The sequence below is a fragment of the Pedobacter zeaxanthinifaciens genome (assembly GCF_003313335.1).
Lineage (GTDB): Bacteria > Bacteroidota > Bacteroidia > Sphingobacteriales > Sphingobacteriaceae > Pedobacter > Pedobacter zeaxanthinifaciens.
In genome coordinates this window covers 59826-117496 of record NZ_QMHP01000004.1, presented here as the reverse complement: position 1 = coordinate 117496, position 57671 = coordinate 59826, and the positions used below count along the sequence as shown (strand labels likewise).

Genomic DNA, 57671 nt, shown 5'->3' with positions numbered 1-57671 from the left:
AATCGTCTTTACGTTGATCAAAAGCTTTTTGCTCGGTGATATTTGCTGTTAGTCCAATTAACTTGCTAGGTGTACCATCCTCTTTATAACGCACATTACCTGATGTTTCAATCCAGTGCCTTGAACCATCAGGCCACAATATTTGGAATTCAACTTGGTAAGGCTTTCCGCTTTGAATAGAATTTTGCATCTGAGTGTCTAGCAATTTCCTATCAGCAGGTGGCACTAAACGCAAAAATTCGTCTAAACTTAATTCCTCTGTATTTTCAAGTGCTAAATCTTTACGACAATTCGCATTACATCTTACAATATCCGTAGTCAAATCCAACTCATAGGCGCCTAACTTACTTACTTCCAATGCAAAATTAAGTTGCTCAAAAGCTTCCTCAATTTGTTGCTTAGCCTTCACTTGGTCGGTAACTTCGTTAGCTACCACCAATATAGAATGAGTTTTTCCGTCTTGGCCAATCAAAGGTTTGTAGGTAAAATTAAAATAGAGTTCTAGTAACTCATCGCCATGCTTAAGTAAGGCTTTTACTCCTTTACCTAAATGACTTTGCCCTGAAGTAAAAACATCATCAAGTAACGATAAAAATGGCTGCCCCTTTAACTCTGGAATGGCTTCAGCTAAAGGCTTGCCGATAACTTCTGCCGTTTTGCCCCACAGCCTTAAAATCTCAGGATTTGCGGTGTCAATTACCAGATCCCTACCAGCTAACAAAGCAATTGGAGCAGGAGAATCCTCAAACATGGCAAAAACCTTTTTTAAAGATTGGTTAAGCTCTACATTTTTGCTAGTTAAAAGAGTATTTGCCTCGGTTAATAATTCGGTAAGCGCTTTTACTTCGTCGTTCGAAGCCTGCAACTCCTCATTGGTTACTGCAAACTCCTCGTTAAGTGCATTTAGCTCTTCGTTGGTAGCCTGATATTCTTCATTGGAAACTTCCAGTGCTTCTACTAGCTCCTGTAATTTTTGTTTCCCCTGTTCAAGTTCTTTCCTAATGTTAACGATGTCGGTAATGTCCACCACGGTAGCCATTACGGCTTCTACTTCGCCTTTTGCGTTAAATAATGGCTCGTAAGCAAAATTGACATATATTTTTCTGGTTACGCCATGTATATCATTAATGTCAACTGCAATTTCCGAAATCTTGATGGGCTCTCCTTCGTTCAACACTTTTAAAAGCATGTCTGGAAAAGGCTGACCTATCAATTCTGGGAAAACGTCTAGCAAGCGCATGCCTTCCACCTGATCTCTATTTCTGCCCCAGATCCTTAACATGTGATTGTTAGGCATTTCGATAATGAAATCTTTACCCCGTAACAAAGTTAAGCCAACTGGCGATGACATGATCAGTTGCTTCATGCGATAATCGCTTGCAGATAATAGCCTATTGGCTTCTTCGTAACGCTCATTAGCAATTACTTCTCTGTCGCGGTTTTCCTTAATTTCTTGTTGATGTGCTATTCTCTCGCTAACATCAGTGGCGGTATTTAAAATCCACTGGGTTTGCCCCTGCCCATCAAGTATTGCCCTATAGGCATAGTCGAAATATCGTGTAACTATCCCACTACTTGACGCTAGGTTAGCAGGTGCGCTTTGAGCCTCGTATGTTCTACCTGTTTCCCAAACTTGCTTTAACAAATCTTCAAACGGCTGACCTTCCAATTCAGGTATCGCTTTTGCAATAGGCTGACCTATTACCTCAGGACCTTTGCCCCAAAAGCTAAGCATTGCCTGGTTAGCAAAGCGTATAATAATGTCTTCTCCCTGGTAAATCGCCGCTGCTTCATTAACATGCATTAACACATTTAACAGCTCGTTAGGCTCTGGCGCACTGATTTGTTTCTCGGTCATCTAAAACACTTTTGACTATCCAAATATACACAAAGAGGCTCTAGATAATTGATTTTTTATTTCTAAGCTGAAAGTCTTCCCAACTTATTTACGAAGTCAAAGATATCGAAGGGCTTAGCAATAAAATCATCTGCCGAACAAAGAGTACTAATGTCCGACAACGCCCTGTTTGCCGACATCATCATGATTGGAACTCTGCCAATTTCAGGATTTGTTCTAACGATATTGCACAGCTCCACGCCGTTTCCATCAGGTAGCATAATATCTAAAACTAAAATATCTAGGTCTGGGTTAGGTTCGCCAATAGCATCTAAAAAACTGCGGGCATTCTCAAATAATCTAACCGCATAGCCCTCCTCCTGCAAAAGCAAACTAATAATTTCTCCAATTCCTAAGTCGTCCTCAACGACCCAAACTGTCTTTTTCATTAAAATAAGCAATGAATAAGTAATACAAATTACCTTATTTTTTGTTTTCCGCAATATGCCAATATTTTTAAAATCTTAAAAATATTATGTGTAAAAACCTATTCAATCTACAAACATCCGTTTGCCTTGTTAACTTTGTATCATGAATAAAAAAGGTGTATTTCTGATTTTGATGTGGGTATTGAGCCTTACTGTTTGCGCACAACAACCTATCGTACAGACAAATATGCTCCAAAAACAACCTAATTTCTTAAAACATCGATTAAAAGCTACTGATTCATTATTTGTAGAGGACATAAAGATCCTTAAACAATTCATTGATTTTGATACTGTAGATGTGGAATTGTTAAAACCACAGCTGTTATTTACCATTTTAAGCGAATCCAAACCTGATACCATTGTAACTTACCAAAACTTAATTAAGGCAGTTAATGCTTTCAAGCAAGGTATTGGTTATTTGGAATTTAGAAAAGGTATTATGCTTTATAGAGAAATGGCAAACCTCAAAGTAAATCCTAGCAACTGGGAAAAAGACCAGCTGTTATTTCGAAAATTAGGGTTTACTGAGGCCGATTTAGAAGATTTTTTACTGTTTATTTCGAAGCCTGAAAACAAAGAATTGAATTACAAGCAAGCTTACTTGGCTTATATGAAAGAAATTGACAGCCTATAGCGAAAAGTGCTAATTAATATGATTGGATAATAGAGTAATAGAAATAGGCCATTTGCTAGCGATAGCCGCTCAAATCTCCGTTTTGCTAATTCTCGGTCTTCTATTTTTCGGGTGGCACCCATAAGCCAAATCACATCCTTTGAAAGAAAAATAGGCAACCGAGAATTTTTGCTACTTGTTGCGGTCAAAAAGTAGGAGCTCAGCGGCGGCGAGCTAAGAAAATGATGTAAAAAACGAATTAGAAGATGTTTTTGTGTGACGCTTATCTCGAATTTACGTTTATTAATTCGCCATTAAAATTGTTTGTACATTTTCAAATTCTCGACAGCAAATCAATAATTATATCAACATTAGGGCGTTAAATTTTAAACCCCTGCCCTATTTGCATATATTTGAACACTTATGAGCATTGCCGACGAATTTTTAGTTAAAGCCGATGAAAAGGCATTCGATGTGTCACACCGCAATACCATCAATTACAACATTGGGAAGTATAATGCAGCAGTGCAGCGTGGACTGTCGAAATTTGAAAATTTAGAAGCCTCGAAACGAAAAGCGCATGTTGTTAAATGGCGTGTAATGGAAAATTTAGATAAACTTTTACCTGAGTTCGAATCTAATTTCCAAAAAAGAGGTGGCAAAGTAATTTGGGCAAATGACGCCGCTGAAGCTCAAAAAGAAATTTTGCAAATTATCCAGCGTGTAGGTGGCAAAAGTGTCATCAAATCAAAATCGATGACTACCGAAGAGATTCATTTGAACGAATTTTTAGAGGAACATGGCATCGAATCATTAGAAAGCGACTTAGGCGAATACATTGTACAGCTTTTGGGGCAAGCTCCCTACCATATTGTAACGCCGGCAATGCACCTCAGCAAAGAAGATATTGCCAAACTCTTCAACGAAAAATTTGGCACTCCAGCTGATGCTACTCCTGAACAGCTAACGCAAAAAGCCCGCGAACTGCTCCGCGACAAATATCTTAATGCAGATATTGGTATTACTGGCGGTAATTTTTTAGTTGCTGATACTGGCAGCATTGCACTTACCGAAAACGAAGGAAATGCAAGGCTAACTACCACATTTCCGAAAATACATATTGCTATTGTTGGTATAGAAAAACTTATTCCATCTATCACCGACTTAGATTTATTTTGGCCATTATTGGCTAGCCATGGTACCGGACAAAACCTAACGGTGTACAATACCATTTTAAGTGGACCACGCCAAGCAAATGAAACCGATGGCCCCGAGGAAATGTATGTGATTTTATTGGACAATGGTCGTACTAACTTATTAGCTCAAAAAGACCAACGCCAAGCGCTATATTGTATCCGTTGTGGAGCATGTTTAAATGCTTGCCCGGTTTACAAAAATATTGGAGGCCACACTTATAGCACTACCTACAGCGGACCAATTGGCTCCATCATCACGCCGCATTTTAAAGGCATGAAAGAGTTTAAGCACTTAAGTTATGCCTCTAGCTTATGCGGAAAATGCTCAGAAGTTTGCCCAGTTAAAATTGATATCCATAAAATGCTGCTGCTCAACAGAAGAGATGCCGCAACAGCCAATGAAAACACAGCTACTGAAAATTTAGGCTGGACACTTTGGAAAAAAGGCATGAAAAAACGCTCCCTTATGGACTTTTTTAGTGGTAAGATGAAGAATTTGATGCTCAAAACTTTCTTTAAAAAAGGCTGGGGAAAATACCGTAACATGCCCGAAATTGCTTCCAAATCATTTGCGAAACGCTGGGAAGAACATCAAAAGAAAAAAGACTTGGATTAGATTTTGAATATCCTACTGTTAGCATACTGCGTGATTTAGTTTTCTGCTTCTTAAATAATGGCATTAGAAAATCACTGCGATGTTATCTTAAAGCATTGTATTCGACTACAACTAGCACTTAATATCCCGAAATAATTCACAGTATGACAAAGCGAGGAAAGGCTGTGCCAGCATCTAATAACTAGCCCTAGCTAAGTGCTTCATCAATAGTAACCTCAAACATCCTAATAAACTTAAAAAAGCAGCAGTTTTCTTTGAGTCTTTTAAGGTTAATTATAAATTCGTAAACTGATAATTATCGGGCTTAAAAAAACCTTAACTTACCACATGCAGTTTAACCGCCAACAAAAATCCGATTCAGAGCTACTAGCTATTTACAAACGTTTACTTTTCCCAAGGTTGGTAGAGGAAAAAATGCTGATCTTATTGCGACAAGGCCGAATTGGAAAGTGGTTTTCTGGAATTGGGCAAGAAGCTATTGCTGTAGGAAGCACCCTAGCCATGCAAAGCGACGAATATATCCTGCCGATGCACCGTAACTTGGGCGTTTTTACCACCAGAGATATTCCATTGAAAAAACTAATGGCACAATGGCAAGGTAAACTGACCGGTTTCACTAAAGGTAGAGATCGATCCTTCCACTTTGGAACACAGGACTATAAAATTATCGGGATGATATCCCACCTTGGACCACAAATGGCGCTTGCAGATGGCATTGCACTTGCCGATTTGATTGCTGAAAAGCAAAAGGCAACGTTGGTGTTTACTGGCGAAGGCGCTACCAGTGAAGGCGATTTTCATGAAGCTATCAACGTAGCAGCCGTTTGGAATCTGCCAGTAATCTTCCTCATTGAAAATAATGGTTACGGTTTGTCGACACCTACAAACGAGCAGTATAAATGTAAACAACTTGTTGATCGAGCTATCGGTTACGGCATTGAGGGTGTACAGCTAGATGGCAATAACATTTTAGAAGTGTACGATAAATTAAGTTCACTTGCCAAAGATATTCGCCGCAACCCACGTCCAATTTTGGTGGAGTGCCTCACTTTTAGGATGCGTGGGCATGAAGAAGCTTCAGGAACTAAATATGTACCTCAGCAATTATTTGAAGAATGGGCGGTAAAAGATCCTGTAAAGAATTTTGAGAATTTTTTACTGCAAGAAGGCATTTTAAGCCAAATCATTATTGAGGAACTGAAAAAAGAGTATAAAAAGCAAATAGACCTTGAAGTAGAGCTGGCTTTTAATGAACCTGAACCACAGCCAAATGAAGCCACGGAACTTGCGGACATGTATTATCCATATCAGCATAATACCATTGCACCTATAGGGCAAAGTGTTGAAAAAAGATATATTGATGCCATTAGCGAGGGCTTAAAAGAAGCAATGTCTAGGCATGAAAATTTGGTTTTGATGGGGCAAGATATTGCCGAATACGGTGGTGCATTTAAAATTACAGATGGCTTTGTAACCGAGTTCGGTAAGGCCCGTGTGCGTAACACCCCAATTTGCGAATCGGCTATTGTTGGCGCAGGTTTGGGACTATCCATTAACGGCTATAAAGCAGTAGTTGAAATGCAGTTTGCAGATTTTGTGAGTGTTGGATTTAACCAAATCGTTAATAATTTGGCCAAAACACACTACCGCTGGGGCGAAAAAGCAGATGTAGTTGTACGCATGCCTACAGGTGCTGGTACAGGTGCAGGCCCTTTCCACTCGCAAAGTAACGAGGCTTGGTTCACCAAAACTCCGGGCTTAAAAATTGTATATCCGGCTTTCCCTTTTGATGCTAAGGGCTTACTCTTGGCCGCAATTGACGATCCCAATCCGGTGATTTACTTTGAGCACAAATACCTTTACCGCAGTTTAAGTGGTCAGGTACCAGCGGGTTATTACACCATAGAAATAGGAAAAGCCAATATTTTAAAACGTGGCAAACAGCTTAGCATTATCACCTACGGACTGGGAGTGCATTGGGCCTTGGATTATCTTAATCAACATCCAGAAATTGATGCTACTGTGGTTGATTTGGTAAGCTTGCAACCTTGGGACAAAGAAGCGGTAATGGAAGCGGTAAAATACACTGGAAAAGTCATCGTTTTACATGAAGACACCTTAACGAACGGTTTTGGCGCTGAGCTTGCCGCTTGGATTGGCGAACACTGTTTCAACTACTTGGATGCACCTGTAATGCGTTGTGCTAGCTTAGATACAGCAATTCCTATGAGTAAAATTTTAGAAGATGATTTCCTTGCAAAATCGAAATTAGCAGAAACGGTTGCTAAACTGATTCAATATTAATCAGCAAACCTGAAATTAATCAAGTACTTAGGCGAGTGCAATACTCGCCTATAGTCCCTGTTAAGTTTCCAAAAAATGGAAACTCATACAGCTAAATATCATATCGTTTTTTAGACCGTTATTAGGGTTAGTCAATACTAATTGAACCTCCGTTAATACAGCCAGTAAAATATTTACTGTATGTACACGTTAAATACCTACACTAATTAAATGAAATTGGAAACTAGCTACTTGCTGGAATTAACAAGAGAGAGAGCGTTAAACCAGATGATGGGGCTAATTTGAGCGTTTCATTTTTAGATGATGGACGTTTTTAATGTGTTGCTATAAAAATATTCATTTAACACATACAAGTGAAAAATGTGACTTTTTTGCACATTTTATCACTTTAGGAAGTCGTATCTTTAGTTGATTTTACTTATAAGTAACGCTTTTATGAATGTTGGTAAAATTTTAAAGCATTTGCGCAAGCAAAAGGGAGTAACTCAACTTCAAATTTCCAGTTTTTTAAATATGGACCGAACGGCCTATTCCAAATTGGAAAGAAATCAAACGATGTTGAAAATTGACACTGCAAAATTAATTGCAGTTTACTACGGATTTGAACTTCACTATCTCATTTTATGCATTGAATATGAGCATTATTTGCATAATCCTACAACAGTGAGATTAATTAAAGCCCAAAAAGCTAAAGAAGAAAACTTTGGAAAACAGGTTGCTTACTCTGCGTAAACTTCTGCCAAGGGATTGAAAAGATAAACCTTACCATTATCTAAACAAGTACATCGGTAACGCTTCCTAATTTTTTCAGCCTTTTGAAACCTACGCCCATCTTTTAACGAAAAAATTGCTGCCATTGGCAATTGCTCCACATGTACGCCAGCTTCTTTTACGTCATATTTTTTTAAAGCACGTGCTAAGCGCAAATCAGTACAACTTGATGCTGCAGGGTTATTTAAGTAGGTCGCTATGCTATCGCTTACATCAGGAGGAAATACATTCAAATCAAAAAAAGGCTTCATCATGCGCTTGAAATTTGTCTTCCACTCGGCTCCGTGAGGCTTAACTTTATTTTTATGGTCATTCCAGGTAAGCAAATGGGCAAACTCGTGCACCGTAGTTACCAAAAAGGCATAAGGATTTAAATCGTTATTTACTGATATTTTATGGCCAGTTCCTTTAAACGGATGACGATAGTCGCCCAGCTTAGTTGTTCTGTTTTTCGATATTTTAAATTCGCACTGAAAGTAATCAATCCACTTGGCAATAATTGGAGCAGCGTTAGCTGGCATATATTGGGCTAAAATGGCTGTCTTATCAGTTGAAGGCATTGCTAAATTTAACAATTAAGATTTACAATTTTATCCTGACTGTTGATGATTGACTTGCGCTACTTTAAAAGTTGGTAGGCAACTAAGGCGGCAACATAGGCCATGGTAGTCATATAAACCAGCTGTATCACAGGCCATTTCCACGATTTGGTTTCTCGGTATACAATGGCCACCGTACTCATACACTGCATGGCAAATGCATAAAATAACATTAAAGACATCGCCGTAGCAAAAGTAAATACCGGCAAACCAGTTACAGGATCTTTTGAAGCTGCAATTTTATCACGCAACCTCAATTCGCCCTGTTCACCATCGGCACTTTCTACGCTATAAATGGTAGCCATGGTACCAACAAAAGCTTCGCGAGCAGCAAATGAAGTAATTAATGCGATGCCTATTTTCCAATCGTAGCCCAGAGGTTTAATTGCAGGTTCTATGGTTTTGCCCAAAATGCCTGCGTATGAATTTTCCAACTTCTCGGCAGATTTATCTCTTTCTAGTGAAGCAAGTTGAACACTATCAGTAGAATTTGCCTCAATTGCTGCATATTTTGCTTCAATGGCTTCAAATCTGTTGCTTGGACCATAAGTGGACATTACCCAAAGTACAATAGAAATGGCAATAATTACTTTACCGGCTTCAAACACAAAAGTTTTCGATTTTTCGTACATGGTGAGCAACACATTTTTCCAACGTGGCATGCGGTAAACCGGTAGCTCCATGATAAAGTAAGAACGCTCCCTTGCTTTGATGATAAACTTGAATACCAATGCCACTAAAATGGCTGCTAAAATGCTGATGAGATACATGGCCATTAAAGCCAGTCCTTGCATATTGAAAATACCCCAAACGTTTTGATTAGGAACCACTAATGAAATTAACAGCGCATATACCGGTAAGCGGGCCGAGCAGCTCACCAATGGTGTAACCATAATGGTGATGATACGATCTTTCCAATTTTCAATGTTACGGGCACTCATGATGGAAGGCACCGCACAAGCGATACCGCCAATTAGTGGCACCACAGATTTACCACTTAAGCCAAAGCGACGCATGATTTTATCCATCAAGAAGGTTACCCTAGCCATGTAGCCCGTATCTTCCAAAATAGATATCAAAGCAAACAAAATTGCTATTTGAGGGATGAATATCACAATGCCTCCCAATCCGGCAACTACGCCGTCTAATAACAAATCTGTTAAAACACCGGCAGGCAAATACTCATGTCCAGAAGTGGTAAGCCATGCAAAACCGCCTTCAATTAAATCCATTGGAACAGATGACCAAGAGAAAATGGCGTTAAAAATGAAGAATAAGATGAAAAAGAAAATGAGAAAACCCCATACCTTATGCGTCAAAACGGAGTCGATTTTATCAGTAAGGGCGAATTTTTTTTCCGCTCCCAAATCAACCACCACCTCGTTCAAAATTTTACTCAATTGGCGATACCTGGCTACGGTTTCTTCGCCCTGAAGTTTGACACTTTCAAAACCGTTGGTAACTTCGATAGTTTCAATTTCCTCTTGTTGCTGTTTAGATAAAAAAGTAAGTGTTTCATGCTGATGCAATACCTGCAGGGCATAATAATCACTTACATCACCTAGTTTTTCTTTAACGGCATCAACTGCAGCAGGAGCATAATTCCTGGCATCAATAGTAGTATTTTGGGTAGCAATTAACGTAGTGTGCGCCATTGCCTTTTTCAGGGTATCAATCCCTGAAAGTTTTCGGGCAGATATGGTAACTACTTGAACGCCTAAACGCTCTGCTAATTTATTTACGTTTACACTAATTCCCTCTTTCTTGGCTAAATCGGCCATGTTAAGCACTAATAGCATTGGAATGCCTAAATCAGCTACTTGAGAGAACAGCAATAAATTTCTACGTAGGTTGGTAGCATCGGCTACTAAAATAATGATATCAGGGTGGCTCGGATTAGTTTTATCAGCAAGCACCTGAAAAACAATACTTTCATCTTTACTTTTTGGGTAAAGACTGTATGTACCGGGTAAGTCGATGATTTCGGCACTTACTCCTGAAGATAGTTTGCAAAAACCAGTTTTTTTATCAACGGTAATTCCGGGAAAGTTCCCAACTTTTTGATTTAATCCCGTTAAAAGGTTAAATAATGTAGATTTTCCAGTATTCGGATTCCCGACTAAAGCAACTTTAAGATTAGCCAAAACAACTTATTCAATTATGATTACCGCAGCTTCGGCCTTACGTAAGCAAAGCTGATAACCCGCCACACGAATAGCGATAGGATCGCCAAATGGAGCATACCTTTCTACCTCTACCACTTCGCCAGGCAAACAACCCATTTCCATCAATTTAACCGCCATTTGCGCATCTGTGAAAGAAACTATCGTTCCTTTTTGCCCAGGGTTTAACTGCGAAAGTTTTAAATCATCTACTAATTGAGCATTCATCATATATCGCCCTTAAATTTGACGCAAGTTAAGGCTTATTTAAATCAAATCCAAATAAGAAGTAGCTACAAAAGATGAAAAATGACAAAAATCAAAAAAGTCAATAAAAGCAAAAGGGCTGCTTCGGCAGTTTACTCATCTTTCAATAATTTGAACAGATGAGCAAATCGAAACAGCCCCTTAATATGTCAAAAAAATGAGGTGTTACATACCACCTGGCCTACCCATCCTGAAACCTCCGCCCTGTCCTTGTCGGCCTTGCGTTTGCATACCGCCAATGCTGTTCAAAGCATAAGTAAATGAGAACATGAAATAACGTTTAAGCACGTTAAAATTCTGATCTACAATTGAGTTGGCACTTGCAGTACGCGAAATACCTACGTTTTCGTTAAACAAATCGTAAACTGACAACTTGAAAGTACCTTTGTTTTTAAAGAACTGGCGACTAATGTAGCCATTCACTTGTGTAAACGAAGTATTGAAACCTGCACCTCTACCAGTCAATTTGTTAAAAGTAGCATCAGTTTGTAAACGGATATTACCCGGGAACAAATAACTGATATCAATATTTGGAGAGAAAGTATAGAAGTTAGTAGTTTCTCCAATAGTATAAGTACCGTGGTCCCATCTTCCAGAAACACCAGCAATTAAATCCAGTTTATCCATGTTGGAAACCAATTTGTAACCGTTTCTTATACCGATATTCTTGGTTACGTTTTCTAAACCTGTAGCGGTAATGTTTGTTCCTTTGCTGTTAGATAAAGCTCCATCAATTTGAAAGTTCAATTTATTGCCTTTGATAATTGGCAAGCCTAAAGTACCAAAGATGTTAGCGCTGTAGTTACCATCTACGTTTACTACCCTATTTTCAATTTTACCTGCATTAGCGCCTGTAGTGATCTCTCTTTGTGAGTTACCAAAGTCATTGAAAGTTTGCGTAATTACTGCACCAATAAACAAGGTACGGTAGCTTGCAAAGTCAAAATTGTTATAGAATACTCTTAAATTATTCGAGAATGAAGGTTTCAAATCCGGATTACCAATTGGAACGGTTAGGTTGTTGGTATTGTCTACAATCGGTTGAATCTGATCAATGCTTGGTTGGTTTGTACGGCCATTATAATCAACCCTTAAACGTTTAGTGTTGCTAAAATTATACCTAAACTGTGCCGATGGCGTAATGTTGATGAAGTTTTGCTTAAACAACACATCAGTTGACAGATTGTAGTTTTTACGATTTGTTAGCTGTCCTGCTACACCAATATTCCAGTTATATTTTTTCTCGTTTTTATTCAAGCTAAAACCCAAAGCATTAGTCCAAGTGGTGTTTTCAAAGTTGTTACTGAAAGTTGTATTGATTACATCATACTGTTGAGTAAGGATATTAAAATCATACACTTTCCTATCCCTATTATCGTAAATATAACCGTTTTGGAAATTGAATTCCATACTTAAGGTTTTAGATAAGGGCTCAGTATACACCAAACGAGCAGTGTTATTGAACGAACTTACGTTATTATCGTTAAGCTGATTAAGGTTTTGAGTTTTAATTACTGCGCCACCCGGTGCGGTTAGTGTTTCTGGGTTCTTATTATAGGTATCAGCATCACTATCATTAATATTGGTAGAGATGTTTAACGAAAGTGTACGTCCACGACGAAGGAACTTTCTCCTTAACAATAAGTTGTTGTTAACCGAAGGAGCGGTTGAGCCTGTAACCAAATTTTGCGAGCCAACAGCATTACCAACTGAGTTATTTCTAAAGTAGTTGCTCATACTGTTGCTGCTATTATCAGTATAACTAATATTTGGCTGAATCCTGATAGAAGTAGCTGAATCCAACTTGGTATCAATCATGAAGTTTAAACGGTGATTTAAACGATCAGTAGTGCTTTCCAAATCACTATTGTTGCTTACCACGTTGTTACCAATAAAATTTTGAGAGTTGGTAGTATTGGTGTTAAACAATGATGTTTTGTTAAAGAAATAACTAGCATTAAACTGCGTACCATCATCGTAAGTATCAGCAAAGTTTACACCAGCTGCGTTTGTTGTGGTAATACCTGGCTGTGGCTGACCATTACCGCCGCCGCCAAACATCATACCACGGCCACCGCCGCCGCCAATACCGCCACCAAAGTTTTGTTTGTTGATGTTGTTAAACTGTCCAATTAAGGATAGCTGTTGTGCATTGTCAAATCGGTTAACGTTAATGTTCACGTCGTAACGGTCATCGGTACCGTAACCAACTGTATTGTTGCCAATATAGCCTTTGTTTTTAACACCATTTTTGGTAACGATATTTAAGATTTTTTCGCGGTTACCGTCATCAACTCCTGAAAATTTAGACTGTTCCGACATATCATCGATAATTTGAATCTTATCTACCATGTCGGCAGGTAAGTTTCTAGTAGCAAGTAACGGATCGTTACCCATGAAATCCTTACCGTCAACTTTTACCCTTTTGATCGTTTCTCCCTGCGTAGTTACTGTACCATCTTTTGATACCTCAACACCTGGTACTTTCTTCAATAAATCTTCTACCACCGAGTTCTCTTTAACTTTTAATGTAGAAGCATTGATCTCCAAAGTATCTTTCTTTACTACTACAGGCGGCGTCTCGCCTTTAATTTCAACACCTTTTAGTGTTACACCTGTATCTTCCATTAAAAGTTCGCCAAAGTTAATGCTTGGCTTAGCTGCAGTAAGCTCAAAATCTCTATTGATAGTTTTTAAACCAAGAAACACCACATATAAGCGATACTTTCCAGCGGCGATGTTTGGTATAGAGAAATTACCACTAGCACTGGTTGAGGTGGTTCCAACTACGGCCGAATCTGCCGCTAATTTTTTGATGGCAATAGAAGCGTAATCTACAGGTTGTTTATCCTTTTGCCCAAGTACTTTTCCGCTTACAGTACCCTGCGCTTGCGCAAAAGCTAAGTTGGCCAACCATAGTAAACCAACAAAAAGCAATTTTTGTAAATGTTTATTCATTTGTGTTTTTATGTTTTTTGAATACCTATCAGACTTTTTATAGGCACAAAGGTTTGTTAAGGAATGTTAAAAGTCTAGTAACATTTTAAATACAACTAACTTTATCGTTACAATCAAAAAAACAGGTATAATTTGTAACGGATAATAAGTTGTTGATTTACCTTATTTATAGCGAGAATGCGGTATTTTAGGGCATTTACAGCTAGGTTTAAAAATACTGCATGATGATAGCACCATAGCGAGTAAAAAAATTAATACCAAATTAAACCTTAGCGTTTTCATAGTTTGATAAATGTAATAGCACATAACTAAATACGCCCATAAAGCAGCCTATCATATCAGCAAAAAAATCCCACCATTCTGCAGATCTGTAAGTGAAAATTTTCCACTGTATCAGTTCAATACCGCCGCCAAGAATTGCGGAAATTAAAATAATTTTGAAAATGGTTAACGACCTAAAATGGTAGCTATGCTGGTATTTGATCTTACCGTAAAACAGCAAGATGGTGAGAACGTAAAAGAAACCTAGATGCGCTAATTTATCAAAACCTTTGAAGAAAATATCGCTATTACCTCCAGCGTGAGATAAATCCAAATTACAAAGCACTAAAATAATGATGGTCCATAAAATAGCCCAACGCTGATATTTTAGTGCTTTGGTAAATGACATGTTATGCACCTACTAGTGCTTTATATTCGTCGGCGCTCAATAAACCTTCTACATCAGTAGCATCAGTTAAAGCAACTTTAACCATCCAGCCTTCACCATAAGGGTCAGAGTTTACCAACTCAGGGTTATCATTTAAAGCAGCATTAAATTCAGTTACTGTACCTGTTACTGGCATAAATAAATCTGAAACAGTTTTAACAGCTTCCACTGTACCAAAAACCTCTTCTTTGCTTACTTCAGAGCCTACTGTATTGATATCAATGTAAACGATATCGCCCAATTCACGTTGAGCAAAATCGGTAATGCCAATAGTAGCTTCATTTCCTGATACTGATACCCATTCGTGGTCTTTAGTGTACTTTAATTCTGATGGAAAGTTCATTTTTATATGATTAAGTTTTGTTATCTCGTTTGCTTGTAATGAGGCAAAGTTAATAATTTTTGTTGTGGCTAAAAATCTTTAAATGGCAAGCAAGCAATCTTTTAAAAACAACACCTTAACAGCACCATAAGTTTTGTAAACCTTATTAGCTTTATTAGTTTAAAGTAGCTCTTAAACTGAAGCCAAAATTGCTGAACGAGGTATTGAACGATTGCGAAGTGTATGGCTTTGTAATGTTCGAATCGTAGAATACCCTTACGTTGAAACGTTGGTTTAATATATAATCTACACTTGGGCGTAAAGTAATATTTTTAGCTCCTGATGATACCTCAGCCTCTGTAATGTCAGCCCTATAAATCACGGTTTTATTATCCCTAACTGATACATCTAGTTTAAAGTCCATGTTGTTATCCAGCTTCAATTGCTTAAATAATCCAAATGGGAACCTAAACTTTGTAGTGCGATAGCCTAAACCAAAAACGATATTATTTTCTGACAAATGCGCTAGCTGACTGTTAGCCAAACTTAAACCCAGCAGTCGGGTTTTGTTCACCTCAAAGTTAAGCGTCATGTTGTTTTTTAAACGTGTATCTATTCCGATAAGTGGTGCAAACTGCTCAGAGATACTCACCTGTGCAAACTGATACAACGGCAGAAAGTTTCCGTTCACATCGCGACTGCTAACAAAACCATCGGTTTCCTGGTACTTCAACAAGCTATTGAAGCCATTGATACTGTAGGTAGAGCGGTAGCCATGCCTTAAACTCATTTCAGAAAAACGATCAGCAATGAAAGCATACTTGGTTAAGCCTGCATAGGTAATACGCCAGTTTGGAAGCGGAATTTTAGGCAAGCTGTTTAAACTTACTGAGCTCGCATCCTTACCGGTATAGGCCGCTAAAAATGACAACACCACAACGTCTTGCGAACTTTTATCATAACCTTGTGCAAAACCATTAACTACGCCATTTGAGTTTGGATTAATACCACCCAAACGACGAGATATAACGGAGCGATTGCTCATAAAATCATTAAACACACTCGACAGCGTTGTGCCGCTTTTATCTTTAAACGCCGTACCTAGGGAAATGATAGAAACACTGTAATCGCCAGTGGTATTAGGACTAAAGTTAGTAAATCCGCCGCTAGGCAAATCATATTTAAAGTTTGTAGAGTAGTTTAACGTACGGTTTTTAGCGGCCGTTAAGGTCACTTTTAAATCCTTTAATGGCTCAATAGTACTAGTAAGCTGGAAATCTTCGCGTAAGGTATTTACGTAAAGCTGAACTTGGTTAGGATCAGTAGTAATCCATCCGTTGTTAACAGCCATCAGCCTAATATCTCTTTGGCTACCAAAAACAAAACCCAAACCAGGTGCACCGGTTGCGTCATCTATACCAAAAAACTTGGTTTTAGGTAGATATCCCGGTAAAAAAGTACCCTTAGTTTGTGTAAATGCTACGTTTACATTTTTGATACTGGTTAAAAGCCCTACCATGAAGTTGGAGAACTTAAATACAGTATCTCTATTGTTAAGCATACGCCTAATAGCTCCAAACTTATTGTAAAACGAAATAAAATTCAATGTTGGATTAACCTGTATTGTCCTTGAGTTTTGGATGGTGTTACCCAAATTAATTGACGGATCATTCAAGGTAGATAATGCCTCGGTTTGCCAAGTAAAAGTGGTGCCATAGGTAGTGGCTACACTTACCCAATCCAAGCCCGGAATTTTTCCAATTGGCCAATTATAGCGCACATTCAAACTGTGGTTATAATCGGTATTTCTACCTAAACTTTTCAAATTATTCCAAAGCGTATCACGTTTTAAGCCCTCTATCTTTCCGTCTGGTTCATCAATAATTGAATAGTTTGTTGCATCAAAATCCAAGCTTAATGATTTAGTTAAATCCCAAGCAATGCCATAAACCCTAGTCACCAAGAAGTTTTTGTTGTAAGTGGTGTATATTGGAATGTTTGTGTTAGGATCATTATTTCTCAACGTGTTTTCAGCATAAAAACGATCAAAATCTACCCTAAAATTGATTGAATTTGGCAGCAATGAAAAATTGAAATCTTTTAAAAGCTTTAAGGTATTAGATTTGATGATTTTACTAAACGGCGTATAACTTTTTGATGTATAGCTGTAGTTGTATGCTAAAGAAGCCTTGTAAGTATTTTGAATAGTAGCTTCATTAATAAAATCGCGGTGCGATAACTTACTTTGAGCATAAGAAATATTGAAATTCTCAATATCCCATAACCTTACTTTGGCTTCTTGATTTACCCTATCTTTTCTAACATTGGTAAAAGCTAAACTGCTACGTGTGGTATAATCTTGCGCAAAATTCAATATCGAATCACGTTGTGCTTTATTAGATACCTCAAGCGCTTTAGATAGTTCAATATCTGGAGTACGAGGATCAAATTGTGGTGTAGCAACCTGCTTTGAGTAACTTATAAACATTGGGATTTTCACTCCGCTTTTCTTCGGTAAAAACTTACCCAGCTCCATATTTGAAGAGATATCAAATGCTGTATTTTCTGACCTGCTGCGTTCACTCACCTTGCTATCGATAGAACCAAAACCAATGGTAGATTTTGCCCCAGAAACATTTACATCGGCAAAATCAGCGAGTTTAAGGTTCATTCTGGCAGTTGCAGCCCATCCACCACGTTGATCAAATTCAGTTAAACGCAACTCGTTGAACCAAACCTGTCCATATTTAGCCAAACCATCGTCATTAGGTGAGGCATCTGGGCCGGTACGTAAAGGATTTTTAACCCCTAGCATGTATACACGTACCTTACTCATATCAGGCTGTCCTTTTACGATAATGGTGTTTTTGCCATCGGTGTACCTAAATGGCCTGTCAATTGGCCACGGACCAGTACCAAAACGGGCATTGTTACGTGCTACCTTGGCTTTTTGCAATAACTCTAGCTCAACCACCATTTTATTTTCATCAGGCCAAATGGCATACGGATCCGAAGTACCCGGCCTAGTTACCTTTAGCGGTTGATTATATTCGTAGTAATTGTCGCTATTATCTGTACCGATGCGCAGGAAAGCACTTAGTTCATTATCCTCTAAACTGTTAATGCCATCGCCCTCTAAATGGACGTACATTTCGAGTTTTTTGTAGGATCTAAAATCGTTGAATGCGGTTTTAAAAGCAGCCCTACCGTAACCGTCTCGTAAATCTTTCACAATTAAGGAAAGCGATTGCTCGTTTTGACGCGTATCTCCACGGTAATTGCTAAAATCCCTTTCACGCTCAATACCCGGAGGCACAACGTAAGGTATTGGAGCTCTACGGCCATTTTCTTCGATGTTAACTGTCCCTAATTCCAGTATAGAATTATCAGGAGAAGGTGTTAACCCAAGTGCTGGATCAGCAATTACTTTTCCGCTTTCGTTTTTAGCGTTGTATTGCCTCCACTCCCCACGTACAAATTGGATTTTCGCAAACCTTAATACTGTTGTGTCGGCAAAATCGGTCATGAACATACGCACAAAACGGATGGATTTAAAATCCTGAATGCCACCTACTGCAGCTTCGTATTGCGCTATAGGCACGCGAATTTGATACCAAGTTGCATTTTGCGTTTGTCCGTTGGCTAATTTTACGGAAGATACCACCTTATCAGTAACAAAGCCCTGACCAACCTGCTGCAAATCCGCTGGGCGAATAGAGATTTTATACTGAAAATACTGGTCAGATTGAGTCATGTTATTGTCCCTGTTCACATCTTCGCCATCTGGCAAGAAGGTTGAAGCTGAGTTTTCTAAGCCAAGTTCCTGTTGCGATTGCTGAGAAGTTTTAGAGTTCCCTTCTAGACCGTTGAAATTCATGTAGCGTTTCAAGATTCCAGCATTTTCTTGATCCAATACACCACCCCTGAAATAAGAGTAGTCATCAGATGAAGGATCGTTTTCAAAAGCCAGCCCAGCATCAGGATTAAGTTGTGCTCTAATTTGAGCTATTTGTGCTGCAAATTTTTGTCTTTCATTAACGTTAGACAGTCCATCCAAACCTACGTCCTGTGCTCTTCTTACTTCTGGATCATTGTCGAAAACCTGCACTACTGGCTGCAATTTGGCTACCCTACCCCAGTTAGTTTCGTCATATTTACTGGCGTCGTTTCCAGCAGGCAAAGCATTTTCTAATGATTTTCTTCCATCCTTTAAAATATCTTCGGAGATATTACCAATATTGAAATACAAATCTCCACCTTGCGAACCCGGCTTGTACATGAACGGATCCATCACCCAAAGTTCGATATATTCAATATTTTGTGCTTCAAAATCATTTACATCAACCCTACGCATGATACCTCCCCATCTGGTACGCGGATTTTGCAGCGTTCCGTTTGCATTAAAGCCCGTTGTAGTAAAATTGTACGGACCACGCAACATCGGGTAGTAAGCTAAGTCTAAAGTTTGTAAGGTAATGGCCTGCCCTGTACTAATTTGTTTAAATGGAAAAACCTCCGTTTCCAAAACTTCCCTTACATAATGGTTAGAAAGTTCGTTTTTATCGCTACGTAAATTAGCAGGCACTTGGCCGGCGCCACCCCTACCGTAAAAAATAGGATCAATGTTATAGAAGGCCAACTTAGCACGGTTATAGCCGTACCGTAAATCATCATTAAATTGATATTCTGGAAACAATTGCGGTGTGCCAGAAATTTGCCAAGCAATAGCTGCCTTTAAATCAATTACCGAACGAGAAGCCTCAAAATCATCCAAGAAACTTGTGCCACCTTTGCTTCCGCCCATGTTCAAGGCTTTTGGAGAACCTGGCACTAATTGGGCAAATTCGCCATAAAAACTAACATTGGATTTTTCTTTGGTAGAGATTAATGGCAATTTATCCACCATCTTGGTTAAAAACCTTGAAGAAGAGGTGTAGTTGATATCCATGCCCCAAATGGAATTGGAAATTGGTTCTTCGCCAAAATTCACTTTAGGGGTAATTGGACGCTCGGTAAGGTTCATAAAAGTACCGCCAATATTCAACTTATTGTTTACCCGATAATCGCCTCTAATACCAAATAAGGAACGCTGTTGCAAACCAAAAAGCTCATTATTTTCGGTAGAAATACGAATAGATTGTCCTGAACTTAGTAACGCGGTATTTAAAATTTTAACCCTGCCACTCATGTAATCCACGGTATAGTCATTTCCTTCAACCAAAGGAATACTTCCCATGAATACCTTTACAGAGCCCTCGGGAACATTAATGGAGTTCAAACTAAATTCTGATGAAATTTCAGATTGATAATGCCCTTTGAACAGGTATCGATCTTTGCCTGGAGATAGCTGTTGCGCATCCACTTTTGTAGCGGTGTACAATTGCGGAAAAGTATATTTATCAATTAAATTTTGCTCAGAGGTTTGGTTAAATTGTGCCGCCAAATCCTTACCAAAAGGCTCAATAACTGGAAATATGATACGTCCGTTTTGCGGATCTATAGTTACATAGCCGCTGATAGAATTAGTTAACGAAGTAGCCGAAGCGCCATTGCCGAAATTAGGATTATTGGTAGTTCCCACATTATTTTGGGCAGCTGCGAAAGGACTATTCTGCGATTCGAAGTCGAACACCCCATCAGGTTTACGCTCCTTTTGTGGGTTTAACCTATCCAAGCCAACTGCTTGTAGCCAAATTTTGCCGTTGGTTCTAGAGCCTTCGGTAATCATTGCCCGCTCTACGCCAGATGTTTCATCGAGCCTAAATAAATCCAACCTAAAATTTTGATTGCTGATTTGGTAGCCCCCGATGTTGTAGATGTTTTTCATCATCAAGTTCCAAATTGGCAATTCGGGCTTAGTAGTTTCATTTTTTAGGAGCTTCGCAAACAGCACATTTGGATTTGCCTGATCAAAAGGCACATCCGTAGCAAATTCTCCTACCTGATATTCAACACCTCGGTAAGTATATCGGTAGGCAACCGCCAGCAATTCATCGGTGTTGAGTTGTACATTTAAGGAAATGTAACCCAATTGTGGATGTATGGTAAACTCCCTATCCGTAAGCTTACGACCGTACGTGATTTTACCGAAATTATCTGTTGAACCAGAACCTTGAAAATATTGTAACAAAGCAGCGCTGTTAGATTGGCGTGCTGCTGCTGGAATTTTAGTCAATAAATCGTTAGAAGGCGTTGGAAAAGTGCTGTTGTTAAAGCCAGACGGCAAGCTATCTGTACGCGTACGCACAAAATTACCGTTATACGGGGCATACTCGCCTAAATCCATGAAACCGATTACATCCCTTGAATCGGTAGTGTTGCCCGTTTTATTGGTTACCCAAACTTCTACCTTGGTGATATTCACTTCACTTAGTACTGTTGGCGGAGTGCGCAAAGCTCTATTGTATTGATCTCTGAAATATTGTGCTAGGAAGTAGTGTTTGTTTGCCTCGTACTCGCTTCCGCTAACGCGAAAATCACTTTGCTGTGCACCGTTGCTAATTTCAATTTGTTTGGATTGTGATTTCTGTTGCGTAAACACGGTGGTTAAACCCAATTTACCAAACTGTAATTGCGTTTTTATACCAAATAAAGCTTGTGTACCGGTAATTAACGAAGTATTGAGTGGTAAACTAACATTACCTGCCTCGATGCGTTTAATGATATCATCAGGACCGCCAGTATAATCCAACTTAATTTGGTTTTCAAAATCAAACTGAGCCTCGGTATTGTAGTTCATTTTGATTTTCATTTTGGTACCGATGTTACCCACCACATCCATTTGGATTCGTTGCGTGAAATCAAAATTACTTTGTACCCTTTGACGTTCGTTAAAAAGTGGATTTTCGTTACGGTTTACCCTACCTAAAAATGTAAGCTCAGCTTCGCCGCTTGGCTGTATATCAATTGTAGTGCCACCAAAAATCTTCTCAAAAACCCTGCTGTTGATTTTAACCTCTGGGATTATTCCCGTTTTACGGATATCATCAATTTCCTGGTTAGAAAATAGTCGCCAATTTTCTCGCTTAATTTCACTGTTTACCAATCTAAGGTACTGCTCTACCGTGAGGTATTGCGGCGGCGTGTACAATTTATCGCCAATACGCTCAGTTATGATGTAGCGGTTGTTAACAGCATCATATTCTACCTCTTTCTTAACGTTTTCTGGCAGTTTAAAAAACGGATTGGCATAGGTACGCAAGCCCATCCATTGTTTTTCTCTTAAATTGAAACTATTTTTAGCCGTATCGGTTTTGGAGCTGCCAGTTACTTGCGCAAACAAAGTTTGGCCTATGCACAGGCCTACCAATAAAACAAAATAGGTAAGTTTGTTTTTCAAGTTGGTTTATTTATAAATTCTTCAATGCTTGTTTGATCATTTGCTCAACAGTTAGCTCACCATCAGCCTTTTTGAGCACATTATCAAGTGCTTTTTCAGCTGCCTGTTTGCTAAAGCCAAGCATAATCAAAGCAGATAACGCTTCATCTTTAATTGTATTGTGAATTGGCATGGAAATTAATGATTCTATACCCTCTTTTTTCAATTTATCTTGAAGTTCGAGCACAATACGTTGCGCAGATTTAGCGCCAATTCCTTTAATTTTCTGAATTAAGGCCACATCTGCACTTACTATAGCTTGTTGTATTTCGTTTGGTGTTATGGAGGAGAGCATCATACGGCAAGTAGTTGGTCCAATACCCGACACAGAGATTAAATGCAGGAACAACCTGCGCTCACCCTCATCGGCAAATCCGTAAAGGGTATGCGCATCTTCTTTTACATGTAGCCAAGTATAAATTTTGCACCTTTCACTTTCTCCTAGCGCCGCATAAGTGTTTAAGGAGATATTGATGTGATAGCCCACGCCGCCTGTTTCAACAACAATATAAGTTGGACCTTTAAAAGTTAGTTTCCCATCAATATACTCGTACATAACGCTAAATTAAATAAAAAACTAAAGTAATATAAAGAATTAGCTTTTCAATTGCCCTTGTTAAAAAACTTTAAGTCAATTTTTTAAATGTAGGAGATTTGATGGATGGATTAAACTGGCGTTAATAAAAAAGGCAGGACCTTGAATCCTGCCTTTTCAAATCTATGTTGGAAAACCTACTTGCTTTTTTTAAATAGGCCTTTCTTTCTGCTGCTTGCTACTTCTTCCTTAGCTTGTACATCAACCACAGCAATGGTTACCATATTTACAATTTCCCTTACCGAGCTTCCCAACTGTACAATGTGTACTGGTTTTTTAAGGCCTAACAAGATAGGGCCTACCGCTTCGGCACCGCCTAACTCCTGTAAAAGCTTATAAGCAATATTACCCGACTCCAAGTTAGGGAAAACCAAGGTATTTGCTGGTGCTTCTGCTAAACTACTGAAAGGGAAATTATCCTTTAACATCGCATTGTTGATTGCAAAATTACCCTGCATTTCTCCGTCTACGATAATATCTGGATGTTTCTCATGCAATATTTTAACTGCCTTACGTGTTTTTTCAGGAATGATACCTTCGTTAGAACCAAAGTTAGAGTAAGATAATAACGCAATACGAGGAGTGATATTAAATTTCCTTACTGATTTTTCTAGCAGCAAAGTCAAATCAACCAATTCTTCTGCAGTTGGATCAACGTTAACTGTGGTATCTCCAAAAAACACAGGGCCTTTTTCAGTCATCATCATATACATTCCCGCTACACGGCTCACCCCTTCTTCTGTACCAATAATTTGTAAGGCAGGCTTAATGGTAGTTGCATAGTTTTTGGTTAAACCTGATACCATTGCATCGGCTTCGCCAAACTCTACCATTGAAGAACCAAAATAGTTGCGATCACGCATCAATTTTACTGCCTCAGTTAACGTTACGCCGCGTCTCTGTCTTTTCTCATATAAAGATTGAGCATATTTTTTTGTTCTTTCTGGCTCCAATGCTGGATCAATGATTTGCACACCGTCCAATTCCAAAGCATTCTCTTCGATGATGGTTTCGATACGCTCTTTGTTACCCAATAAAATCGGAATAGCAATGTTATCATCCCTAACAATTTGGGCAGCCTTTAAAATTTTATAATTATCAGCCTCTGCAAAAACCACACGTTTAGGATCAGATTTTGCCTTGTTGGTAATGGCACGCATAATGGCATCATCAGTACCCAAACGCTTTCTCAATTCTTCAGCGTAAGCATCCCAATTAGTAATTACTTTGCGAGCAACACCACTTTCAATAGCTGCTTTGGCAACTGCCATTGATACATTGGTCATCAACCTGAAATCCATAGGCTTAGGAATGATATAATCCTTACCAAATTTTAGGTTTTTTGCGTTGTAGGCCATATTTACTGCTTCCGGAACCGGCTTTTTAGCCAATTCAGCAATAGCTTTAACGGCAGCAATTTTCATCTCTTCGTTAATTGCAGTAGCCCTAACATCTAAAGCACCCCTAAAAATATAAGGGAAGCCCAACACATTGTTAACTTGGTTAGGATAATCAGAACGGCCTGTAGCCATAATGATATCCTTACGAGAATTGATTGCTAAATCGTAAGCAATTTCTGGGTTTGGATTAGCCATTGCCATTACGATAGGATTTTTAGCCATCGATTTCAGCATATCTACCGAAACGCAATCGGCAGAAGAAAGCCCGATGAACACATCCGAATCTTTCAGCGCTTCTTCCAAAGTATGTAAGTTACGGGTAGTTGCAAACTCAGCTTTGATAGGATCTAATTTTTCCCTATCAGCACGGATTACCCCGTTTCTATCACACATCACAATATTTTCTTTCTTAGCGCCAATAGCCATGTAAAGCCTAGAACAAGAAATAGCGGCAGCACCTGCGCCGTTTACCACAATTTTAATTTTGTCGAGTTTCTTTTTTTGTAGCTCACAAGCGTTAATTAAAGCCGCAGCAGAAATGATTGCCGTTCCATGCTGATCATCATGCATTACCGGAATGTTCATTTCCTCTTTAAGCCTGCGTTCAATTTCAAAACACTCTGGCGCTTTAATATCTTCTAAGTTAACGCCGCCGAAAGTTGGTTCAAGGGCTTTAACTATTTTCACAAACTCATCTACATTTTTTGTGTCCAATTCCAAATCGAACACGTCGATGTCGGCAAAGATTTTAAATAACAAACCTTTACCTTCCATTACTGGTTTACCGGCTTCGGCGCCAATATCACCAAGGCCTAAAACAGCGGTACCATTACTAATTACCGCAACTAAATTACCTTTGGCAGTGTATTTATATACGTCGTCTTTATTTTCAGCTATTTTTAAACAAGGCTCTGCAACGCCGGGCGAGTAGGCCAATGTTAAATCGCGTTGAGAGGAGTACGGTTTGGTTGGGATTACTTCAATTTTACCTGGTCTACCCTGCGAGTGATAGTCCAAGGCATCTTGCTTTCTGTTAATCTTGCTCATTTTTATAATTTTTTGTAGCGGCCAAAGTTACAATCTTTTTTTAGGATACAGTTTGTTTTTTGTCAATCGTATGTTGAGATTGAGCATGTTGGCTACGCAGTAAATAGTCTGTTAGGCTAAGTTTAAGGACCGTTAAAGATTTAAAGTTATGCTATTGGAGTGGACAAGCGAATTTAAGCTAAATGTATTGAGCACATTGCTGGTTGGTTGCTATGGCCTATTTGCCTTGTAGAAAGTATCCACTACAAGCTTACCACTAACGTATTTTTCTAAAGCAATGAATTCGGTTTTCTTTAGCTTTTTCAAGTTCCACCTTTGTCTTAAATAAGCCGAATGATAAGATAAGGGCTTCCCATCAGCATATTGCTGCGTAATAGGCTTCATCTTATGTGTTTTTGATGTAATTGGATTGATCAATAAAATGCTATCTGCATTGAAGTTTTTGCTTTTGTATTGATAATCTATCTCATTTGGAAACGAGATTACCACAAGTGAATCTGCAGCAGTTGGATTTTTAGATTTAAAATTGAAGTACACGGGTGAGCCCGGAACCAAGCATCCGCATAGCAAAATTGCCATTAATAAAACGAGCAACATCTTCATTGTATTTATCAACTATGTTGTTAAAAAGCCTACATCACTTTAAGCAGCATGCCTTCAGTAATTTTTGCAGATTTTAAACCATTAGCCTGTTTTAAACTGGCAACGGTAACACCATCAAATTTTTCTGCAATGCTCGAAAGCGTATCTCCCTGCTTTACTTTATAGTTAACAAGAACTGGCTTGGCCTTTGGCAACATTTTGTGTGAAACAGTATCTGGATAAATTTTAAGCTTTTGGCCCGGAATAATAGTTGATGCCACTAAGTTATTCCACACCTTCAAATCCTGTACTTCTACTTTGTACTGGTTAGCAATAGCTGTTAGATTTTGGCCTGGCAAAACTTTGTGTACAATTAATTTCGGTTGAGGAATTTCGCGTTTTGGCAATGTCTTTTTCCTTAAATCCCGCACATCATCTGTTGAGGCCAAAATCACTTCCCTGTCCATCTCTAAATCATTATTTAATACTTCAAATAGTTGCGGATAGTACTGATAGCCAGTTTTAGGAATTACCAATCGCTTTGGTGCAATGGCGGTGCCATTAATGATTTTCTTTTTGTAGCTGGGATTTAAAGCAAATATCGTTTCTTCCTTTTGGTCAATAGCCTTTGCCACATCGGCCAATGCAACAAAATTACGTACAACAATAGTATCTGTTTTAAAAGCAAATGGTGCAATTTTTGGAACTATTTGATGCGCATTTGCATACTTCATTACATATACTGCGGCGATAAACGCTGGGACATAATTGCTGGTCTCTTTCGGTAGAAATCTTCTGATGTCCCAAAAGTTGCGAGAACCGGCTTTATCAATAGCTCTTTGCACATTGCCCTTGCCACAATTATAAGCTGCAATGGCAAGCAGCCAATCGCCAAGTTCTTCGTAAGCATCTCTAAAATAGGCTGCTGCAGCATAACTGGCCTGGACTGGATCTTTACGTTCATCAACAAAATTATCCATGTTTAGCCCATAAGCTTTTGCCGTACCAAACATAAACTGCCATAGGCCTGTTGCGCCAACTCTAGAAACCGCATGCGGGTTCAATGAAGATTCAACGATAGATAAATATTTGATTTCAGTTGGGATATTGTAGCTTTTTAGCGCCTTTTCGAAAATTGGAAAATAGTAGCCAGAAAGACCTAGCATATCGCCGTACATTGCTTTTCGTTTAGTATAGATGTCGATATAGCTCTGTACGTACTCATTATAATCTAACGGAACGGTTTGTTTGATGGAATCTAAACGTAGTTTGTACAACAGACTTTGCCCTAAAAGCAAGGGTTGCTCAATAGAGGGAACAGCAATAGTGTCACTTAAAGGTGCGTTAGTAAGCCTTTTAAGTATGGTATCGTTTTGAAGCTTTACTGGAACTTGAGCTAATGCATCAAGTGCAATAACAAAAGTTAAAATGGTAAGTATCAATTTCCTCATAGGCTATTTTTTTAACCACATTGCAACATTTTGTTTGGAACTCCTAAAAACACATTGCAAAACAGCTTTAGAATGTGAATTTAGCAACCCTATGCGCCTTTGTGTTTATATTTAAGCTTTCTCCAAAAAACTGTGCGACAAAGACAATAATGTTTCTTCATCAAAGTGCTTGGCCATCAATTGGATACTTAACGGTAAGCCTTCTTTATTATTGCCCAAAGGTAAAGCAACCGCAGGTATACCCGCCAAAGAGGCTAATACAGTATAAATATCTGCCATATACATCACCAAAGGATCTTGGACATTTTCCCCAATTTTAAACGCAGGCGTAGGAGCAACTGGGCTCAGTAGCACATCACAATCCTGTAATAGTGCCACTGCTTTTTCTCTAATTAGTCTGCGTACTTTTTGAGCTTTTTGATAATATGCATCGTAATAACCGGCGCTTAACACAAAAGTGCCTAGCATAATACGGCGCTTTACTTCTTCACCAAATCCTTCAGCTCTAGAGCTTTTGTAAAGCTGATTTAAGCTTTGCGCTTGTGTATCTCTATAACCGTAATGTACCCCATCATAACGAGATAAATTTGAGGAAGCCTCTGCAGTGGTTAAGATGTAATAGGTAGGCACTAAATAATCTAACAGGTCAAAAGAGACTTCTACTACCTCATGTCCATCTGCCTTGAATTTCTCTATTGCATTTAGGATGGCATCTTTAGTTTCTGGATCCAAAGCTTCACTGGTGATGGTTTCTTTTAAAACGGCTAATCTTTTTTTAGTTGAAGATGTTGCTAGCGCTGATTTTGTATAACTAGGAACAGGAATTGAAGAAACTGTGCTATCATTTTCATCAGCTCCAGCTAAAACTTCCAATAACAAGGCTGCATCACTTACCGATGAAGTTAATGTACCAACCTGATCAAACGACGAGGCATAGGCGATAACACCGTAGCGAGAAATACGCCCGTAAGTTGGTTTAAACCCAATGCTGCCGCAAAATGCAGCTGGCTGACGAACAGAACCTCCGGTATCGGTACCTAAGGCAGCTAAACACATATCGGCCTGTACCGCTACTGCCGAACCACCCGACGACCCTCCTGCAACACGTTCTTCATCTGCCGCATTTTTAACGGTACCAAAGTAAGATGTTTCATTTGAGCCGCCCATTGCAAATTCATCGCAATTTAAGCGACCAATGATGATGGCATCCTCAGCAAGTAAACGTTTAACAACGGTAGATGAATAAGGAGAAACAAAGTTTTCCAGCATTTTGGAGGAAGCAGTAACGATATGGTCTTGGTAGCAGATGTTATCCTTAATACCAATTACCATACCCGCAAGCTTGCCTGCCGAGCCATTATTTAACTTGGCCTGTATTGTTTCAGCTTGGTTGCGGGCAGAATTAAAAAACACCTCATTGAAAGCATTGAGGTGTTTTTGCTTCTCTATTTGATCGAAATAGTAAGCCAAAAGTTCTTGTAAAGTGAGCTGCTTATCCGCAAGTTTCCCCTGTATCTCTGTCAAAGAGCTATATTTCTTCAAAATTTAAATTTAAAAGATTGAAAAAAAGCGAATTATTGAGGTCTGTTTGGAGTTTCGTTGGTTGAATCAACTCCATCTTTCCCTTCTTTAAACTCTTTTACACCTTTACCTAATCCTCTCATTAGTTCTGGAATTTTTTTACCACCAAAAAGTAATAAAAGAGCTAATACGATAAGGATAATCTCTGGAGTGCCTAGCGCTGCTAGCATTGTGGTTTGTAACATGGCTTTGTTTTATGTTGTAATTTCCTATTGGGAACTTTTCGGTTCCTTAATTTCTTCTTTACTATCTACGGATTTCACATCGTTTTGGATTTCTGTAGCGGTAGTATTGGTTTCTTCATGGATAGAATGCGAATGATCCAATTCCGGCTCGCGATAAGCATGATTTTGATCAGCCTTCCTATCTTCTTCATCCGCATCAAAAGAATTGATATTGCGATGGATTTCTCGTTTTACACCTTCCGAAGCATCTTTAAACTCACGGATTCCCTTACCCAAACCTCTTGCTAATTCGGGCAATTTTTTACCTCCAAATAACAAAAGTACGGCTATCATGATGATCATCATCTCGCCTCCCCCCATATTCAAAAACTCTAATAACGGCGTGTAATACATTTTAAAACTGATTTTATACAAATATAGCTTTTATTTGGCCAAAAACACAGCTTATCGGGCCAGCCAACTTTCTGGGTTTTGTGGCATACTACCTCTGTTAATTTGAAATCCTACTTCCGGAACACCATCTGTTTCGCCGGCAATACCGATTGTTTGTTTTGTAGTAACACTACTTCCTTCGGATACGGAAACGCTTTTTAAATTTTGATAAATGGTAAAATATTCACCGTGTCTAACAATTATCACCCATCGTCCCATAATATTAGTTACCCTAGTTACTTTACCGTTAAAAACCGATCTGACCGAGGCTCCATCGGAAGTTTGAAAAGTAACACCATCATTTCTAGCAGACGCTTGATCAACTTGATATGCACCAAATTTAGAGGTGATGTATCCATTCGACACCGGAGATGGCAAACTACCTCGGTTCGCCTCAAAAGCATCAGAAAGTTTAGCGGCCTCTGGGGTTGACCTCAATGCCTCACTGTTTGTTTTCGGCTTTGAAGCTACTACAGTTGGTGCTGGTCTGTTTTCAGCCTTAGCCTTAGCAGCAGCAATCCTTTCACGCTCCCTTTCCTCCTCCTCAGCTTTTTTCTTAGCCGCCGCTATCTCTCTAGCAATAACCGCTCTAATTTCTCTATCAATTGCCGCTTGCTGTTGTTTTTTCTTTTGGATGTCTTGTTTGAACTGCTTTTCCTGTTTGCTTAACTTGCTAAGTACCGCAGTCTGTTCATTTTTATTTTTATCGAGCTTGCTCTTTTCGGTTACTTCTTCTTTTAGCAAACTTCCTTTGTTTTTTAAGTTTTTATCGAGAATTACAATTTGATTGCTCAATTGCTTCTCGGTACCTTGAATATAAGCAGCTTGCTTTTTGCGGTACTGGCCAAACTGCTGAAGATATTTGATACGTTTGTATGCCTGGTTAAAATCACTTGCAGCGAAGATGAACATCATTTTATCGTAAGCATTGCGATTGCGCTGTGCAAAACGAATCATACCTGCATACTCCTTCTTCAAATCTGCCAGCCTGCCTTTTAGGTTCTGTACTTTATTGGTATTTTCATGAATTTGCTGATCCAAATTCTTCATCTCAGAGTTAATGGTGGCAATTTTTTCTTGCCTTAACCTAATTTGAGCTTTGATGGCATTGATTTGGCCAAGTGTCAGTTTTTTTCCGCTTGTAGTTTTGTTAAGATTTCTTTGCGCAAGTTCAATTTCTCTTTGCAAAGCTTCCTTTTTACGTTTAAGTTCCTTGCTGGTTTGGGCAAACGCAGTGCTACATAAAAAGATTGCAACAACTAAAAGTAGAGCTCGGTTTAACTTCATTAGCCAAAAGTATAAAAAATTAACGGATTATATCGAACCCCTTAGGAATGGTAAAAGGGAATTCAACGGGCACATTTACGTCGGTTTTAATAAACTCAACGGCGATACTTATTTTTTTATTGTTAACTGCTGAGTTTATTTTTAAGTCCAAGGGAAATAAACCGTTATTGAGTGGCGTGTATTTATCATAATTCACCTTTAACGCCTGAGCTTCAGCAGCATCATTAAGATTAAGCTCAGCAGATTTTAGCAGCGTATTGAAGAGCACGCTGTACGCTAAATTTTGCTCGGTACCGGTTAACATCCAAACGCCATTTTCTTGCTTTAAATTTGATTTTTCAATTATAAACTCCTTAATGGTGTTGCCTGTTAAAATAGATTGTAGCCAACCGAAATTCACTTGTTTGTTGGTGTAATCATAAATATAAGAAAATGGCTTTTTTAACACCGATCGTTGTTGTCTGTTCATCAAAAACAAGCTATCAGGGGTGATGATTCCACGAGCTACTTCCAATGCACCGCCTAAGGCCGTGATGTTGAACCAAATTGTTTCGTTTTTTTTCATGCGGACATTCAGCGTCACGCCATTTTCCTGTCCATCTACATTTAATTGTGCTTTACCTTTTAATGACAGGGTGTTAAAGTCTAAATCCTTACTTTTCAAGGTAGCCAAATTCTCCGACTTCTTATCGGCAATGGGAGCATTTTCGGTAACAGCCGGTGCCTTTACAATTTCCTTTTTAGGTCTGCAACTGAATAAGCTTGTTACAGCCACAGCCAAAATGATGCTATTTAATATATTTCTTTTCATTGATCTTTCTGTTTAATTTTTCCGATTGATTACCCGACATTTTAGCCTTTTGCCATTGCTCTACCGCTTTTTCTTTTTCTCCTTTCAGAAAAAGGATATCGCCATAATGTTCTAGATAAACAGGATTATTGGCTTCGTTGTTTTGAAGTGCTTTTTGAATGTAAACCAAGGCTTCATCCAATTTATTCACTTTAGATAAAACGATGGCATAAGTATCTAAAATAGATGCGTTTTGCGGCAGTTCCTGCGCTGATTTTGCAGCCAGTTTTTCTGCCTTAGGCAAATCATGGTTTCTTAGCGCCAAATAATAAGCATAATTGCTCATGGTTTGATAATTAGCTGGAGCCAATGCAACAGCCTTATCAAAGGCAGCATCCGCCTCTTTTAATTTGCCTTGGTCTATCAAAACTTCTGCCTGCAAGGCCAAAATCATCGATTTCAGGTTAACATCTTCAGGGTCTAACTGCAAGGCATTATTCAATTCGTAAGCTGCTTCGGCATTTTGGTTGTTACGGTGTAAAGCAAAAGCCCGGTAATAATATAAAATTGCCTGATTTGGATAAACCGTCAAAGCTTCCTCACCAGTTTTGATCGCTTCGGTGTAAAGTCCCATCAATGTTTGTACGCCAAGCAATTTCTCCCAAGCAATATACATTTGCTCCTTCAACTTGATAGCGGCCATGTACTGTTCCTTAGCACTGCCTAAATTGCCTTGCTGATACAAGATATCTCCATAAAGGATGAATACCTTTGGATCGCTTTTGTAATCGTTTAGCACTATGGCAGCAAGCTCGGTTGCTTGTTTTGCTACTCCGGGCTTATTAAAACGGGAAAGCATTTGACTTAAAATATTGAGCTTGCTGGGCAAGGGCATTTCCGTATTATCGAATGCTATTTTAAGTGCGCTAAATGCTTCTTCGGGCTTTTTTAACGCATTGTAAACATCGGCCAAAGCCAAATTAACCTCATAATTATCGGCATCAATTGCTTTGGCTTTCAACAATATGGTTAAAGCTTCTTCATTTTGATTTTTTTCAAGCAGTACACCGCTCAATTCCAAATAGTTTTTAACATCGCCGGGGCTATCGGTAATGGCTTTTTGCAATTCGTTGCCATTGGCATCATTGCTTTTAAATTTCTTTTTTGCTGCAGCAGAAGCTTTAGAAACTCCAAACTTTTGCTCTAAAAAATCATAGGCTTTTTTCGATTCCTCAACTTTACCAGCTATAAAAAGCGCATTTGCTCGATCAAAATAATAGCTTTCCGTTTCAGGATCCAGCGCAATAAGTTTCTCCAAAGTTTGTCCTAAGGCTTCCATATTACCATTGCGTTTGTAAACCTCGCTCAGCAATTTGATGTACCAAATATTTTCGGGCTTGCCTAGTAACGCTTTCTTGATGGACACTTCGGCATCGAGTATTTTATTTTGCCTTAATTGTAAGTTAGCCAGCTCGAAATGGGCGGCATCATTGGTGGGATCAATCAGGAGAATTTTAGAAAAACTACTACTTGCGTTTGCGTAATTTTCATTCATTTTTTCCTTTAAGCCTGCAAAAAAAAGCTCCTTAATGGCATTGCTATCCTTAACGGCAATGGGCGACTGCTGTGCCTTACTTACAAAGCATGCCATTAACAGCATCGAAATAAAAAACAGCTTATTGGCTTTTTTCCACCACGAAGACACGAAGAACACAAAATAATTTTCGATTTTCATTTCTTAGCTAACCTTAAATAATAGCTGCAAACTTACATTTTACCTTTCAATTGGTTCCTTTGGGCAGCGCTGTACGGCTTATTTTCCTGTGTGGCCGTAACCACCTTCGCCCCTATCTGTTGCGCTAAGCTCATTTGCTTGTTCCCAAGTTACAGTTTCGTGTTTGGCAATTACCATTTGGGCAATACGTTCTCCATCATTTACCACAAAATCAGTATCAGACAAATTAACCAATAATACTTTCAACTCTCCTCTGTAATCTGCATCTATGGTGCCTGGCGAGTTCAGTACTGTAACGCCATGTTTATAAGCTAATCCGCTTCGGGGCCTAATTTGCGCCTCATAGCCAACTGGCAGCTCTATAAACAAACCCGTTGGAATTAGAAAACGCTGTAATGGTTTAATTATGATTTGTTCCGGAATGAAAGCCCTTAAATCCATGCCAGCTGCATGAGCCGTTTCGTAGGCTGGTAAAGCATGGTGGGATTTGTTAATGATTTTGATTTCCATTTGATCGAGTGAATGAGTGAGTGACTAAATGAGTAAATGAATGAGTGAATGAGTGAATAAATTAACGTTTCAAAACTTTCCTTAACTCGTTTTTTTCAAAGTAGACTACAATTGCTACGAAGCCTATTAACATGGCATTGCCGATGTATATATTCCTATTAAACAGAAAAAATGAGCAGAAAACAATAATAGAAGAACCAACTAAATAAGCAGAGATTTTCTTTAAATTATAAGGAATTGGATAGTATTTCTGCCCTAAAACGTACGAAAATACCATCATTACAAAATACGTTAACATACTTACCCAAGCGGAGCCCATATAGCTGTATTTTGGTATCAGCACAATGTTTAAAACAATGGTTATAATTGCACCAGTTACCGAAATGTACAAGCCAAAACGAGTTTGATCGGACAAACGATACCAAATGGAAAGGTTCATGTAAATACCCAAGCAAACGTAACCTAAAAGTAAATAGGGAACTGCTGGCAGGCCAATCCAATATTCTGCAACATGCGCCTTATCTCTACTGATAAAATGCTTTAAAATTTCGATGTTGGCCACCAAGGCGACGAACAACACTGTTAATGCTACCACAAAATACTTAAGAATGTTAGCATAGGTAGTTTTGGCATTTTCCTGTTTGGCATGACTGAAAAAGAAAGGCTCGGCCCCTAATCTGAATGCCGTGTTGAAGATGCTCATAAAAATAGCGATTTTACAGACCGCACCATAAATACCTACTTGTGTTTCTGTGGCATATTTGTCTAGAAGGATTTTATCCAAGTTCTCGTTAACGATGAATGACAAATTAGCAATAAGAATAGGCCAACTGTAGGAAAGCATTTTCATGAACATGTCCTTATCGAACTTTAGTTGGAGCTTTAAAAACTCAGGAATGAGCAAGATGAATGTTAATACACTTGCCACCAAATTTGCAATAAATACGTAGCCAACCCATTTTTCTCTGAACCATCCTGCAAAGAAATCTGCCGTAGGCAAATTTTGTTTAATTATTATTGGAATACCATAAATGAAAAATAGGCACAAAGCAACATAGGTGAAGATATTTAAAAACTTGATGATGCTGTACTTAAATGGCTTCCCATCTGCACGGAGTTTAGCGAAGGGAATAACACAGATCGCATCAGAAAAAAGCAGCCACACGAAATACTGCACATAGCGTCGTTGGTCGTTAAAATTGGATGTATCATTGTTGACCAACCAACGCGTAATTGGATCGGTGAATACCAATCCCGTAATTAAAAATAGTGTTGAAATAAAAGCAATAACCAAAAAGGAGTTATTATAAACCTGTTGCTTTCTATCTTCAAACTTATTTAGATACCTGAAATAAGTGGTTTCCATGCCAAATGCCAAAACAGCATTAATAATGGATGCCCAGCTGTACATTTTGGTAAAAACACCATAAACCGCAGCGGCGTAAGTACGTGTAAATATCGGTGTTAAAATGAAATTAAGCATTCTAGTTAAGATGGTACTGATACCATACACCATAGTTTGCCCTAAAAATTTCTTTGCTACAGACAAGTTAATCTCATATTATCAGATTTTAGATTTACGATTTTCTAAAATCAGTGTTACTACTCCATCACTTTTTGAGATTGTAATTGACTAAATCGTAATTCGTCAATGTACAATCGTAACATTATATTACCAAAGTAAGTTCTTTTTGATAACGACAAAGTTAGTGTAATTCTGAACTTCTCCGTCTTCCACCAGCACTTGTTCTACATTTGCTTTCTCTGGTCCTTTTTGGCACCACTCTACAAACATATCCAATGTGATTTGATCTGCCTCTGCTTCGATCAAAACAGAACCGTCTTTTTCGTTTTTCACCTTTCCCTTCACGCCAATTTGATCAGCTACTGCTTTGGTGCTTGCCCTAAAAAATACGCCCTGTACCTTTCCTATTACTTTGATGTTGATGTGCTTCATTTGATATAGTCCGAAAGTCAACTGACCGAGGTCGGAAGATAATTTTGCTTGTGATTAAGCCGTAAAGATAAGACGGAACCGTTTAACAATGCAATAATTTAACAATGTGATTTTGGAAACGATGGTCACAGATTCTTTTGAAACACCTTAGACACCTTAGAACACCTTGGATCGAAAATCAGGCTGTACCTAAGTAATCACATCTTAAGAAAATCAGGCATTCTAAGGTGGTGAAATTTAAAACGCTAACGCACTCAACCTTTCCTTCTCCGCTAAAAACGCTGTCCATATTTCTTGAAGGATAGTTGCGGCAGGTTTTATTTCACTAAGCATAGCCGATACTTGACCTATTTCCAGCTCCCCTTCTTCCATATTTCCCTCAAACATCCCCAATTTCGCTCGGGCTCTGCCCAACAAAGCCGCTAATTCTTCGGTTGATGCCCCACTTGCTTCGGCTTGTGCCACCGCATCAGCGAATTCATTTTTGAGCAAACGCACTGGCACCAATTTTTTCATGCGTAATTTGGTATCGCCTTCCATTGCAGCAATAATCTTATCCTTGAAATTTGGATGTGCCGACGATTCCTCAGCCACGGCAAATGCAGAACCTATTTGTACCGCATCAGCACCTAAAGCAAATGCAGCTAGCATGGCCTTACCACTTGCAATACCGCCTGCAGCAATTACCGGAATACTTAACGCTTGCTTAATCATGGGAACTAAACATAGGGTAGTAGTTTCTTCCCTACCGTTATGCCCACCAGCTTCAAAACCTTCTGCAACCACGGCATCTACACCGGCTTGTTGTGCCTTTAAAGCGAATTTGGTGTTGGCAATTACATGCACCACCGTCATTCCGTTTTGCTTTAACTGGCTGGTCCATGTTGCTGGATTACCCGCCGAAGTGAAGACGATTTTAACATTTTCCTCCACTAGGATTTCCATCACCTGCTCCATATTGGGGTACAATAAAGGTACGTTTACCGCAAAAGGATTGGGCGTAGCCTGTTTGCACCTGCGGATATGTTCGCGTAGCACATCAGGATACATGGAGCCAGCGCCAATAATACCTAATCCGCCAGCGTTGGACACTGCCGCTGCCAAACGCCAACCGCTACACCAAACCATGCCCGCTTGGATGATGGGGTATTGAATGTGAAATAAAGAAGTGATTTGGTTTTGCATTAAATCAATCGTTTTACGTTTTTTGACTTGATGATTTGACCAGCCCCAAGCTCAACCAAGTTAACTCCGGGTGTTTTCCCAGTTTCAAAACTTCCATATTGCTGATCGATGCCTAAAAAACAAGCGCCGTTAATAGTTGCCCATTTTAGTAGCTCGTTAAAAGGAACTCGCTTTTGTTGCTGCAATGTTTGCATTTCTGCCAATATCGATAACTGATGATTACTTGCCAAGCTATCTGTCCCTAAAGTAACTTTAATTTGTGGATCCAGAAATAACATCACCTCTGGTAAGTTATTTTCGATATATAGATTGGCATTGGGACACAAGCACCAGTATAACTCTTTGTGATGTGCACTGGCGAAATCAATATCGGCTTTGCTAGTAAAAGTATTATGCACCAAAAGCGTTCTATTTTTAGGCAATTGTGGCAAATGGTAATGGATAGCGTTACTTCCCGTGCCGTGTGCGTTGGTTTTAGGAACGCCCATTCGTTGATACATGGCTTCAAAATCACCTGTTCCACGCTCAAAAAACTCGTTTTCTGCCAAAGTTTCCTGATTGTGTATGCTTAAAATATCAATAGGCCTAGTTTCCTTTTCAATATACTTAAACAGCTCTTCGAACACCGAATACGGCGCATGTGGCACAATAGAAGCTTTTAATGGCCAATAACTGTCCCGTATGCGAATCGCATCATCCATAATGGGATGAGAAGGTTTATTAAAGCCAAATACCTCCACAAAAGTGTGATAATACAGGGAGCTGTGCTGCTTAACGTCCTTTGAGATCAGTTGATTTGAAATATCGCCAACAGCAACAATACCATTCTCATACATTGCCTTATCCGCTGCTTTCATGGCGTCAATCACAATTTCGTCGCTTGCTGTGCGCTGAGCAACTATTTCTCTAACAAACGCAGGTAACCCCGTTTGCTCTGGAATTTTGCCAAATAAATGAGAAAGTTCCAAATGGCAATGCGTATTAACGAATCCTGGCACCAATACGCCTTCAAAACGTTCAACATCGTTAATTTGCTGCTCCGCCGCTTCACTTTCTGTATATATTGCGAGGATTTCTCCGGTAGACGAAACCTGCAGTACTCCGTTAGCTATAGGCGCCGAAGTAACTGGGAAAATCCAATCTGCTGTTAAGTATCTGTGCATATTGCAAATTAAGCTTAATGCCATCGAATATTAAAATATAATACTTTTTTGATGCCATTAGCCACAAGTTGTGGAGAAATGCAACACTTAATTAACTCTTCTAAAAAATATAAACCGCTGTTTTACAGTAATTTATTTTTTGGCACAGGTACTGGCACCATTATGTACTATTAGCTAAGTATAATTCACAAAATATAAAAACTTAAAAATAGATATTATGAAAAAGTTATTTGTAGCAGCTATCGTAGCATTCGCAGGATTTACAGCAGTTGAAGCACAAGCTTCGGTAAATAAAGTTGAAGTTGTAAGTGTTCAAGACAGTGTGATTAGAACGCCAATTAAAGTAGAAGAATTACCAGAAGCAGTTAGAACTGTGCTTCAAACCGACCCATATAAAGATTGGACTCCTACCGCAGCATTTACTGTGAAAGATGGTGACAAATCATACTTCCAAGTAGATGTTAAAAAAGAGGAACAAATGGCTTCATTAAAATTTGATGCAGAAGGTAAACCAGTAGAACTTTCAGGAGCTTCATTAGCTGCATCGCAAGCCTCACTTAACGAGACCGTTTCGGTGCAAGATAGTGTAATTAGAACTCCTATTGAATTAACGGCATTACCAGAAGCAATTAAAACGGTATTATCAACAGATCCATACAAAGCATGGACTCCAACAGCAGCGTTTAGTGTGAAAGATGGCGATAAAAGCTATTTTCAAGTAGACGTTAAAAAAGAAGAAGAAATGGCTTCTTTAAAATTTGACGCTGAAGGTAAACCAGTAGAGTAGTTAAAAATTCTATTCATTTAAAACTAAATACGCGAAAGCCAGTTATTAAACTGGCTTTTGTTATTTTTGTATATGGCATCAATTTTAATTATTGAAGACGACAGTACCTTTGCGCAAATTATTGAAGGTTTTTTAACCAAGCATCATTTTGAAGTTACTATTGTTGGTAATGTTGCTAAAGCACTAAAATTAATTGCCCAGCAGGATTTTCAGTTGTTGCTTATCGATTATCGACTTCCTGATGGAACGGGCATTGATGTGCTTAACCACCGAAGGGAAACTTCCATTACTGCACCTGCCATCATTATGACTTCATTTAACGATGTGCGTACTGCGGTAAAATCCATTCAATTAGGCGCCAGCGACTACATTACCAAACCAATTAATCCGGATGAGTTATTGATGGTGGTAAACACCGCACTACAAAAAAAGAATACTCCCAAAAATACCAGCATCGACAATCGTTTTATTCGGGGCAATAGTCCCGCAGCGCAGCGATTATATCAACACATAGATTTGGTGGCCGCTACTGACATGTCGGTTATTATACAAGGGGAAAGTGGAACAGGAAAAGAATTTGCTGCTAGAACACTGCACCAACAAAGCAAACGAAAAAATCAGCCGTTTATAGCCATTGATTGCGGTGCGCTATCAAAGGATTTAGCCGCCAGCGAACTTTTTGGACATACCAAAGGTGCATTTACCGGAGCGTTGACAGATAAAAAAGGATCATTTGAAGCGGCCAATGGCGGGACTATTTTTTTGGATGAGATTGGAAATTTAAGCTACGAAGTGCAAGTAAAATTATTACGGGCCCTGCAGGAACGGGTAATTCAGCCAGTAGGTAGTAATAAACAAATTGCCGTTGATGTAAGAATTATTACGGCAACCAACGATGATTTAGCCAACAGCATGAAGACTGGTGAGTTTAGGGAAGATCTTTACCACCGACTTAATGAGTTCAAGATTCAACTTCCACCGTTACGAGAAAGAGGTGAGGATTTGGAACTGTTTATTGATTTATTCATTAAATTATCTAACGAAGAATTGCACAGGGAAGTGAAAGAAGTTGACCGAGAAACTCGCCAATTACTGCTTAAGTACGATTGGCCGGGCAACCTTAGGGAGCTTAGAAATGTAATTAAACGAATGGTATTACTTACAGCTGGGCAAGTGGCAACTGCCGATAGCTTGCCTGATGAAATGAAGACTGCCGTGACCGCTCCAAGTACATTGCCTAACCCTACCGATATCAAAGCCGTTAACGAAACTAACGAAAAAGTACTGATTACCGAAGCTTTGCTAAAATCGAAGTACAACAAATCAAAAGCGGCAAAATTGCTTAATATCGACAGAAAAACTTTATACAGCAAAATGGAACGCTACGGCATTGATTAACTTTAATGCCATCCGCAAAGCGATAAATAAAATCAGTTGGTGAATTTTTATTTTGATCAAGATTAGATCACACCAAAGTACTTTAATGCATTCCAAATCCCATCGCTGTCAACATCATCTGTAATGTAATCGGCAATGGCCTTAACCTCTGGATTGGCATTTCCCATAGCAACGCCAATTTGGACATGCTTCAGCATTTCGATATCATTGCCACCATCGCCAAAAGCCATTGTTTCCTTTAGGTTAATTCCAAAATGCTCACAAAACACATCAATACCAACTTTTTTGCTTTGGCCTTTTGGATTTACATCAGCAAATAAAGGTGTCCATCTTGATGCCACAGAATTGGGCATCACGGCAGCCATAAAAGCCGCTTCCTCTTCAGGCCCCATAAAAATATTGGTCTGTAAAACTGAAGCCGTATCTACTTTTTCAGCATCAACTGGTGGCGGCACGGGCAAATTCAAATGTGCATACATTCCGGCAATTTCAGGCGTAACATCATGTATGGTAATTTCACGTTCAGACATGAAAGAGAAACTCAGCGCATTTTGCTTGGCATAATTCAAAATTCCTTCAATATCCTTCGCATCAATACACTGTTTAAACAAAATATCGCCGTTTTTTGCCACACAATAGCCTCCATTGAAGGTAATAAAGCCATCAAAGTTCAAATACTTCACATGATCTATACTGTTGATAGATCGTCCAGTAGATAAAATCACTTTAATGCCCTTGGCTTGTAAATCAGCAATGGCTTGTGCTGTAGAGGTAGAAACCTGATGAGTTTTGAAACTTAATAATGTACCGTCGATATCGAAAAAAACAGCTTTTACGGATGTATGTTGCATAACACAAAGTTAAGGCTATTAGCTGGTAAGTACTAAAAAGGAATTAACAAATGAGATAGCAATGTGAAATGTGTTGACTTGCTAAGTCAGACTATCTATATACAAATCAACTTTGTGGATCAACCCGTTTAGTTCCACCAGCTTGGCTGAAATTTCAACCTCAATTGCTGTATCTATCAATTCGGCATTAGCAATATTTTGCTCCAAAACCCGAAATTTCATACCTAAATCTTTCGCTCCAATTTGCGATACCCTTCCAGCCAATCGATGTACCAATAAACGAGCCTCGGATGGATTGCCTTCATTTACACTTTGTTGCAGTAGTTGTTCATCATCCTTGCAATCCGCCTTAAAACTTTGCAGTATTTTTTTCATCAATTGCTGATCCCCCATGGTCATTTGCTGCAAAGGTTTTTCATCAAAAGTCACTGGTTCTTGAGCGGTATTGGGTAAGGCAAACAAGTTCAACAGGTCTTCTGCCTTAAATGGTTTAATAATTACTCCTTCAAAACCTTCATCTAGCACTGCCTGTTGCTCATCAGGCAAAACTTGTGCGGTAATAGCGTAGTACTTGATATGAGGCGGCAATTTTTGCTTCAACTGTCGGTGCAATTCCAAACCGGTAATCCCCTCCAAACGCATGTCTACAAAAACATAAGTCAAAGCATCATCTACAGGCTGCTGCAACACTTCTGCTCCAGTACTAAATACCCTAAATGGAATTTCATTTGCACCAAATATGAGCTCACACAGCTGCAAAATCAACTTATCATCATCAATTACCCACACCGTTTTTGATCGATCTAATTGTTGTTTTACATCCAAAGTAGCCTTAATAGCGGCAACCGTAGCTTTTTTATACGGAAGGTAGACCATAAATGTGCTGCCTTTTCCCAATCTGCTTTTTACGTTGATTCGTCCACTCTGTGCATCCACTAAAGTTTTAACAATGGCCAAACCCAAGCCAGTGCCGTTTTGGTTCATTGCCTGTTGTGCTACATCGCTAGCTTGCTCAAATTCCTTAAATACCTTTTCCTGATCGGTTTCAGAAAGCCCTACACCAGTATCCTCCACCGCAAAGTAACAGTGTATTTCGTCCTCCTTCTGTTTACAATCAACCAATAACTTTACATGCCCTTGGTTGGTGAACTTAATGGCATTGCCAATTAAATTATACAGCACTTGTTTCAACCTGAAAGCATCGCCGTTTACCCACTGCTGCTCGGCCAAATTAAAATCGCTCAATAATTGAAGCTGCTTCTGCTCGGCCAAAGGCATCATGGCATCAATTACTTCATTTAACAAGATATGCAGGTTGAAATTATCCTGCTTGAAGGTAAATTCGCCAGAAGTAATACGGTTATAATCAAGCACCTCGTTAACAATTTGCAGCAAATGTACCGAGGACCGATGTATCGCCTCTACATGCTGCCGATCAGGTTGATGCTGTTTCGAAATAAATTCAGCGTAGCCCAAAATTGCCTGTAAGGGTGTTCGTATTTCGTGGCTCATGTTCGAAAGGAAACGTTGCTTGGCCCTTGCATGATATTCTGCCTCCTCCTTTGCCTTTTCCAATGCCAAACGGTAGCGATTGTTTTTACTGATATCGATTAAAATGAGCGAACCCAAAATCAAGGTAATCACAAAAAACACTATGATGATGATTTTGATTTGCTCAACACCTTCACTCACCATCACTTTTGCCTGTTCCCCATCTTGATCAACCTGCAACAATGCTTCGTTTTCAACTTCTCGTAGCACACTTAGCATTTGCTTGGTTAACGCATTACTTGAGCTAGCCAGCTCTGCCTCCCTTTTTAAAAAGCGATCGCTCTTTTGTTTTTGCTCCAGCTCAATAGTGCTTAAGGTGGCCTCTACGTTACGCATAATACTGTCCTCTACCACAGGGTTAAGCGTATCCTTTTTAACCTTATATTCTTCGTTGATAATTTTATAAACTTCCGACTTCTTTTTACCGAACAACCTGCTTAAAAAGCCACGGGACCGCTGTTCCTCTTCGGGTGCTACAGTTGTAGTAGAGGTAGAAGTTTGTGTGGTGAAAACGGCGCTATCAGCTTCCCTACTCCGCTGTGCCAACAGGCCATTGAGCTTTTTTACCTCATCAGAAAATGATTGCGTATTGACCAGATTTTCTTTTACTTCCAGATAGGCTAGAAACTGCTTATCACGATCTGCCAATAACTGTTTCAATCTGCGTAGGCGCTTCAACTGATTTGCATCATTGTTGTAAAGCTCGCTTAGGGTATCTATGGTTCTGCCCAATTTTTGTGTGGCAGCAAAAAAGGTGACATTGTTTTTGGGCTCCCGCTGTACTTGATCTAACGAAGCAATTTGACTAGATAGCTTGTTTACCAAGCGCAGTTTTGCATTAGGAGTAGATATTTTTTCTACGGTGCCCAATATCTCCCCAAAAACAAACTTACTTACCCCCCAAGCCATTAATAGCGCAAAACCCGCAAACAAAAATCCAACAACTACCTTGCCTTTGGTAGCGGTAAAGAAGCGTTTTTGAGGTTTAGTTAATGTATTATTGGACATCATGCTGTTGGACTACCACAAAACACGCACCGAAACGATTTAGTTTGCGTATTTTTTTTGTAGCATTATCGTTCACTTTTATATTTGTTTTATGAATAGAATTGATCGGCTTTTTGGTATTTTAGTGTTGCTACAATCTAAAAAATATGTCAGTGCTGATCACATTGCCAACCGGTTTGAAATTAGCGTAAGAACAGTTTACAGGGATATTAAGGCGCTTGCAGAACAAGGTATACCGCTCAGTTTTGAAGCAAATAAAGGTTATTTTATTGTTCAGGGTTACTTTTTGCCGCCTGTTTCGTTTAACACGGATGAAGCCAGTGCTTTGCTCATAATGGAGCGTTTTATTGAGGGTTTTGCCGATAAATCTATCCAACAACATTATCATACCGCCTTAGATAAAGTTAAAAATGTGCTGAAAAGCAGTCAGAAGGATACTTTGGAAAAGCTGAATGAAAATATCAGGCTGCAACTACCCAAACGACTGCAAAGTGATGTAGAGTATTTATCTATTTTGCAAAATGCCATCGCCGAAAAAGTTATTGTTGCAATCAAGTACAGAAATTATAAGGAGGAAATAAGCGAAAGGCAATTGGAGCCTATAGGGCTGATATTTTATGCATTTTCATGGCATCTGATTGGCTATTGTCACCTACGTGGCGCTTATCGAGATTTTAAGGTGAATAACATTTTGCACCTCCAATGTTTGCCTTCGGCTTTTACTATTGATACCCACATCAGCATTAATGAATACATGAAACAACTCCCTGTTGATTATTAATTACTTAAGCGTTTTAATAATTTTTTAAAACACCTAAGCACACTAATAAGCAGAGGCAGAATCTAAAAACTTATATGTCCTTATATGCCTTATATGGTCAATAAGATACTGTTATGCGGCAATAAATTTTGAACCACCTAAGACACCTAAGCACACTTAAAACGCAGAGGCAAAATCTAAAAACTCACATGTTCTTATATGCCTTATATGGTCAATAAGATACTTAAAATACCTAAGCACACTTAAGGCACAGGCAGAATCTAAAGACTTACATGCCCTTATATGGTTAAAAAATATTAAAAAAATCATCGCCAAAAAACGCACTGCCATAGGGTTGTCATTAGTCCATCCCAACTTTGTTGAATAAACAATTAAAATTATGGACATCATCAAATTACTCCAACACGAATTAACCCAAGAGGCAGCAACCACTCGCAAATTTTTAGCCTTAGTTCCTTTTGAAAAAGCCGATTACGCACCACATGAAAAAAGCATGAAAATGATGGATTTGGCCACACACATTGCAGATTTGATGAATTGGCCAAAGCTGGGTGTCAGCACTAATGAATTGGACTTCGCTACTGCCCCATATAATCCTGTTAAGGTAGAAAACAACGACGAACTAATTGCCGTACTAGACAAAGGCTTAAACGAAAGCTTGGAAAGTTTGGCAGAAATAGAAGAAGCGTTTTTAGAACAGCCCTGGATTTTGCGCACAGGCGATCATATCCATGCCGAAATGACCAAATATGGTATCATTAGAGTGGCACTAAGTCAAACCATCCACCACAGGGCGCAGTTAGGAGTTTACCTTCGCTTGTTAAATATTCCAATTCCTGGATCTTACGGGCCAAGCGCAGACGAGCAAAATTTTTAATCGGCAGCCCGCTGCGAAGTAATTTGTACTTATCTATCCACTTCGTAAGCGGGTTTAAATTAGAATTGGTTAATTTGCAACAATTACCAATTCTCTTTATGGATTTTTCTACACGTTTAAATAAATATATTAGTGAAAGCGGACTATGCTCAAGGCGTGCCGCCGACAAATACATTGAACTTGGCCAGGTATTTATCAATGGAAAGCGAGCAAAAGTGGGCGATAAAGTAGCCCCGGGCGATATGGTAAGTGTAAACGGACAGAAAATTGAACCTCGCGAAGGCAATAGCACTGTAATTTTAGCATATAATAAACCTGTAGGAATTACCAGCACAACTGAAAGTGGGGTTAAGGACAATATCGTTGACCACGTAAATTACAACGAACGTGTATTTCCCATTGGCAGATTGGATAAAGATTCGCAAGGCCTTATCTTCTTAACCAATAATGGCGATTTGGTGAATAAAATTTTACGTGCTGGCAATAACCATGAGAAGGAATATTTGGTAACCGTAGATAAGCCTATTACTGAAGAATTCATTACTGATATGGGAAAAGGTGTTCCCATTTTAGGTGTGATGACTAAAAAATGTAAGGTTAAAAAAGAAGGTAGCCATGTTTTTAGGATTACCTTGATACAGGGCCTAAACAGGCAAATCCGACGCATGTGCGAACATTTTGGCTACCAAGTTGCTAAACTGGAGCGGGTACGGATCATGCACATCAAGCTAAAAGGTCTTGCCGTTGGCGACTGGCGTGAGTTAGAAGAAGAAGAACTGAACAAACTTTACGAGCTACTTTCGAGCTCAAGTTCCGAAGTGGAATCTTCAAAAACATCAGCCATTAAAGCGGCTAAGGAGTTTAGTAAGCAAAGGGCATTCAGTGCAAAAACAAACGCAGATAAAAGGAATAAATCGGCAGCTAAGTCAACAAGCAAAACACCCACAAAAGCTCCTAAAAACGGTGGTAAGTTTAAACCGAAAAACACTAAACCTAAAGGCAGAGGAAGGTAGCATGCCGTTTAAAGGCAATTTTCATAGCCTCATTCTTTTTACTAACTTTGTAGCTTCATGCAAAGCGATAAAAAGATAGACATCCGATCATTGAGCCTAGAACAGTTGGCCCAACATTTCAAGGACATGGGCGAACCGGCGTTTAGAGCCAAGCAGGTTTATCAGTGGCTTTGGGAAAAATCGGCACGCAGCTTTGAGGAAATGAGTAACCTGTCGAAGGATTTACGAAAGAAATTGACTGACTGCTACGCCATTAATGTGGTTGAAATAAGCAATGCTCAATTTAGCAACGACCATACCATTAAAAACGCATTCCGATTATACGATGGCAATATTGTAGAAGGGGTTTTAATACCCACGGAAGAGCGAATGACTGCCTGTGTAAGTTCGCAGGTGGGTTGCAGTTTAACCTGTAAGTTTTGTGCCACTGGTTACATGGATCGTGTTCGCAACTTAAATGCTGATGAAATTTACGATCAAGTAGTCCTTATTGACCAGCAGGCGAAAAAGAATTACAACATTCCGCTAACCAATATCGTGTACATGGGTATGGGCGAGCCGCTTTTGAACTATGCCAACGTCCTAAAATCTATTGAACGCATTACTGCTCCAGATGGCTTAAACATGTCGTATAAACGCATTACGGTTTCTACCGCTGGTATTGCAAAGATGATTAAAAAGCTGGGCGATGATGGTGTGAAATTCAATTTAGCACTTTCGCTACACGCCGCAAACGACCAAAAACGCCACGAAATTATGCCAATCACAGAGCATAATTCTTTAAAAGCATTGGCCGAAGCATTGAAATATTATTTCCAAAAAACTAAAAATCCAGTTACTTACGAGTACATCGTTTTTAACAACTTTAATGATGAAATACAGGATGCTATGGAATTAGCCAAATTCTGTAAACATGTACCTTGTAAGGTAAACCTTATTGAGTATAACCCAATCCAGTTTGCTGACTTTATTAATGCCGAAGGCGATAAGATAGATGCCTTTGCCAACTACTTGAAAAAGCAAGGCATTACCACTAATATCCGCCGTAGCCGAGGTAAAGATATTGATGCTGCTTGCGGGCAGTTAGCGGTGAAAGAGAAGAGCTAATATCCGCCAAAATCAATCGACAAAGCTTAAAGTAACATCTGCTCTAAAATTCAACAATCTCACTTAAAACACCTCTCTAGCTTATTTAGGAGTATCATTTTTATAATTGTTTGATAACATATTTATTTTATATGTGTAAGTTTACGTTCTACTTACCTATGACCAATATTTATGTTAACACCAATTTCTCAATTAACTTTGACGTTTTTTGCGTATAAAAACGTCCCCTTAGATGATATTTCCTTTCATCTAAGTTTTCTAAATACAAGCAATTCTAAATCATCGAAACTAAAGCCGATTGGTTAAATGATTTGACGTAAGAAGACTGTTTTAATCTCAAGTCTACTTGCTCTCCTTCTTTTAACAATTCTACCTAACAGTTAAACCAACATTCATGTCTAAATATTTCAGGTACGTTTTATTAACGTGGCTTTTTGCCTGTGGATTTTTCACTGCAAAATCTCAAAACAATAGCCTAGAGCAGCACATCCGCGACTTGATGGCCACTGTGCAAAATCGTAGGTCTATTATAAGCGAGTTAAGGCCAAATGAACCGCACATGACACCCGTTGCTCTTTTAGGTGGTGACGGCGGCGACGGCAAACCAGCCGTTATTATCGATGATATCACAGTTTATCCAACTTATGCAGAATTTAATGCCTACGCCTGCTTCACCTTACCTGGAGGAAAAGAACCTATTTATTTTGCAACTGCAGAGCCGGTAAAGTTAAGTTACAATGGTGGCATATTAGGTACAGCACGTTTGGCGCTCGTAAATAACAAATCCTTTAAAATGATGAATAACTCGGTAGATCTTACCGTGTTAAAAGACGAAACTTACTTAGAGATTGACTGTAAAGGCTTTAAAAAAGGAAGGCTCTCGGTAAATATTGAAATGCCAACTAAGCTTGTACCTGAAGATGCCAATGGAGAACAATTACTGGATAAAAGAGTAAATGGTAATTTTACAGTTGAATTTAGTAACCTTAACGACATCTTAGCCTCCGTAAACATCGAACCTTTTCAGTTAAGAGGATCAAAGGGTGTTACTTTTACTATCAATGATGCCATTATTGATCTAAGCGACAATAACAATTCGCCTAACATGGTTTTTCCTCCGGGATATAGGGAGAATTACTTCAACGGTGAAGCAGCTGAGCTTTGGAGAGGATTTTACATCAGAAATTTTTCAGTAAAACTACCACCAGAAATTAAGGATAGATCTTCAAAAGCAAGAAAAGAATTTCAGGCTAAAAATATACTGGTGGATAGCCATGGCTTAAGCGGTGACATCATGTTCAATAACTTGATTAGCATGGGCAACGGTGACTTGGGCGGTTGGAGTTTCTCTGTGGACAACATTTATTTAAACTTCATTGCCAATCAACTCAAAGGTGCGGGCTTTAGCGGTGGTTTAAATATCCCCATTAGTGGAAAAACACATCAAATGGCATACAAAGCCATATTTAAGCCAGGCGAAGAATACATTTTTAATGTCGAAACCAAAGACGAAATGGAATTCAACATCTTTCAGGCAGCTAATGTGAAATTAAAATCGGGGTCGTTTATTGAAGTAGCGCTTAAAGAAAAAAAGTTTGAGGCAATGGCCAATTTGAGTGGCACTTTAAGTATAGGTGCAAGCCTCTCAAAAGGGAGCGATACAGAAAAGGCCGGAAATAAATTCACCATTGGCAAAATCGGCTTCGAACAATTGGTGATTTCAACCAAGGCTCCTTACATCCATTCCGGAACTTTTGATTTAAATGTCAGTGTTAGTATAGGAACTTTTAAGGCATCCGTAAGTAATGTTAAAATCGTCAAAAAGACCGATAGTAGAGGTTTGGGTTTCGACTTGAAAGTCAATTTACTAAAAGAAAATGATGCTAGCAGTAGCTTTGCCGCCGATGCAAGTGTGATGATTTTGGGAAAAGTGGTGACGGATGACGAGGGGAAACAAGAATATCAACACCTGGCAACAGAATTTGCTAGAGTTTACATTAAAGTTGACCAAGGCAATTTCAGTTTAGAAGGGGAATTAAATTACTTCAAAGAACAGCCAATATTTGGCTCAGGCTTCAAGGGTTCGATTAAAGCAGGGCTACATATTGGAAAATTTGACTTTGATATCAAAGCTACAACACTATTTGGAAGCGTTAATCAACTTAAATATTGGTACGCAGATGCAGTAGTGGAATTTCAGCCTGGCATTACCATAGCTGCGCCAATGGAAATTTACGGATTTGCTGGTGGTTTATACTATGGTGTGAAACAAAAACCTGGAGATGGCGGCGATTTGGCAGTAGTGAATTCACAAACAGGCTTGGCTTACCTGCCTGATGAACGTGCCGGTTTAGGCATTAGGGCCGCAGTAATGTTTGGTCTTGTCAATAAAAAAGATGTATTCAACGGCAATGTTGGGTTTGAAGTTGCCTTTCATAGAGGTGGTGGCCTAAGCAGGGCAATGTTAATGGGCAACGCTAATTTTCTACAACCCGTTACCGCCGAAGTTACCGTTACACTACAAGTAGGCAGTAAAGAGTTTTCTAAAACAAGTACCATAGGTGGACCAACGGAATTGGCAAACAATACTTCCGCCTTTGATGCCATCAACAAAAGAGGGCAACTTTCGGCAAGTGTATTTATTGATTATGATGTAGATAACAGTTCGCTGTTTGCAAGTTTTAAAGTTTTTGTAAATGTGTTGGGCGGTGCTATTAAAGGTGTTAATGCCGGCGGACTAGCTGGAGAAGCTGCTCTTTACTTTGGCCCAGACACTTGGTATGTACATCTAGGAACGCCTAGCCAACCCATCGGCTTAGAGATGTTATGGTTAGCCAAAACAAAATCTTATTTCATGGTGGGCAAAAACCTGCCAGGCAGTCCACCTCCGCCATCCCATGTATCCGAAATTTTAGGTGGGCGCAATATGGATTATATGCGAGATCTCAATGCCTTGCATTCGGGCATGGGTATTGCCTTTGGCGCAAGCTTAGGTTTTGATACTGGCGATATCAGCTTTTTGATCTTTTATGCCCGTTTTGCCGCCGGAGCAGGTTTTGATGTGTTGCTTAAAGACTATGGAAAGAGCGTACATTGCGAAGGTGAAAACGGGCCAATAGGTATTGGCGGATGGTATGCCAATGGTCAAGTTTATGCTTATGTACGCGGCAAAATTGGCATCGGTGTTAAACTTTTTGGCCGTAGGAGAAAATTCGACATCATTGATATCGGTGTTGCAGCCGTGTTACAGGCTAAACTCCCTAATCCTACTTGGATAAAAGGTACGGTTGGCGGATACTACCGCATTTTAGGCGGCTTGTTTAAAGGCAAATGCAGTTTTGAGTTCACTATAGGCAAGGAGTGCAAACTAGTGAAATCAAATTCGTTGGCAGATAGCGACATTAAAGTAATTGCTGATATAAATCCTAAAAACACCAATAAAGATGTTGATGTATTTGCTGTTCCACAAGCGGCTTTCAATCTTGCTATCGGCCAATCTTTTAATGTAGAAGGCGGTAACATGTTTAGGGCAAAACTTGATGAATTCACGCTTACCAACAACGGCGTTCCATTGACAGGAAAAGTGGAATGGAATGGCGACAAAACAGTTATTGCTTACACTACCGATGAAATATTACCGCCTAATAAAGACTTGGTTTTAAGTGTTAAGGTATCTTTTGAAGAAAACAATGGTGGTACTTGGACACCGTACTTGATTGATGGCGTAGCTTACATAGAAAAACAAACAAACACTTTTACTACAGGTAATGCCCCTGATTTTATTCCACCAAGCAACGTAGCTTACAGTTACCCACTTATTAACCAATATAATTACTATAAAGATGAAGCTAAAGAAGGCTATATCAAGCTTATCCGCGGCCAAGCTTATCTATTTGACAGCACAGGAGAATACACCCAAACAGGCCGTATTTTACAAGAAAGTGGAAGTGCAAAGGATTTCAGCATTAGCTATAGCAACAATCAAGTTAATTATACCTTACCAAGCTTAGAAAACAACAAAGGTTTTGAACTAGCGCTTGTATCGGTGCCAAAAAATAACAACACCAGCATTGATAGGAACGTAAAATCAGAAGACAAGTCGGTTGTGACAGAGGGTGAAAACGACTTAACCGTAAGTACTAAAAAACTTGAAGGTACAATTAGCAATGCCGAAGAGAAGAAAATATATGGCACCAATTTCCGCACTAGCGTTTACAGCACCTTTAGCGAAAAAATTGAAAAGGGCAGCAACAAATATTCTTTCACCTGGGCGCTAACAAATGGCGTACACGAATTAGGGTATGTATTCAATACCAGTGAACAATTCGATGATTACGAGATGAATGATGAATTGCCTTTAAACTTGATCAAGCTCGAAGCTGATTTGAGCGAAAATAGTTGGTTCGATTCTTTCATTAATCCTTTTGTTTACCAAAACTACCCCGCTAGTCCATATGCAACCATCACCTGGCGACAAGCTGAAAAACTTGGAGTGCCTCCTATTAAAGCCATGTATCTACGCAACGAAAACTTGGTTAAGGGAATCACCTACAGCCAGGGGCAAACTGCGGTAAGCGGCAAAGTTGCGCTAATTTATAATCTTCCCCTTTACATTGCCGGCGATTATTATGAACTACAAAGCAAAATAGTAAATGCTTATGTAGCTGGTCAGCAATTAAACCTTTCTGAGCAGATGAAGAGCATCGTGACTACGCCATTTACTCCGGTAAGGAAAGGTCCTTACAAATTCAAAATAAGCTATGTGCTCCCGGGAATCAACAAAATAACTACCACTAAACAACTGGTCATCAAAAATGAAATCGGTCAATAACTATAACATAACTCCACTTTTAAGTTGGCAAAAAATTAGCTGCTGTAAGTTGCCTACCATTTTTGTGTATACACTACTGTTCGTGGCCAGCTTGCTCTTCTGCCAAGCTACAAAGGCGCAGCAAACGCCCGCGAAAATTGGTGTGTTAGCGAAACCCCTCAAAGATTCGATCATGCTACGTTGGGGGCCATCTAGCCCACAAGCTTGGCATATCTTAAACAAATCTGGCTACCAAATCCGCAGGTTCACCATTACAAGAGATGGTAAGTTATTGCCCAAGCCAGAGCAACAATTGCTAACTGCACAGCCTATAAAACCATGGCCCTTAGCAGCGTGGCAACCCAAAGTAGAGGCCGAGGACAAATATTTTTCTATAGCTGCGCAAGCCTTATATGGAGAAGGATTTGAAGTTTATTCGGCTGAAGATAAAGGAATTAGCAAAATGTTAAATCAGGCTAAAGAAAAGGAATCCCGTTACTCTTTTGCGCTTTTTAGTGCCGATTTAGATTATGAAGTTGCAAAAGCAATGGGGCTTGCCTATGTAGATCGCACAGCCAAAAACAACGAAAAATACTTGTATCGCATTTATGCGGCAACAGCCGATAAAACTTTAAAAATTGATACTGGCTTTGCTTACACAGGCTACGCCGATTTTAAACCCTTACCTAAACCATTTGAGCTAAAGGCTTATGCCGAAAAAAAGGGAGTAATGTTAAGTTGGAACCAAGAGGCATTTAAAGGAATTTACACTACCTATTTGGTAGAAAGATCTGAAGATAACGGCCAAACATTCGTTTCAATCAGTGACGCTGGCGTAGTAAATCCCGAGCAAAGCGAACAAAAAGAGAGCCGAATGGCTTCCAAACTGGATACCATTTCTGCACTGAACAAAAAACTGATTTATCGAGTAAAAGGGATTTCGCCATTTGGTGAAATTGGACCCCTGTCCGATACCGTTAGTGTGATGGCGATACACCTTTTGGAAGCATCAGCCAGCATTAGCAACGCCGAAATTATTGGAAAAACGGTTAAGCTAACCTGGGAAATGCCAGAGCAACCTGCAGAAATCCTAGGTTTTGACGTGGAAAGATCTAACCATCCACAAAAGAACTTTAAAAAAATCAACCCCAAATTATTGCCTGCAAATACCAGGACTTTTACCGATCAAGTAACTACCAACTCCAATTACTACAGGATCAAAACTTACGGCAGAGAACAAAAAAGTACGCTATCATATCCCGCTTTTGCGCAAATGATAGATAGCATCCCCCCAGCGCCACCAATAGGTTTAAAAGGCACAGCCGATAAAACGGGATTGGTAAAATTGACTTGGACCGCCAATACTGAAAAAGACTTGGCGGGTTATCGTGTTTACCGTGGCAATGCGGAGAAAGGTGAGTTTTCGCAGGTAAGTAGAAAAGCGATTAAAACCAATGCTTTTACAGATACGATAGAACTTAAAACCCTAACTAAAGCGGTTTATTATAAGCTAGTTGCTGTTGATACCAGATACAATCCATCTGAATTTTCGGCACCCTTTAAACTCAAGCGTCCGGATATTGTGCCGCCAACACCGCCATCATTTTATGAGGTAAGAAGCAGTGTTGATGGCGTTTATTTAGCATGGCATGCTAGTAGCAGCGAAGATGTGGTAAAACATGTGGTTTACAGAACAAAAAAAGGCGAAGAAAATTGGAAAAGTATTGCCTTGTTTAAAGATACCAATCATGTTTTTACCGATACAACCGCTCAACTTGCACAGGAATATTTATACAAAATAACTGCTTTTGATGATAGTGACTTAAGTGCCGACTCCAAACCGTTTACCGCAAAAAGAATAGACTTAGGTTTAAAGCCTGCTGTGATAACTGCAAGCGCCACGGCAGATCGTGAAGCTCGTCAAATTGTGTTAAACTGGAAATATGCAGCCCCAAAAGTAGATAGTTATTTGATCTACAGGGCGGAGCAGGGTAAACCGATGCGCTTGTACCAAACGTTAAGGCCAACTGAAACGCTTCAGAAAGATAAGTCGCACCAGTTAATTGATACACCACTGTTCATCAATACCATTTACCAATACCGAATTAAAGTTGCGTTTACAGACGGCACAGAAAGCCCTTTAAGTAAAACGATTACCATCAACTATTAAGCCTATGAAAAAGATTTTACTGTTATTGATATTGCTTACTGGAGCATTAGGAGGCGCTTTTGGGCAACCTAATCATCTTTTTAAAAACTCTTATAGAATTGGGCTTTACGCTTCCGGCGATGGGTTTATATGTATGACACGCCCAAACACCTATGATCTGAACATTAGTTTTGGTGACGGTGTAACTAGTAATATAAAATCTTTCGTTAGCTCAAGCTCTGCAAACACAAATGGTTCTGGACCTCAGGCGGACTATTTTGGAGAGGATATCCGTGAATTTACTAGTAATGTACAACTAACTAATTTTTCATTTTCAGATAACTTCACTTCCGATACAAGTGTTCCGCTAAATTTAGGCATTAATAACGGTTCAAAAACTGTAAATCTCTGTGGATTAGTAACTGGCACTTTTTGGACCATTGGCATTACGAAGCTTAGTTTTAATATAGATTATTCAGGAGAATACATTATATGTGGAAACAAAACAATAGCTTTCTCAATTCCCACATCTCCCGAACCATCATATATTCTACAAGCCTCAAATGACCCGCTAAACTCGTCCTCCTGGGAAACTATCTCAATCTTGACGACCGACAAAATCACATTCAATCAAACTCTACTTCCATCAAGCATTGAGAGAGGTGTACCAACGTTTTTTAGAATAATTGGAACTTACGATGGGTTTGCGATACAATCTGATTACATTGGTATAACTTTCTACCCTAGCGTTCCCATCCCCCAAACCAAAACCCCAATTGCCCCCTCCTGTTTTGGCGGTAAAGGCTCAGTTTTACTGGGGAACTTTAAGTACAGCGATGGCACAAGCTACAATAACGAAGAAAGTCTATCATTAGGCATCACTCGTCAAGGCTCAGGGACTCCTGAAAAAAACATCACTTTCTATGGAAGTGACATTACTGTTTCAGATTTAGCACCTGGAGAATATACCGCTCAAATTGGTAATGGTATCTGTAACGAAAGTTTTAGCTTCACCATCCCTCCCGCCCCGGCACCCATTACTGCCTCAGCATCGGTACAAAATCCAGACTGTTCGAGCGGCTTGGGCACTATCATTACCACGGCAAATGGTGGAACCCCACCCTACCGATATAGTATTGATGGCGGTGCCAACTATCAAACTTCAAACACTTTTAACAACTTGACCGCTGGCAGTTACATCGTCACGGTAACGGATGCAAACAATTGTACTCCCGCTACAAGCGCCACAATTAGTGTAAGTATACCTACGGCCGTAGTAGTAAGCTTGAGTAACAAGACTAATCCAAACGGTTTTGGCTTGAGTAACGGGCAAATTAGCATTGCCGCAAGTGGTGGCACTGGAATGGGCTATACCTACGCCATTAATGATGGAACTTACACCAGTGCAGATACTTTCAGTTCACTCGCCGCTGGAACTTACAACTTCACTGCAAAAGATAGCAAAGGCTGTTTATCTGCTCCGCTAAGCATAACGCTTACCGAACCGCAACCATTAACACTTAACATCGTCAACAAAACGGATAACAATTGCTTTGGAGCAAGCTCTGGCGAAATCGAAGTACTTGCATCAGGCGGAACGGCGCCTTACAGTTATGCGTTGAATGGAGGTTCTCTACAAACCTCTGCTTCCTTTAGCGGTTTAGCGGTAGGATTTTATACTGTCACCGTTACAGACGCCAACAATAACACAGCAAGCGTTAATACGGCAATTTCTCAACCTAATAAAATAACTGCAACGGTAACAAAGGCAGATGCTACTTGTTTCGGTGCTAACGGAACGGTAACTATTAGCAGCCCTTCCGGAGGATTGAGCAATACTTACTTCTATTCCACTGACGGAGGAGCCAGCTATCAAAACAACAATATCATCAGCCTAGCACCTGGAACCTATAACATCAAAATTAAGGATTCAAACGGCTGTCTTTCGGATGATTATAGCATTACGATCAGTCAACCTGCAGCATCGTTAAATGCTACAGCAACAAGCGAAGATGCACAATGCTACGGTGCCGCCAACGGAAGCATTACAGTGGTAGCCACCGGTGGTTCTGGAAGCTACAGTTATTCCATAGACAATTGGGTTAGCAGCAACGCTGATGGCACTTTTAACGGATTGCTTGCCGGCCTATATACGGTTAGGGTAAAAGACCAAACAGGTTGTACTTTTAGTTTACCAATTTTAGTAAAGCAACCTCAGGAACTTCAAATTTTTATTGATAGTAAAACAGACGCTAGCTGTTTTGGTGGTACTGGAACCATTAGCGTTTCTGCTACCGGCGGACAAGGAAACATGAGCTATAGCAGCAGCCCGAGTTTGGCCTTCAACAATGGTTTATTTAGTGGCGCAACTGCAGGAACTTACACCATACAGGTCACAGATGATAACGGCTGTACTAAAACAACCAGTGTGACCATTAACCAGCCCAGTCAAATTAGCATTAGCGCAAGCACAACTCCCGTTAGTTGCAATGGAGGTACAGATGGGCAGATTGTTTTAAATGCATCAGGGGGCACGGGAACTTATACTTACAGTTTCAAGAACCTAAACAATTTTTCATCATCCAATACCTTTAGTGGCTTAACTGCGGGCAACTACAGTTTCACCGTTAAAGATCAAAATGGCTGCCTTGCAGAGGTCACCGTAGAACTCAACCAGCCAGATGCCTTATCCTTAGGTGTAGCTAACAAGCAAAATGTAAGCTGTAATGGTTCGGCAAACGGAAGCATTAGTGTTACTGCCGCTGGCGGAAGCGGAAGCTATGCTTACCAAATTAACGGCGCAAGTGCGGTAGGTAATGGAATTTTCACGGGGCTTGCGCCGGGCAACTACACTATTAGGGTTACTGATGCTAACGGTTGTTACAAAGAGCAAATTGAAACGATTACTGAACCTAGCAGCTTAAGCCTTTCACTTACTAATCAGGTTAATGTCAAGTGCTTCGGCAACAACAGTGGACAAATTACAGTTAGTGCAGCAGGCGGCAGTGGAAGCTACCAATATTCGCTAGATGGCGGCACCACGTTCCAGCCATCGCCAAGCTTTGCAGGCTTGAGGGCGGGGGGATATACCGTAACGGTGAGGGATGCAAACCTCTGCTCGAAGACCCTGGCGGTAACCATATCCGAACCTGCGGTACTGGCACTGGGCATAGCGGCGAGGACCGACGTGTCCTGCAACGGGGCGGCAAACGGTTCGGT

The 57671-nt window shown here is 39.5% G+C and carries 38 protein-coding genes and 1 pseudogene (1 of these 39 only partly in view); 13 read left to right on the top strand and 26 right to left on the bottom strand.

Going from position 1 to position 57671, the window contains the following annotated elements:
- Both DUT68_RS07605 and DUT68_RS07600 read right to left on the bottom strand, forming a co-directional pair.
- Window positions 1-1858, bottom strand: partial view of a PAS domain-containing protein gene (locus DUT68_RS07605; protein WP_113637203.1) — the 5' portion only. The gene continues 656 nt to the left of window position 1, outside the view; 1858 of the gene's 2514 nt are visible here — the first part of the coding sequence; the start codon lies at window positions 1856-1858; the stop codon falls past the left edge of the window.
- Window positions 1859-1920: 62 nt separating this feature from the next.
- Window positions 1921-2286, bottom strand: a complete 366-nt coding sequence (locus tag DUT68_RS07600) for a response regulator transcription factor (RefSeq protein ID WP_113637202.1) — start codon at window positions 2284-2286, stop codon at window positions 1921-1923.
- A gap of 142 nt (window positions 2287-2428) precedes the next feature.
- Between DUT68_RS07600 and DUT68_RS07595 the strand changes: the two genes are divergently transcribed.
- From DUT68_RS07595 to DUT68_RS07580, 4 genes are all read left to right on the top strand, one after another.
- The gene (locus DUT68_RS07595; RefSeq protein WP_113637200.1) at window positions 2429-2959 is read left to right on the top strand and encodes a hypothetical protein; all 531 of its coding nucleotides are present in this window, start codon (window positions 2429-2431) and stop codon (window positions 2957-2959) included.
- A 402-nt stretch (window positions 2960-3361) separates the two neighbouring features.
- Window positions 3362-4750, top strand: a complete 1389-nt coding sequence (locus DUT68_RS07590; RefSeq protein WP_113637199.1) for a LutB/LldF family L-lactate oxidation iron-sulfur protein — start codon at window positions 3362-3364, stop codon at window positions 4748-4750.
- 327 nt (window positions 4751-5077) lie between these two features.
- Window positions 5078-7054, top strand: coding sequence for an alpha-ketoacid dehydrogenase subunit alpha/beta (locus DUT68_RS07585; RefSeq protein WP_113637197.1), 1977 nt, complete (start codon window positions 5078-5080; stop codon window positions 7052-7054).
- Between the two features lie 435 nt (window positions 7055-7489).
- The gene (locus tag DUT68_RS07580) at window positions 7490-7786 is read left to right on the top strand and encodes a helix-turn-helix domain-containing protein (protein ID WP_113637196.1); all 297 of its coding nucleotides are present in this window, start codon (window positions 7490-7492) and stop codon (window positions 7784-7786) included.
- On the opposite strand, the gene DUT68_RS07575 is transcribed toward DUT68_RS07580, so the two are convergent.
- From DUT68_RS07575 to DUT68_RS07470, 22 genes are all read right to left on the bottom strand, one after another.
- Window positions 7774-8385, bottom strand: a complete 612-nt coding sequence (locus tag DUT68_RS07575) for a SprT-like domain-containing protein (protein WP_113637194.1) — start codon at window positions 8383-8385, stop codon at window positions 7774-7776. The two genes, DUT68_RS07580 and DUT68_RS07575, sit on opposite strands and share 13 nt — an antisense overlap.
- 59 nt (window positions 8386-8444) lie before the next feature.
- Window positions 8445-10568, bottom strand: a complete 2124-nt coding sequence (gene feoB / locus DUT68_RS07570; RefSeq protein WP_113637193.1) for a ferrous iron transport protein B — start codon at window positions 10566-10568, stop codon at window positions 8445-8447.
- Window positions 10569-10574: 6 nt separating this feature from the next.
- Window positions 10575-10817, bottom strand: a complete 243-nt coding sequence (locus DUT68_RS07565; RefSeq protein WP_237088288.1) for a FeoA family protein — start codon at window positions 10815-10817, stop codon at window positions 10575-10577.
- Window positions 10818-11018: 201 nt separating this feature from the next.
- Window positions 11019-13811 (bottom strand): outer membrane beta-barrel family protein, encoded by a 2793-nt coding sequence (locus DUT68_RS07560; protein WP_113637191.1) that lies wholly within the window; start codon window positions 13809-13811, stop codon window positions 11019-11021.
- Between the two features lie 262 nt (window positions 13812-14073).
- On the bottom strand, window positions 14074-14481 hold the full coding sequence (locus tag DUT68_RS07555) for a VanZ family protein (protein WP_113637189.1): 408 nt from the start codon (window positions 14479-14481) through the stop codon (window positions 14074-14076).
- 1 nt (window position 14482) lies between these two features.
- Complete coding sequence (gene gcvH, locus DUT68_RS07550) at window positions 14483-14863, bottom strand: glycine cleavage system protein GcvH (protein WP_113637187.1); 381 nt, start codon at window positions 14861-14863, stop codon at window positions 14483-14485.
- 154 nt (window positions 14864-15017) lie between these two features.
- The gene (sov, locus tag DUT68_RS07545) at window positions 15018-22181 is read right to left on the bottom strand and encodes a T9SS outer membrane translocon Sov/SprA (protein WP_237088287.1); all 7164 of its coding nucleotides are present in this window, start codon (window positions 22179-22181) and stop codon (window positions 15018-15020) included.
- 10 nt (window positions 22182-22191) lie between these two features.
- Entirely contained in the window at window positions 22192-22776 is a 585-nt protein-coding gene (gene ruvA, locus DUT68_RS07540; protein ID WP_113637186.1) for a Holliday junction branch migration protein RuvA, read from the bottom strand.
- A 176-nt stretch (window positions 22777-22952) separates the two neighbouring features.
- On the bottom strand, window positions 22953-25262 hold the full coding sequence (locus DUT68_RS07535; protein WP_113637184.1) for an NADP-dependent malic enzyme: 2310 nt from the start codon (window positions 25260-25262) through the stop codon (window positions 22953-22955).
- 210 nt (window positions 25263-25472) lie between these two features.
- Window positions 25473-25859, bottom strand: coding sequence for a hypothetical protein (locus tag DUT68_RS07530; protein WP_113637182.1), 387 nt, complete (start codon window positions 25857-25859; stop codon window positions 25473-25475).
- 35 nt (window positions 25860-25894) lie between these two features.
- Window positions 25895-27295, bottom strand: a complete 1401-nt coding sequence (locus DUT68_RS07525) for a lytic transglycosylase domain-containing protein (RefSeq protein ID WP_113637181.1) — start codon at window positions 27293-27295, stop codon at window positions 25895-25897.
- A 111-nt stretch (window positions 27296-27406) separates the two neighbouring features.
- On the bottom strand, window positions 27407-28837 hold the full coding sequence (gatA, locus tag DUT68_RS07520) for an Asp-tRNA(Asn)/Glu-tRNA(Gln) amidotransferase subunit GatA (RefSeq protein ID WP_113637179.1): 1431 nt from the start codon (window positions 28835-28837) through the stop codon (window positions 27407-27409).
- A gap of 32 nt (window positions 28838-28869) precedes the next feature.
- Window positions 28870-29061 carry a Sec-independent protein translocase subunit TatA/TatB gene (locus tag DUT68_RS07515; RefSeq protein ID WP_198659550.1) on the bottom strand — a complete coding sequence of 64 codons (192 nt, stop codon included), beginning with the start codon at window positions 29059-29061 and terminating at the stop codon, window positions 28870-28872.
- A 24-nt stretch (window positions 29062-29085) separates the two neighbouring features.
- Window positions 29086-29454, bottom strand: coding sequence for a Sec-independent protein translocase subunit TatA/TatB (locus DUT68_RS18565; RefSeq protein WP_237088286.1), 369 nt, complete (start codon window positions 29452-29454; stop codon window positions 29086-29088).
- A gap of 51 nt (window positions 29455-29505) precedes the next feature.
- A complete protein-coding gene (locus DUT68_RS07505) occupies window positions 29506-30780 on the bottom strand; it encodes a murein hydrolase activator EnvC family protein (protein ID WP_113637177.1) in 1275 nt (424 codons plus the stop codon).
- Window positions 30781-30799: 19 nt separating this feature from the next.
- Complete coding sequence (locus DUT68_RS07500; RefSeq protein WP_113637176.1) at window positions 30800-31591, bottom strand: lipoprotein insertase outer membrane protein LolB1; 792 nt, start codon at window positions 31589-31591, stop codon at window positions 30800-30802.
- On the bottom strand, window positions 31569-33305 hold the full coding sequence (locus tag DUT68_RS07495) for a tetratricopeptide repeat protein (RefSeq protein WP_113637174.1): 1737 nt from the start codon (window positions 33303-33305) through the stop codon (window positions 31569-31571). The genes DUT68_RS07500 and DUT68_RS07495 overlap by 23 nt, the downstream gene beginning before the upstream one ends.
- 78 nt (window positions 33306-33383) lie before the next feature.
- A complete protein-coding gene (gene dut / locus DUT68_RS07490; RefSeq protein WP_113637172.1) occupies window positions 33384-33815 on the bottom strand; it encodes a dUTP diphosphatase in 432 nt (143 codons plus the stop codon).
- A gap of 61 nt (window positions 33816-33876) precedes the next feature.
- Complete coding sequence (locus DUT68_RS07485) at window positions 33877-35364, bottom strand: lipopolysaccharide biosynthesis protein (RefSeq protein ID WP_237088285.1); 1488 nt, start codon at window positions 35362-35364, stop codon at window positions 33877-33879.
- A gap of 123 nt (window positions 35365-35487) precedes the next feature.
- Entirely contained in the window at window positions 35488-35772 is a 285-nt protein-coding gene (locus DUT68_RS07480) for an acylphosphatase (RefSeq protein WP_113637169.1), read from the bottom strand.
- A 237-nt stretch (window positions 35773-36009) separates the two neighbouring features.
- Window positions 36010-36957, bottom strand: a complete 948-nt coding sequence (locus tag DUT68_RS07475; protein ID WP_113637168.1) for an NAD(P)H-dependent flavin oxidoreductase — start codon at window positions 36955-36957, stop codon at window positions 36010-36012.
- A complete protein-coding gene (locus tag DUT68_RS07470) occupies window positions 36957-38120 on the bottom strand; it encodes an amidohydrolase family protein (protein ID WP_113637166.1) in 1164 nt (387 codons plus the stop codon). The genes DUT68_RS07475 and DUT68_RS07470 overlap by 1 nt, the downstream gene beginning before the upstream one ends.
- A gap of 217 nt (window positions 38121-38337) precedes the next feature.
- On the opposite strand from DUT68_RS07470, the gene DUT68_RS18560 reads away from it, so the two are divergent.
- Both DUT68_RS18560 and DUT68_RS07460 read left to right on the top strand, forming a co-directional pair.
- Complete coding sequence (locus tag DUT68_RS18560) at window positions 38338-38907, top strand: hypothetical protein (RefSeq protein ID WP_237088284.1); 570 nt, start codon at window positions 38338-38340, stop codon at window positions 38905-38907.
- Window positions 38908-38979: 72 nt separating this feature from the next.
- Complete coding sequence (locus tag DUT68_RS07460; RefSeq protein ID WP_113637164.1) at window positions 38980-40305, top strand: sigma-54-dependent transcriptional regulator; 1326 nt, start codon at window positions 38980-38982, stop codon at window positions 40303-40305.
- Between the two features lie 62 nt (window positions 40306-40367).
- Here DUT68_RS07460 and DUT68_RS07455 read toward each other — a convergent pair whose 3' ends face one another.
- Both DUT68_RS07455 and DUT68_RS07450 read right to left on the bottom strand, forming a co-directional pair.
- Window positions 40368-41156, bottom strand: coding sequence for a Cof-type HAD-IIB family hydrolase (locus tag DUT68_RS07455; protein WP_113637163.1), 789 nt, complete (start codon window positions 41154-41156; stop codon window positions 40368-40370).
- Between the two features lie 81 nt (window positions 41157-41237).
- A complete protein-coding gene (locus DUT68_RS07450; protein WP_237088283.1) occupies window positions 41238-43718 on the bottom strand; it encodes an ATP-binding protein in 2481 nt (826 codons plus the stop codon).
- Between the two features lie 88 nt (window positions 43719-43806).
- Here DUT68_RS07450 and DUT68_RS07445 point away from each other — a divergent pair, with 88 nt between their 5' ends.
- The 7 genes and pseudogenes from DUT68_RS07445 to DUT68_RS18445 form a co-directional block, all read left to right on the top strand.
- Complete coding sequence (locus DUT68_RS07445) at window positions 43807-44496, top strand: helix-turn-helix transcriptional regulator (RefSeq protein WP_113637160.1); 690 nt, start codon at window positions 43807-43809, stop codon at window positions 44494-44496.
- Window positions 44497-44875: 379 nt separating this feature from the next.
- Entirely contained in the window at window positions 44876-45373 is a 498-nt protein-coding gene (locus tag DUT68_RS07440) for a DinB family protein (RefSeq protein ID WP_113637158.1), read from the top strand.
- Between the two features lie 98 nt (window positions 45374-45471).
- The gene (gene rluF, locus DUT68_RS07435; RefSeq protein WP_113637157.1) at window positions 45472-46386 is read left to right on the top strand and encodes a 23S rRNA pseudouridine(2604) synthase RluF; all 915 of its coding nucleotides are present in this window, start codon (window positions 45472-45474) and stop codon (window positions 46384-46386) included.
- Between the two features lie 57 nt (window positions 46387-46443).
- On the top strand, window positions 46444-47493 hold the full coding sequence (gene rlmN, locus DUT68_RS07430) for a dual-specificity RNA methyltransferase RlmN (protein WP_113637155.1): 1050 nt from the start codon (window positions 46444-46446) through the stop codon (window positions 47491-47493).
- Window positions 47494-47887: 394 nt separating this feature from the next.
- Window positions 47888-52324, top strand: a complete 4437-nt coding sequence (locus DUT68_RS07425; protein WP_113637153.1) for a hypothetical protein — start codon at window positions 47888-47890, stop codon at window positions 52322-52324.
- A 172-nt stretch (window positions 52325-52496) separates the two neighbouring features.
- The gene (locus tag DUT68_RS07420) at window positions 52497-54473 is read left to right on the top strand and encodes a fibronectin type III domain-containing protein (protein WP_113637152.1); all 1977 of its coding nucleotides are present in this window, start codon (window positions 52497-52499) and stop codon (window positions 54471-54473) included.
- A gap of 4 nt (window positions 54474-54477) precedes the next feature.
- Window positions 54478-57671 (top strand): annotated as a pseudogene (locus DUT68_RS18445) (hypothetical protein); the annotation flags it as partial.

Coding starts and splice junctions, on each gene's coding strand:
- DUT68_RS07600 (WP_113637202.1), bottom strand. CDS start 2,286: ATGAAAAAGACAGTTTGGGTCGTTGAGGACGACTTAGGAATTGGAGAA.
- DUT68_RS07595 (WP_113637200.1), top strand. CDS start 2,429: ATGAATAAAAAAGGTGTATTTCTGATTTTGATGTGGGTATTGAGCCTT.
- DUT68_RS07590 (WP_113637199.1), top strand. CDS start 3,362: ATGAGCATTGCCGACGAATTTTTAGTTAAAGCCGATGAAAAGGCATTC.
- DUT68_RS07585 (WP_113637197.1), top strand. CDS start 5,078: ATGCAGTTTAACCGCCAACAAAAATCCGATTCAGAGCTACTAGCTATT.
- DUT68_RS07580 (WP_113637196.1), top strand. CDS start 7,490: ATGAATGTTGGTAAAATTTTAAAGCATTTGCGCAAGCAAAAGGGAGTA.
- DUT68_RS07575 (WP_113637194.1), bottom strand. CDS start 8,385: ATGCCTTCAACTGATAAGACAGCCATTTTAGCCCAATATATGCCAGCT.
- DUT68_RS07565 (WP_237088288.1), bottom strand. CDS start 10,817: ATGATGAATGCTCAATTAGTAGATGATTTAAAACTTTCGCAGTTAAAC.
- DUT68_RS07560 (WP_113637191.1), bottom strand. CDS start 13,811: ATGAATAAACATTTACAAAAATTGCTTTTTGTTGGTTTACTATGGTTG.
- DUT68_RS07555 (WP_113637189.1), bottom strand. CDS start 14,481: ATGTCATTTACCAAAGCACTAAAATATCAGCGTTGGGCTATTTTATGG.
- gcvH (WP_113637187.1), bottom strand. CDS start 14,863: ATGAACTTTCCATCAGAATTAAAGTACACTAAAGACCACGAATGGGTA.
- ruvA (WP_113637186.1), bottom strand. CDS start 22,776: ATGTACGAGTATATTGATGGGAAACTAACTTTTAAAGGTCCAACTTAT.
- DUT68_RS07535 (WP_113637184.1), bottom strand. CDS start 25,262: ATGAGCAAGATTAACAGAAAGCAAGATGCCTTGGACTATCACTCGCAG.
- DUT68_RS07530 (WP_113637182.1), bottom strand. CDS start 25,859: ATGTTGCTCGTTTTATTAATGGCAATTTTGCTATGCGGATGCTTGGTT.
- DUT68_RS07525 (WP_113637181.1), bottom strand. CDS start 27,295: ATGAGGAAATTGATACTTACCATTTTAACTTTTGTTATTGCACTTGAT.
- DUT68_RS07515 (WP_198659550.1), bottom strand. CDS start 29,061: ATGTTACAAACCACAATGCTAGCAGCGCTAGGCACTCCAGAGATTATC.
- DUT68_RS18565 (WP_237088286.1), bottom strand. CDS start 29,454: ATGTATTACACGCCGTTATTAGAGTTTTTGAATATGGGGGGAGGCGAG.
- DUT68_RS07505 (WP_113637177.1), bottom strand. CDS start 30,780: ATGAAGTTAAACCGAGCTCTACTTTTAGTTGTTGCAATCTTTTTATGT.
- DUT68_RS07500 (WP_113637176.1), bottom strand. CDS start 31,591: ATGAAAAGAAATATATTAAATAGCATCATTTTGGCTGTGGCTGTAACA.
- DUT68_RS07495 (WP_113637174.1), bottom strand. CDS start 33,305: ATGAAAATCGAAAATTATTTTGTGTTCTTCGTGTCTTCGTGGTGGAAA.
- dut (WP_113637172.1), bottom strand. CDS start 33,815: ATGGAAATCAAAATCATTAACAAATCCCACCATGCTTTACCAGCCTAC.
- DUT68_RS07480 (WP_113637169.1), bottom strand. CDS start 35,772: ATGAAGCACATCAACATCAAAGTAATAGGAAAGGTACAGGGCGTATTT.
- DUT68_RS07475 (WP_113637168.1), bottom strand. CDS start 36,957: ATGCAAAACCAAATCACTTCTTTATTTCACATTCAATACCCCATCATC.
- DUT68_RS07470 (WP_113637166.1), bottom strand. CDS start 38,120: ATGCACAGATACTTAACAGCAGATTGGATTTTCCCAGTTACTTCGGCG.
- DUT68_RS18560 (WP_237088284.1), top strand. CDS start 38,338: ATGAAAAAGTTATTTGTAGCAGCTATCGTAGCATTCGCAGGATTTACA.
- DUT68_RS07460 (WP_113637164.1), top strand. CDS start 38,980: ATGGCATCAATTTTAATTATTGAAGACGACAGTACCTTTGCGCAAATT.
- DUT68_RS07455 (WP_113637163.1), bottom strand. CDS start 41,156: ATGCAACATACATCCGTAAAAGCTGTTTTTTTCGATATCGACGGTACA.
- DUT68_RS07450 (WP_237088283.1), bottom strand. CDS start 43,718: ATGATGTCCAATAATACATTAACTAAACCTCAAAAACGCTTCTTTACC.
- DUT68_RS07445 (WP_113637160.1), top strand. CDS start 43,807: ATGAATAGAATTGATCGGCTTTTTGGTATTTTAGTGTTGCTACAATCT.
- DUT68_RS07440 (WP_113637158.1), top strand. CDS start 44,876: ATGGACATCATCAAATTACTCCAACACGAATTAACCCAAGAGGCAGCA.
- rluF (WP_113637157.1), top strand. CDS start 45,472: ATGGATTTTTCTACACGTTTAAATAAATATATTAGTGAAAGCGGACTA.
- rlmN (WP_113637155.1), top strand. CDS start 46,444: ATGCAAAGCGATAAAAAGATAGACATCCGATCATTGAGCCTAGAACAG.
- DUT68_RS07425 (WP_113637153.1), top strand. CDS start 47,888: ATGTCTAAATATTTCAGGTACGTTTTATTAACGTGGCTTTTTGCCTGT.
- DUT68_RS07420 (WP_113637152.1), top strand. CDS start 52,497: ATGCTACGTTGGGGGCCATCTAGCCCACAAGCTTGGCATATCTTAAAC.